This is a genomic window from Sphingomonas trueperi (assembly GCF_040545665.1).
GTDB lineage: Bacteria > Pseudomonadota > Alphaproteobacteria > Sphingomonadales > Sphingomonadaceae > Sphingomonas > Sphingomonas trueperi_B.
Map to the genome: position 1 here is coordinate 400,444 of NZ_JBEPMH010000001.1, position 54,642 is coordinate 455,085.

Sequence of the window (54,642 nt, forward strand, 5' to 3'; positions counted from 1 at the left end):
CGAAGCGCTGATCGCCGATCCCGCGATCGATCTGGTGGTGGTGTCGACGCCCAATGCCACGCATTTCCCGCTCGCCAAGGCGGCGCTGGAAGCGGGCAAGCATGTCGTGATCGACAAGCCGCTGACGCCCAGCGCCGCCGAGGCAGAAGCACTGATCGCGCTCGCCGAGGCGCAGGGCCGGCTGCTGGTGCCGTTCCATAACCGCCGCTGGGACAGCGATTTCCTGGCGGTGCAGGCGCTGGTGCAAGGCGGCCGGCTGGGCGAGATCCTGCTGTTCGAGGCGCATTGGGACCGCTTCCGCCCCGAATTGTCGCAGGCCTGGAAGGAAGCCGAGGGCGGCGGGCAGCTGCTCGACCTGGGGCCGCACATGATCGACCAGGCGCTGGTGCTGTTCGGCATGCCCGAGGCGGTGCAGGGCGATGTCGCCCGCCAGCGCGGCAACAGCCCGGTCGACGATTACTTCACGCTGACGCTGTTCTACGGCACGCGGCGGGTGGTGCTGGCGAGCTCGCGAATGATCGCGGCGGCGCGGCCGCGCTTTGCGCTCCACGGTCGTGGCGGCAGCTTCGTGAAATACGGGCTCGATCCGCAGGAGGCGGCGATGCGGGCAGGGGGATCGGTGCGCGATCCGGGGCATGGGGCAGAGGACCCGGCGCAGTACGGCGTGCTGACGCTGCCCGACGGCGCGACCGAGACGATCGCGTCCGAGCGCGGTGACTATCGGCGCTTCTATGCCGGGGTGGCGGCGGCGATCCGTGAGGGCGTTGCGCCCCCGGTCGCTGCCAGGGATGCGCTTGCCGGGCTTCAGCTGATCGAACTGGCCCGGCAGAGCGCCGAAGCGGGGCGGCGTATCGCTATTGCCTGAGCGGACGTCCCCGCGCGCCGTTCGAGACGCGCGGGGCCAAGCCGATTAGGGGTGCCAGCTCACCGACAGTGTTCGCGCCGGCACGGTAACGGTGGTCGTCGCGACGATGTCTTCCGCCGACTGGCCCAGCAGCACCTTGTAGCTGCCCCCGGCGATCTTCCACTGGTGCGCCGCGCCGTCGAACACCGCCAGCAGGCGCGGATCGACGGTGACCGTCACGGTCTTGGACGCGCCCGGCGCCAGCGACACCTTCTGGAAGGCACCCAGCCGCTTCGGCGCTTCCCAGCCCGCGCCCGAGACATAGACCTGCGCCACGTCCGCGCCGGCACGCGTGCCGGTGTTGCGGAGGGTGAAGGTCACGGTCACCTGGCCCTTGGGGGCGGCCGCCTTCAGGCCCGAATAGGCGAAGCGGGTGTAGGACAGGCCGTGGCCGAAGGCGAATTGCGGCTTGTCGCCCTTCGCATCATACCATTTGTAGCCGACCGCGGCGCCCTCGGCGTAGCGGGTCTCGCCCTCGTTGGGCGCGCTCGGCTTGGGCAGCTGGGAGACGCTGCGCGGGAAGCTGGCGGGCAGGTGGCCCGAGGGATTCACCTTGCCGGTCAGCACGTTGGCGATCGCTTCGCCGCCCGACGTGCCGGGATACCAGGCCTCGAGGATCGCGGCGGTCTTGTCGGCCCAGGGGGTGAGCACGGGCCCGCCGGTCTCCAGCACCACCACCGTCTTGGCATTGGCCCCGGCGACCGCGTCGATCAGCGCGTCCTGATTGTCGGTGAGGTTCAGCGACACGTCGAACGCCTCACCCGCCCACTGGGTGGCGAAGACCAGCGCGACATCGGCCTGCTTGGCCGCAGCCGCCGCAGCCGCGGGGTCGGTGCCGTCGACATAGCTGATCGTCGCGCCCGGCAGCTGGCGGCGCAGCGCCTCCAGCGGCGAGGACGGGTGGTACATCACCGGGCCCGGCCAGACCTTCGGCTCCAGCCCCGGCACCGCATTGCCGCCGACCGGATAGACCAGCGACGAACCGCCGCCCGCCAGCACGCCCTTGTCGGCATGGCCGCCGATCACGACGATCCGCTTGGCGCTGCCGACCAGCGGCAGCACGTCGCCCTTGTTCTGGAGGAGCACGATGCCCGCCTCGGCATCGGCGCGGGTGACGTCGGCATGGGCGCTGAGCATCGCCGGGGCGAGATCGAGCGGCGCGGACGTGATCGGGTGATCGAACAGCCCGTGCGCGAACATCGAGCGGAGGATGCGGTGCGCCATCTCGTCGAGGCGCGCCTTGCTCACTTCGCCCTTGGCGATCGCGGCCTTGAGCGGCTCGCGGAAATAGGGCTGCTCGTCGAACGGCCAGCCCGATTCCTGCTCGAGACCCGCATTGGCCGCGGCGACCGTGGTGTGGGTCGCGCCCCAGTCGGACATCACGAAGCCCTTCCAGCCCCAGTCGCGGCGCAGCACGTCGGTGAGCAGCCAGGGCTGTTCGCACGCCCACAGCCCATCGACCTTGTTGTAGCTGCACATCACCGAGCCCGGATCGGACTTCTCGATCGCGATGTTGAAGGCGAGCAGGTCGCTCATCCGCGCGGCGGTGCGATCCAGCACCGCATTCATCTTGTTGCGATCGGTCTCCTGGTCGTTGATCGCATAATGCTTCACGGTGGAGATGATGTGGTTGGACTGGATGCCCGCGATCTGCGCGCCGACGATCGTGCCGGCGAGCAGCGGATCCTCGCCGCCATATTCGAAGTTGCGGCCGTTGCGCGGCTCGCGCAGCAGGTTGACGCCGCCCGCGAGCATCACGTTGAAGCCCGAGGCGCGCGCCTCCGCACCGATCATCGCGCCGCCCTTGAAAGCGAGCGCGGGATCCCAGGTCGCGGCGGTGGCGATGCCCGAAGGGAGCGAGGTGCGGCCGCGCTTGCGCTCGGCACCGCCCTGCGTCGCGACGCCGACGCCGGCATCGGTCTGCCACTGTGCCGGAATGCCCAGGCGCGGAATGGCGGGGACATAGCCGGCAGAGCCCGGACGTGCGTCGGCGGGGGTCTTGAAGTTCTTCGGCGCGAAGTCGGTGCCGAACAGGCCGAACACCAGGGTCAGCTTCTCGTCCTCGGTCATCTGCGCGAGAATCGCCTTGGCGCGCGCATCGGGTGAGAGCTTGGCGTTGGTCCAGGGGCGCGAGGCCTGCTGCTGGGCCAGCGCGGGTGCCGTGAAGGCCGTGGTGGCGGCGAGCGCCAGCAGCGGGGCCGCCAGTTTGAGGGTGTATCGTTTCATGTCGTCCTCTCCTCCCGGATCGTTTGTCAACGTTGTCCGCTGCCTAGCATAAGAACGGCCGCCGACAAGAGCCGGCGGCCGTCTGCGCGGCGTGCGGGATGCTATCAGATGCGGATGCGCACCGGCACCGATTTCGCCGCGGGCGTCTTCGAGGCACTGTCATGGTGGCGGAGGGCGATCAGCGGGTTGAGCTCGGGATAATAGCCCGCGACGCAGCCTTCGGGCAGGTTGAAGGGCAGCACCTCCAGCCCCTCGACCACGCGGTCCACGCCGTCCGAATCGTCGCCGACCAGCGCCACGCGCTGGCCTTCCTTCAGTCCGGCGCGTGCCATCTCCGCGGGACTGATCAGCAACACGTCGCGCTTGCCTTCGATGCCGCGCAGCCGGTCCGAATAACCGTAGACGGTGGTGTTGAATTGGTCGTTCGAGCGCAGCGTCATCAGGCGGTAGACGCCGTCGGCATCGGCGAAGCCGGTGGCGTTGAGGTGGCTGGGCACGGTGAACTCGGCCTTGCCGCTCTCGGTCTTCCAGTCGCGGTCGCGGGCGCTGTTGCCCTTGAAGAAGCCGCCGGGGGTGAAGAGCCGCTGGTTGAAGTCCTTGAACTTGTCCGGATAGGTCGTCTCGATCGCATCGCGGACCAGCGCATAGTCGTTCGCCCAGGCGTCCCAGGGCACATTGGGATTGGGGTCGAGCGTCGCTTCGGCGATGCCCGCGACGATCGCCATCTCGGGCTGGAGGTGCGGGCTGGCCGGCTTGGCCTCGCCGATCGAGCCGTGGATGCAGCTCAGGCTGTCTTCCATCGTCACCACCTGCGGCGTGCCGTCGCGCACGTCGCGTTCGGAGCGGACGAGCGTGGGGAGCAGATAGGCGGTCTCGCCGCAGAACAGATGCCCCCGGTTGAGCTTGGTGGCGATCTGGACGGTGAGGCCCATGCCGGTCCAGGCCTTCTCCATCACCCGGTGATCGGGGATCGCGCGGAGGAAATTGCCGCCCAGTCCAAGGAACGCGTTGATCTCCCCCTTGGCGATCGCCTCGCAGCCGGTGACGGTGGTGTAGCCCTCGTCGCGCGGCGGCTGGAAGCCATATTGCTCGGAAAGCTGGTCGAGCGGCACCAGCTCGGGCTTTTCCGAGATGCCGACGGTACGCTGACCCTGCACGTTGGAATGGCCGCGCACCGGCGAGACGCCCGCGCCGAGCCGGCCGATATTACCGCGCAGCAGCATCAGGTTCACGACGCCGGCGACATTGTCATAGCCGCCGACATGCTGGGTGAGGCCCATGCCCCAGATGCCGATCGCGCTTTCCGCCGCGATATAGACGTCGGCGGCTTCGATCAGGTCGGTGCGGGGCAGGCCGGTCTCGGCCTCGATCGTTTCCCAGCTGGTGCTGCGGACCTTCTCGGCGAACGCCTCGAAGCCGTGGGTATGCTCGGCGATGAAGGCATGGTCGAGCACGCCGCCGCGGCGATCCTCCTCGGCCAGCACATGCTTGGCGATGCCGAGCATGGCGGAGATGTCGCTGCCGGGCTTGAGCTGGTAATATTGGTGCGAGATCTTGGTCTTGCCGCCGGTGACCATCTGGATGCTCTGCGGGTCGCGGAACTCCAGCAGGCCCTTTTCGCGGAGCGGGTTGAACGTCACGATCTTGGCGCCGCGCTTGCGGGCCGCGGTCAGCGTATGGATGAAGCGCGGGCTGTTGGTGCCGGTGTTCTGGCCGAAGAAGAAGATCGCGTCGCAATGCTCGAAATCCTCGAGCAGGCACGTGCCCACCGGCGCGCCGATCGTCGACTTGAGCGCGACCGAGGTGGTCTCGTGGCACATGTTCGAGCTGTCGGGCAGGTTGTTGTGCCCATAGAGCCGCGCGAACAGCGCCCAGGCATAGCTGGTCTCCAGGCTCGCCTTGCCCGATGCGTAGAAGATCGTGCGCTTGGGATCATAGCCGCGCAGCTTCTTGCCGATCGCCCGATAGGCTTCGTCCCAGGTGCAGGGGAGGTATTTGTCGGTGGCGCGGTCGTAGCGCATCGGGTTGGTCAGGCGGCCGGCCTGTTCGAGGTCGTAGTCGCTCCAGCCCTTCAGCTCGGTAAGGGTGTGCTGGGCGAAGAACTCGGGCGTGGCGCGGCGGGTGGTGAGATCCCACAGGGTCGCCTTGGCGCCGTTTTCGCAGAATTCGAACATGTGCGGCTTGGCCGGCTTGGTCCAGGCGCAGGAGGTGCACATCATCCCGCCGGGCTTGTTCTGCTTGGCGAGCGTCTTCAGGGCGTCCTTGCTCGGGCGTTCGGCGCCGGCGACCAGCGCCATGCCGCGCATCGAGCCCCAGCCACCCTCGGCGCCCGCATAATGTATCGTTCCGTCTTTCGCCCGGGCCATCGCCACGCTCCTTGCACCACGTATCCTGCCTCTATCCCTGGGGCGGACGCCTGCCTATCTGCAACCCATGGATATGTGGTTCGATCGCATGACGCCCGACGGGTCGGAGACCCGGCTCCAACGCAGCTTGATCCCCGAAGTGCCGGTCGCGATCGAAATCAACGGCCTGGGCTATGCCGTGATGATGGCGACGCCCACCGACCTGGAGGATTTCGCCACCGGCTTCGTCGCCGCCGAGCGGCTGGGGGCGGCGGTGGACGTGGAAAGCCACCAGGCCGAGCAGGGCGTGGTGCTGCGCGTGACGCTGGCCGATCCCTCGACGGTGATCGAGCGGGTTCGACACCGCACCACCGATTCTAGCTGCGGACTGTGCGGGATCGACAATCTCGAAGCGGCGCTGCGTCCGCTGCCGATGGTCGAGGCGGAAAGCATGGCGTCTTCGGCGGCCATCTTCCGTGCGGCCGAAGCGCTGCGCGACCATCAGCCGCTCAGCCGCGAGACGGGGGCGGCGCATGCAGCTGCGCTCTGCTCGGCAGATGGCGAGATCCGCTTGGTCCGCGAGGATGTCGGGCGGCACAACGCGTTCGACAAGCTGGTCGGCGCGATGGCGCGGCAGGGGCTGGGCTGGGACGGGGGCTTCGCGCTGATCAGCGCGCGCTGCTCGTTCGAGCTGGTCGAGAAGGCGGTGCTGGCGGGCTGTCCGCTGCTCGCCGCCATCTCCGCCCCGACCGCATTGGCCGCGGAGCGGGCCCGCGCGGCGGGCTTGCGGCTCGCCGCGCTGGTACGGCCGGATGCGATGCTCCGGCTGGTGCCATGAAGCCGCTCGGCGCGATCCTGGCGGGCGGCCTGTCGCGGCGCTTCGGATCGGACAAGGCACTGGCGCCGCTCGACGGGCGCGCGCTGATCGACCATGTCGCCGCTGCGCTGGCACCCCATTGCGACGGCGTGATCCTGTGCGGGCGGGCAGGTGAGGGCGGCGTACCCGATCGGCCCGCTGCGGGGCTGGGACCCTTGGGCGGGCTCAACGCCGCACTTCACGAAGCTGCCGCGCGCGGTGCGGCGCGCGTGCTCGTCGCGCCCTGCGACACGCCGCTGCTGCCGGCGGCATTGCTGGAAGCGCTGGTGGCACACGATGGGTCTTGCTTCGTCGCGCAGCTGCCGGTGCTAGGTATCTGGGATGCCGCGCTCGCGCCCTTGTGCGACGCCTATATCGCGTCCGGCGCACGCACCTCGATGAAGGCCTGGGCCGCGCATGCGGGCGCCGAGGCAATCGATTGGGGGGCGGCCATTCCGAACATCAACTCCTGCGACGATCTTTCGAGGGTCACCGGGTTTTTTCCTTAGTTCCGCTTCTCATTCGCATGCGCTACGTCGTGCGCAATTTTCTGTCGGCGACGGCCGATGGCAGGGGGATGGATGGAAAGCCTGTTTGCAGCCTTCTGGAGCGGCAACTACTCGCCCCACGGCTATTGCCTGTCATGGCAGCCGCTTCTGCTGTGGACCCACATCGTCGCCGACGCGCTGATAGCGCTGTCATATTTCTCGATCCCGATTGCGCTGGTGGCGCTGGTGCGGAGCCGTAAGGATCTGGCGTTCGGCTGGGTGTTCTGGTGCTTCGCACTCTTCATCCTTGCGTGCGGCTTGACGCATGTGATGGGCGTGGTCACCTTGTTCAGCCCCGTTTATGGCCTGGAGGCCCTGATCAAGCTGGTAACGGCAGCGGCGTCGGTAACCACCGCGATCCTGCTCTGGCCGCTGCTGCCAACGCTGACCAAGCTCCCCTCCTCGGAAAAGCTCAAGGAAGCCAATGCCCAGCTCGCGGCAATGGTCGAGCAGCGCGATGCCGCGCTCGCCGAGCTGAAGAGCGAAGTCGCGCAGCGTGAGAATGTCGAGGCGGCGCTGCTTCAGGCGCAAAAGCTGGAAGCGGTGGGCCAGCTTACCGGCGGGATCGCGCACGATTTCAACAATCTGCTGCAGGCGATCGCCGGCAATCTCGAGCTGATTTCCCGCAAGCCCGACGATGCCGATCGCGTGATCCGCTGGACCTCGAGCGCGCTCGATGCGGTGGAGCGCGGACGCCAGCTGACCGGGCAGTTGCTCGCCTTCTCCAGCAAGCAGCGGCTGGACGTGAAGTCGGTGCGGCTGGCCGAGCTGGTCGGCGGCATGGCCGGGCTGGTCGAACGCGCCGTGGCGCCGCTGGGGCGCGTGCGGATCGAACGGATCGATCCCGTGTGGAACGTGCAGACGGACGCGCTCCAGCTCGAACTCGCGGTGCTCAACCTTGCCTTCAACGCGCGCGACGCGATGCCGGAGGGCGGGGTGCTGACGATCTCGGCCGAGTTGCGCAGCGGCAAGGTCGCGCCCGACCTGCCGGCCGGCGACTATGTCGCGCTGCGGATCGCCGATACCGGCATGGGCATGCGGCCCGAGGTGGTGGCGCGCGCAGTGGAGCCGTTCTTTTCGACCAAGGGCGTCGGCAAGGGCACGGGCATGGGACTGTCGATGGCGTTCGGTGTGCTGCGCCAGTCCGGCGGCACGCTGTTAATTGACAGCGCGTTGGGGCAGGGCACTACCGTCACGTTGCTGCTGCCGCTCGCAACCGTCGAGCCGCGCCGCGACGTGCAGGACGATGCCGCCCGTGACGAGCGGATCAGCCTGGCGGGGATGACGATCGCGCTGGTCGACGACGATGCCCATGTTCGCGCTTCGCTTGCCGAGATGCTGCGCTCGGCGGGGGCGGTGGTCGAGGAGGCGGCGGATGGCGCGGCCGGCGTCGCGCTGGTGCAGAGCCGGTCCTTCGGCGCGCTGGTGGTCGATTTCGCAATGCCCGAGCTGAGCGGCAGCGAAGTCGCCACCCAGGTCGCTGCCAGCGATCCGCAGCTGCCGGTGATCCTGATCACCGGCTTTGCGGACTCGAACAAGCTCGACGCGATCGCCTCGCCCAACGTCACCATCTTGCGCAAGCCGTTCGATTCGCACGAATTGCTGCGCAAGATCCGCGCGGTCGCCCGCGGCTGAGGCCGCTCAGGGCAGCGCGGCGCGCAATTCCTCGATCCAGGCCGTCGCGACGCTGTCCGACGGCGCGCGCCAGTCGCCGCGGGGGCTGAGCGCGGCGGCACCCGAGACCTTCGGCCCGTTGGGCAGCGCCGAGCGCTTGAACTGGCTGATTTGAAAGAAGCGGAACAGGAAGGTCTCCAGCCATTTGGCGATCGTCGCCAGGTCGTAGCTGTTGCGCCCTTCCGCCGGGAAGCCGATCGGCCACAGGCCCGCTTCGGCATCCTTCCAGGCGTGCCAGGCGAGAAACGCCACCTTGGACGGCTTGAGCCCGAAGCGCGCGATATGGTGCAGGAAGAAATCGTGCAGCTCGTAAGGGCCGATCCGGTCCTGCGTGCTCTGCATCTTGCCGTCGGCGTCGGCGGGGACGAGCTCGGGCGAGATCTCGGTATCGAGGATCGAGAGCAGCACCGTCGCCGCCTCGCCGTCGAACTGGCCGCTCTCGACGCTCCAGCGGATCAGGTACTGGATCAGCGTCTTGGGTACGCCGGCATTGACGCCGTAATGGCTCATCTGGTCGCCGACGCCATAGGTGGACCAGCCCAGCGCCAGCTCGGAAAGGTCGCCGGTGCCGAGCACGAAGCCGCTGTTCTGGTTGGCGAGGCGGAACAGATAGTCGGTGCGCAGGCCTGCCTGGACGTTCTCGAAAGTGACGTCATAGACCGGCTCGCCCTGCGCGAAGGGATGGCCGATGTCCGCCAGCATCTGCCGCGCGGTAGGACGGATGTCGATCTCGGCGGCGGTGATCCCGATCGCGCGCATCAGCGCCCAGGCATTGGCCTTGGTACCCTCGCTCGTCGCGAAGCCGGGCATGGTATAGCCCAGGATATCGGTGCGGGGGCGGCCGAGCCGGTCCATCGCCTTGGCAGCGACGATCAACGCGTGCGTGGAATCGAGCCCACCGGAAATGCCGATGATGAGGGACTTGCTCTTGGTCGAGGCGAGGCGCTGGCGCAGGCCTTCTACTTGGATATTGAACGCCTCGTAGCAATCCTCCTCCAGCGCCGACGGCGTGTTGGGGACGAAGGGGAAGCGACGGGTCGGGCGGAGCAGCCCGCGATCGGCGAAATCCGGCTGGTGCGCGAAGGCGATCCGGCGGAAGCGGGTCTCGGGCATGCCGGCGTTGCGGGCATTGTCGTTGAACGTGCCGTCGCGCATCCGCTCGAGCCGCAGCCGCTCGAGGTCGAGATCGGCATAGGTGATCGCATCGGCCAGCTCGAAGCGCTGCGAGGCGGCGAGCTTTTCGCCGAACTCGTAGATCAGCCCCTGGCCGTCCCAGGCAAGATCGGTGGTGCTCTCGCCGGGGCCCGAGGCCGAATAGAGATAGGCCGAGATCGTTCGCGAGCTCTGCGAGGCGCAGAGCAGCTCGCGCTCGCGGCCCTTGCCGATCACGATGTTCGAGGCGGAGAGGTTGCACAGCACCAGCGCGCCGGCCATCGCACCCTCGGTGGAGGGGGGCTGGGGCGCCCAGTAATCCTCGCAGATCTCGATGTGGAAGACGAAGTCGGCCAGGTCTTCCGCTGCGAACAGCAGGTCGGGGCCGAACGGCACCGTCTGGCCGGCGACGGTGATCTCCAGATCGCGCAGCCCCGAGCCCGAGGCGAACCAGCGCTTCTCGTAATATTCGCGGTAGTTGGGCAGGTAGGTCTTGGGCACCACGCCGAGGATGCGGCCGCGCGCGATGGCCACCGCGCAATTGTAGAGCCGGCCGTTGCGCGCCAGCGCCGCGCCGACCAGGAGCACCGGCTTCAGCGTGCGGCTCGCCTCGACGATCGCGGCGATGCCGGCCTGTGTGGAGGCGAGGATCACGTCCTGCAGATGCAGGTCGTCGATTGCATAGCTGGTGACGTTGAGTTCGGGGAAGACGAGGATGTCAGCCCCGGCGGCATCCCCCTGCTGCGCCAGCGCGATCGTCGCGCGGGCATTGGCGGCGGGATCGGCGACGGTGCCGACGGGCGTGCAGACGCCCGCGCGGATCATGCCGTGGCGGTGGAGCGCGAAGAACGGGTGCGGATCGGCCATGCATGTGTCCTATGCCGCGGACCATGGCCTGCCAACCCCGCGGCGGCGGGATGTGTTCGGGGTTTTAGCGAAACCTAGCCCCTCCCCTTCAGGGGAGGGGTTGGGGTGGGGCAGTGTCTCACCGAGACCAACTTCTGGTCTGGAATCCCTCCACCCCCAACCCCTCCTCCCAGGAGGAGAGGCTTGAATTGCGCCCGCTTACGCCTTGGTCGCGTAGATCAGGCGGCCGGGCCCGAGGCGCTCGAACACCTTGGCCAGCTGGCGCTCGCCGACCGCGAAGCAGCCCTGGCTGCGGCCGAGCTTGCCGTGCTTCGACACCATGTCCGGGTTCGCATACCAGGCCGAGTGGACGACGATCGCGCGGGCCAGCGCATTGTTGTTGGTCGGGTCGAGCCCGATCAGCCGCTGCGAATCCCCATGCTTGCCGACATAATAATCGGCGGTGAGGAACGCGCCTTCGCAGGTAGCCTCGGAATTGATCTGGTTGGAGAAGCGCTGGAGCACGCCGGTATGGCCGGGATCGGAACCGATGCCGTGCGAGACCAGCAGCGGCTCGACTTCGCCGGTGCCCATATTGACCAGGAAGAAGCGCGGCTGCGACGACGGCAGCGAGAAGTCGGCCACCGCGATGCGATCGTGCGTGTCGACATGCATCGAGTGCCGGTCTAGCGCGGCGGTCGCGCGCTTGAACAGCTCGGGACGAATGCCGGCCGGGACGATCCGCGCCTGAGCGGCGACCTTGGGTGCCGGGTTGAGCGCGGCGACCGGCGCGGGCTGGATACGCGGCGCCGGTGCCGCGGCCGCCATCGTGGTGCCGATCGTGCGCGAGGCGCAGGCCGAAACCGCCGCGCCGCTTGCCATTACCAGCGCCGATTTGAGCAAAGCCCGACGCGTTTGTACCGAAGCGTTCGAATCCATGATCTTTGTTCTGCGCCCGCAAATATCTGTCATGCCCCGAAACCGTATAGCAGAAGGATCGTTAATGATGGTCCCGCGAATGCCCGTAGGTGGCGCGTTTCGGCGCACCTGCTGCCCGGTTCACCGAGCCGTCATGCCGTTTCGGGACGGGGGCTGTTCACGATTGTGCGAATCGCGCCGCATCGCACTGGCATCGTTGATCTGTTCCTGCAGCGAAAAATTCTGTGTCGCGCGGCGCCTGCGAAGCGCTAGAGGCGCGGCATGACCATGTCCTATGAACAGGCCGTCGCGGCGCTGATCGAGGCCGGCAAGCGGCTCGACGCGCGCGGCTGGGCGCCGGCGACCTCGGGCAACTACTCGGCCCGGCTCGACGACGGCAGCATGGCGCTGACGGTGTCGGGGCGCCACAAGGGCCGGCTGACCAGCGACGGGATCATGCGCGTGGACGTGGACGGCCGGCCGCTCACTGCCGGCAAGCCCTCGGCCGAGACCGATCTGCATCTGGCGATCTATCGACTGTTTCCCGAAGCCGGCGCGGTCCTCCACGGTCATTCGCCGCAGGCGGTGGGGCTGAGCCGCGCGACCGATGCCGACTGCATCACGCTGGCGGGGCACGAAATGCTCAAGGCCTATCCCGGTCACACGACCCACGAGGCCGAGGTGCGGCTGCCGATCGTCGACAACAGCCAGGACATGGCCGTGATCGAAGCGGCGATCCGCCCGGCGCTGCTGGCGCCCGGGGCCATTCCGGCGTATCTCATTCGCAGCCACGGGCTCTATGCCTGGGGCAAGGACGTGGACGAGGCCGAACGCGTGCTGGAGGCGACCGAATGGATGATCGCCGCCGAGCTCGCCGAGGCCAGCTTCAGACGGGCATGGGCACGATGAGCCGACTTCGTATCTTCTCCGAAAAAGAGGCAGCGCCGCTGCTCGACACCTGGGATCCGGTGACGATTGCCGAGGAGCTGGCGATCCGCGGCGTGCGGTTCGAGCGCTGGCCCTCGCGTGCGATCGCGGCCGATGCCGATCAGGACGCCGTGCTCGCCGCCTTTGCCCCCGAGGTCGAGCGGCTCAAGGGCGAGCAGGGTTATCGCTCGGTCGACGTGATCCGGATGGTGCCCGACCATCCCGAAAAGGATACGCTCCGCACCAAGTTCCTCTCCGAGCATCGCCATGCCGAAGACGAGGTGCGCTTCTTCGTCGAAGGCGAGGGGCTCTTCACACTGCATCTGAACGACCGCGTCTATGCGGTTCTCTGCACTGAGGGCGACCTGATCTCGGTGCCGGCAGGAACGCCGCACTGGTTCGACATGGGGCCGAGCCCGCGCTTCACCGCGATCCGGCTGTTCACCAATCCGGACGGGTGGATCGCCCAGTTTACGGGCGACGCGATCGCCGATCGCTTCCCGCGCCACGAGCCCATCGCCGCCTGACGCGCGGCGCAGCGAGTATCTCCATGACCCAGACCAAGGCCGTCCTGCTCGACATCGAGGGGACCACGAGCAGCATCGCCTTTGTGGCGGAGGTGCTTTTCCCCTACGCTGCCAAGCATTTGGCAAGCTATGTCGAGGCGCATTCTGAAGAAGTCGCGCTGATCCTCGCCGAGGTGCCGGGCGAGGACAAGGTGGCGACCTTGCTGGATTGGATTGCCGAGGATCGCAAGGCGACGCCGCTCAAGACCCTCCAGGGGCTGATCTGGGCGCAGGGCTATGCCGACGGCACGCTGCAGGGGCATGTCTATCCCGATACGCCCGAGGCGCTGCGTCGCTGGTACACCGCCGGGGTCGCGATCTACATCTATTCCTCGGGGTCGATTGCGGCGCAGAAACTGATCTTCGGCCATTCGATTGCAGGTGACCTCACGCCGATGCTCTCCGGCTATTTCGACACCACGACCGGACCCAAGTGCGAAGCTGAGAGCTATGCCAAGATTTCGGCTGCAACTGGCTTTGAAGCAAAGGAGATCCTTTTCGTGTCAGACATGCAGCCCGAGGTCGATGCCGCCCGCGCGGCGGGTCTCGGCGCGCTGCTGATCGACCGCGCCGGCGGACCGGCAGACATTCATTCGCTCGCGGAGATTCGCCTGTGATCCTCGAAGGCACGCATACCCGCTCGATCACGCGCACCGCGGACGGGAAGGGCGTTCGCATCCTCGACCAGCGCCAGCTCCCCTGGGAGATTCGCTGGGTCGAACTGCGCGACCTCGATGCGGCGGCCGTGGCGATCCGCGAGATGTGGACGCGCGGTGCGCCGATGATCGGGGCGACCGCCGCCTACGGCCTCGCCATGGCGCTGGCGGTGGATGCGAGCGACGCCGGGCTCGACACCGCCTATGCGACGCTGGTCGAGACGCGGCCTACCGCGATCAACCTGCGCTGGGCGCTCGACCAGGTCCGGGCGGCGGTGCAGGGGCTGCCGGAGGCCGACCGCGCCGCTGCTGCTTATGCGCGTGCCGATGCGATTTGCGACGAGGATGCCGAGCTCTGCCGTTCGATCGGCGAGCATGGGCTGGAGCTGCTCCGCGACCTTCACGCCAGGCACCCGGACCGGCCGCTCAACATCCTCACCCATTGCAACGCCGGGTGGCTGGCGACGGTGGACTATGGCACCGCGACGGCGCCGATCTACCTCGCCCACGATGCCGGTATCCCGGTGCATGTGTGGGTCGACGAGACCCGCCCGCGCAACCAGGGCGCACTGCTCACCGCCTTCGAGCTGCGCAACCATGGCGTGCCGCAAACGGTGATCGCCGACAATGCCGGCGGCCTGCTGATGATGCAGGGACAGGTCGACGCGGTGATCGTTGGCACCGATCGGGTGACCGCCAATGGCGACGTCTGCAACAAGATCGGCACCTATCTGAAGGCGCTTGCGGCCCATGACAACGGCGTGCCCTTCTATGTCGCGCTGCCCTACACGACCTTCGATCCGGCGACCGCCAGCGGCGCCGACATCCCGATCGAAGCGCGCGCGGCGGAGGAAGTGACGCGGCTCACCGGTCCCGACGAGGCAGGGTGCATCGCGACGATCCGCGTTACGGATTCCCCCGCGCTCAATCCCGCCTTCGACGTGACACCGGCGCGGCTGGTGACGGGCTACATCACCGAGCGCGGGGTGCTCGACCGGATCTGAGGCTTCAGGAGAGCGCCGTGCGCCACGCCTTTACCCGCGCGAGCGCCTCGTCCAGCACTGCATCTTCCTTGACGAAGCAGAAGCGGACGACATTGGTCACCGGGTCCTCGGCATAGAAGGCCGAGACCGGAATCGTCGCGACCTTGGCCTCGTCGACCAGGCGTTCGCTGAAGGTCACGTCGTCCATCGCCAGCCCCGAGGCGGCGAGATCGACCGACAGGAAATAGGTCGCGGCACTCGGCAGCACCGCGAAGCCGGCGTCGCGCAGGCCCGCAGCGAGCCGGTCGCGCCCGGCTTGGAAACGGTGGCGGGCGTCCTGCACCCAATGGTCTTGAGTCGCCAGCCCCTCGGCCACCGCCCATTGCAGGTTCGGCGGGGTGGTGAAGGTGAGGAACTGGTGCGCCTTCGCCATCACCCGCGCCAGGGGCGGGGCGGCGCACATCCAGCCGACCTTGAAGCCGGTCAGCGCGAAGATCTTGCCCGCACTGCCGATCTTCACCGTCCGCTCGCGCATGCCGGGAAAGCCGATCAGCGGCAAATGGCGGGCGCCGTCGAAGGTGACATGCTCCCACACCTCGTCGCAGATCGCGGTGAGATCGTGCGCGACGCAGAAGTCTGCGAGCATCGCCAGGTCCTCGGCGCTGGTCATGGTCGCGGCAGGGTTGAGCGGGTTGTTGAGCAGGATCAGCCGGGTCTTCGGCGTCACTGCGGCTTCCAGCGCCGTGCGCTCGATCCGCCATTCGGGCGGGCTCAGGCGGACAAAGCGGGGCACGCCGCCGGCGCGGCGGATCAGCGGCACATAGGCGTCATAGAGCGGCTGGAAGCAGAGCACCTCGTCACCGGGCTCGATCAGCGCGAAGAGCGCGGCGGCCAGCGCCTCGGTCGCGCCCGAGGTGACGATCACTTCCTCGGCCGCGAGGTTCAGTGCCTGATGGCGGGCATAGTGATCCGCCACCGCCTGGCGCAGCTCGGGCAGCCCAGCCATCGGCGGATATTGGTTCGATTTCTCCAGCACTGCGCGTGCGGCGGCCTCCAGCACCGGCTCGGGTCCGCGGCCGTCGGCAAAGCCCTGGCCGAGATTGATCGCGCCGTTCGCGCGGGCGCGGGCGGACATGGCTTCGAAGATGGTGGTGCCCATCGAGGAATAGATCGGGTTCATCGCAGACCGCTATGGCGGAGTGCGGTTGCGCCTTGCAAGCCGGGGGGGAACCGCCGCATGAAGAAGGCGGTTGATGACCGCGTGTGTCGAAGGAAGATGATGACCAAGAAACCGCCCGTGCCCGCCGAATCGCAGTCGCCCTATCCCAAGGCCGAAGCGCCGCACGCGGGGGAAGGGGAGGCGCTCGCCGTCGCCAAGGAAATGGCCGAGGCGGCCAAGCGCCGCATGCCGAGCTCGCGCCAGATCGGCATGGGCGCCGCGATCGGCGTCGGCTCTGCCGCGATCGTGGCGGGGTTGCTCTACTGGAAGGGTGGTCGCAAGGAGCGCAAGTAACGCCAACTGCGACGAGCGGCCGGGCGCAGCGAGGTCGCGCGTCCGCCGCCTTGGCTGTCCCAACTATCCACGGCCCTGCATGCAATCTGCGGGACTGCGTACTATAACGTAGACACCGCTGCGCGATCCCGGCCTATTCGGAGCATCCGACCCGGCGAGCGGCCTCTGCACGTTCACTCCGAGTTTCTCCGGAGCGCCTTACGCGCTTCTACGGGGCATTGTTTATGCGCCCGGTGACCGATCGGTAAGAGATCGTTCCTATAATGCGATAAACCACAGACCGGGAACGGGGTTGGGAATGCGCGTGCAGGTTCGGTTTCTAGCCATTGCTGGTACTTCGGTCGCCTCTGCGGCCGCGGGCTGCCCGGCGTTGCCGCCAGACGCCGACTGCGCGTGACCACGCCCGTTCTCTCCATTTCGGCGATCGGCTCGGCCCTAGCGCAGGCCGCGATCGACAACAGCATGTTCGGGCGCGCCAAAAACTATCGGAAAGACCAGAAATGATTGCATCGATGAAAATTCCGAGGAAGCTCGCACTGTCGTTCCTGCTGATCTGCGCATCGGCAGCGATCGTGATGATCGTGTTCTTCATGAACATCTCGATGATCCGTTCGGTCACCGACCAGAACAATCTCAGCCAGCAGATCCATTCGAAGACGCTGACGCTGGAGACGGCGCTGCTGCGCCAGAACAGCCAGCTGCGCGGCTTCCTCGTCACCGCCGATCCGACCTATCTGAAGTCGTACGACGAAGGTCGCAGCGAATATGACGAGACGTCGGCCGAGCTGGAAAAGCTGCTCACCGATCCGGGGTTGCTGGAGGCCCTGCGCAAGTCGCGCGCCGAAACGCTCTCGTGGCGCGAGAAGTGGGGCGATCGCCTGATCAGCGAAGTGAAGGCGGGCAAGCGCGAGGAAGCCCAGGCGGAAGTTCGCGGCGCCGGCAAGGCCGTGCTCGTCTCTGCCGCGGTGCTGCCGCTGCGCGCGATCAAGGACGCCCAGGCCGAAGCGATCGAGAAGAACGGCGCACGCCAGGAAGGCGCGATCAGCACCGCGACCACCGTGCTGATCATCGGCGCGATCGCGCTGATCGGTATCGCCATCGGTCTCGCGGTCACGCTCAGCAGCATCATCGCCCGCCCGATCAGCCAGCTGACCCGTACCATGGCGGATCTCGCTGCCGGCCGGAACCACGTGGAAGTGCCCGCCACCGCGCGTGGTGACGAACTGGGCGACATGGCCCGTGCGGTGCTCGTGTTCCGCGATGCGGCGCTCGCCAAGGAAGCGTCCGATGCCGCCAGCGCGAAGGCCGAGGCGACTCAGAAGATGGTCGTGGAGACCGTCTCCTCGCACCTCGCCGAGCTGGCGCAGGGCAACCTGACCGCACAGATCAACATCGAGTTCCCCGGCGAATACAGCGTGGTGAAGACCAACTTCAACAACGCCCTGTCCAGCCTGCGCGAGCTGATCGCGTCGGTGATCGAGGCGACCACCTCGATCCGCACCGGCTCGAACGAAATCGCGCAGGCCAGCGAGGATCTCGCCCGCCGCACCGAAGCCAATGCCGCCAGCCTGGAAGAGACGGCCGCCGCCGTCACCCAGATGGACCAGCGCCTCAAGGCCACCGCCGCCGCCGCCGGCCGCACGGTGGAACGCGCCGACGGCACGATGTCGACGGTCGACAACGGCCGCAGCACCGCCGACGAGGCAGTGCAGGCGATGACGCGCGTTTCGGACAGCGCCAAGGGCATCGACAGCGTGATCGAAGGCCTCGACAAGATCGCGTTCCAGACCCGCGTTCTCGCGATGAACGCCGCCGTCGAAGCCGGTCGGGCGGGTGAAGCAGGCCGCGGCTTCGCGGTCGTCGCCGATCTCGTGTCTGCGCTGGCGATGCGCGCCGAAGAAGAAGCCGGCCGCGCGCGCGACCAGCTGACGGCGACGCAGAGCGACATCGTCACCGCGGTGCAGGCCGTGCAGCGCGTCGACGGTGCGCTGGCCGACATCTCCAGCGGCGTGGGCGAAGTCCATCAGCTGCTCGGCAACATGGCGTCGGACAACCACGCACAGTCGAGCGCGGTCACCGAGATCAGCGCCGCGCTGGGCGAAATGGACCAGTCGACCCAGCAGAATGCCGCGATGGTGGAGGAAACCTCGGCCGCCGCACGCAACCTGGCGAGCGAAGTCAGCGTGCTTTCCGAACAGGCCAGCCGCTTCAAGGTGGGCAATGGCGGCGCGGCGCAGATGGCAAGCTCGCGCGTTTCTCCGGGCCGGTTCAACGGCGGCAGCGTCAAGCCGCTGCCCGCGGCCGCCGTCTCGGCGCTCGTCCGCAGCAACGGCGCGGACGACGACTGGCAGAGCTTCTGATCGTCGGAAGCAGCTAAAGGCCCGGGCATGGCCGTTCGATCCGGTTGCGAATCGGACGGCCTCCGGCGACAAGATCCGACGCGGCTTCTGCCCGGGAAAATGGTAATGAACATGATCGCTCCCCGGACGGGTATTGCGGAGATCGCGCGCATGGCGCGGGTCGCCATCGAGCTCGGCTCGCCCTTCATCGGCGAAGTGCTGGCGGCAGGCCTGCGCCAGCTGGACCGCGGCCCCCACAGCCAGGCCCTGATCACGCATTGGGAAGGCGATCCCGCCTCGGCGGCGCTCGCGATGCGCTTCAACGCCGCGCTCCACTTCCTCGCCCGGCGCGGCAATCCGCCCGCGCTGGCCGCGCTCTACCGCCACGAGCATGATGATTTCGACGGCGCGATCGGCGAGGCGCTGGCGCATGAGGACGATCTGATTGCCGGTTTCCTGCGCCGAACGCCGCAGACCAACGAAGTCGGCCGTTCCGGCGCGATCGTTGCCGCGCTGATGCAGGTCCGCCATCGCTTCGGCTTGCCGTTCGAGATCCTGGAAATCGGTTCAAGCTGCGGCCTCAACCTCAATCTCGGCCGCTATGGCTTCGATCTCGGCGGCGCGCTCGCCGGGGACCGCCATTCGCCGGTGCAGGTCGCCCCCGACTGGCACGGTCCCGCGCCGCAACCTGCGCCGCTGGAGGTCGTCTCGGCACGCGGCGTCGACCTCAACCCGCTCAGCGCCGCCGACCCGGCGACCTGCGAGCGGCTGATGGCTTATATCTTCGCCGACCAGCCGCTGCGGCTGCACCGGCTGGAAGAGGCGCTCGGCATGGCGCGCCGCCACCCGCCCGAGATCGAGAAGGGCGATGCGACCGAATGGCTCGCCCGCCAGCTCGCGGTGCCGCAGGCGGCGGGGGTTTGCCGCGTCGTGATGCACTCGATGGTGCTGCAGTACCTGCCGCCGCGCGACCGTGCTGCGGTGGTCGCGATGATCCGGGATGCCGGGCAGTATGCCACGCCCGAGCGGCCGCTCGCCTGGGTCGGCTTCGAATGGACCGAGACGCGCAGCGAAGTGCGGCTGTCGCTCAGCTGGTTCCCGGGCGGGGAGGAACGCCGCGTGCTGGCGACGTGCCACCCCTATGGCAATTCGGTCGACTGGCGGGGCTAGACCTGCACCACCTGTTCGGTGCGCCCCGCGCTGCCGAACACCCGCAGGTAGCGCTCGATCTCGGCGGGGTCGCCGGTTGCCTTGGCAGGATTGTCCGAGAGCTTGACCGCCGGGCGGCCGTTCGCCGCCACCACCTTGCAGACGAGTGAAATCGGCTCCAGCCCTGCTTCGCCTTCCGGATCGCAGCCGCGGAAATCGTTGGTGAGATTGGTGCCCCAGCCGAAGCTCATCCGCACCCGCCCGTTGAAGTGGCGATAGGTAGCCTCGATCGACTCCACATCCATGCCGTCGGAGAAGATCAGCAGCTTCTCGCGCGGATCTCGGCCATGGTCCTGCCACCAGCGGATGATCTGCTCGCCGCCCGGGATGGGGGGGGCGCTGTCCGGGCGGAAGCCGGTCCAGTCGCCCACCCAATCCGGCGCGCGCGCTAGGAACGAGGTGGTGCCGAACGCATCGGGCAGTGCGATCAGCAGGTTGCCGCCATAATGGGCGCGCCATTGTTCGAGCACGCGGTAGGGCGCATCGGCGAGGCTGGCGTCGTCCGGGGAAAGCGCGGCTTCGACCATCGGCAGCTCGTGCGCATTGGTACCGATCGCCTCCAGGTCGGCGTCCATCGCCAGCAACACGTTCGACGTGCCGATGAAGCGGTGGCCCAGGCCCTCCTTGAGCGCCTCGACGCACCAGCGCTGCCACAGGAAGCCGTGACGGCGGCGGGTACCGAAATCCGACAGCACGAGATCGGGGAGGGTACGCAGCCGCTCGACCTTGTCCCACAATTTGGCCTTCGCGCGGGCATAGAGCACGTCGAGCGCGAACCGGTCGCGCCCGCGCATCGCCGCGCGCGAGCGGAGTTCGTTGACGATGGTCAGCGCCGGGATCTCCCACATGGTCGTGTGGGTCCAGGGAGCGTGGAAATGGAGCACGAACTGGCCATCGCGCCGCTCCAGCTCATAGGCGGGTAGCTGGAACTCGGCGAGCCAGGCGATGAAGTCCGGCGCGAACATCTGGGTCTTGCCGTAGAAGCTGTTGCCCGCGAGCCAGATCAGCTCCTTCTTGGTGAAGCGCAGCGTGCGCGCGTGATCGAGCTGGGCACGCAGCTCGGCCTCGTCGATTACCTCTGCCAGCCGCACGGATTTGGTGCGGTTGATCAGCGAGAAAGTGACCTGCGTCTCCGGGTGCAGCCGCCGGATCATCTGCAGCATCAGCAGCTTGTAGAAGTCGGTGTCGAGCAGGCTGCGGACGATCGGGTCGAGCCGGAAATTATGGTTGTAGGTCCGGCTCGCGATATCGGTGAAGGTCATGGGGCCGCTCTTATTCCCAGCCGCCGCCAAGTGCGAGGAAGATTGCGATCTGGTCGTCGGGCAGTTTCGCTTGCGCCGTGGCATAGCTCGCCTCGGCCTGGGCGAGGCTGCTTTGCGCCTGGAGCAGCGCGAGGAAGTCGCTGCGGCCGAAGCGGAACAGCCGGCCGGCCTGGTCTGCCGCCGTCGCTGCGCTGTCGCGCGCCTGGCGGAGCGCCTCGGCCTGGTCGCGGTCGCGGGCATAGGTCTCCAGCGCGGTCTCGGTATCACGCAGCGCGCTGAGCACGGTAGAGTCGAAGCGGGCGATATCGGCATCGACCTGCGCGCCCGCCGCATCGATCCGCGCGCGGACGGCGGGACGATTGGGGAAGCTCCAGCTGATCAGCGGGCCTAGGCTGAACCCGAAGGAGGTGGGACCACCGGCGCGATCGACCAGGCTGCTCAGTCCTGCCGAGCCGGCAAGGTTGATCTGCGGGTAGAGATCGGCGGTGGCGACGCCGATCCGTGCGGTGTCGCCGGCGATGGTACGTTCGGCCTGGCGAATGTCGGGACGGCGGCGCAGCATCGCCGCGCCGTCGCCCACCGGCATCGGGCGGGGCAGGGCGGGAAGGGCAGCGCAGCTCTCGACGTCGCGCGGATAGTCGGCCGCCGGGCGCCCGAGCAGCGCGGCCAGCGTGTAAAGCCCGGCGCGACGCTGGGCGGCGAAGATCGGCAGGTTGGCTTCGCTGGTCTGCACCGCCGCCTGGGCGCGGGTGACGTCGAAGGCGGTGCCGCGTCCGGCGCGCTGCAGCCGCTGGGTCGCGCCGAAGGTCTGGCGCTGAAGTGCGACGATGCGCTGGGTGGCGGCCAGCCGGAAATTGGCGGCGCAGACATCGGCATAGGCGCGCGCGGTGGCTGCGGCTACGCTGATCCGCACCGCGTCGCGCGCGGCGGCGACCGCATCGCGATCGGCGAGGCTCGCCTCGATCGCGCGGGCGATCTTGCCGCGCACGTCGAGCGGATAGCCGACCGAAATGCCGAGATTATAGCCAAGCGTGCCCGGCAGCGTGGTGCCGGTGCCCGACGGGCGCGAGAGCGTCGTGCCGCCGGAGAGATCGGTGGTCAGCTGGCGCGAGGCCTCGGTCTGGCGGACCACCGCTTCGGCGCGGCGGAGATTGGCGTCGGCGGCGCGCAGGTCGGTGTTGGCGGCGAGCGCCTGCTCGACCAGCGCGTCGAGCCGCGGATCGGCGTAGAGGCGCCACCAATGCTCGGGCAGCGGTTCGTCGGCAAAGGCCTTATCCTGCGCGGACAGGAACTTGCCGGTAGCGGCCGGATCGTTGGCGGGGCCAGCGACGGGCGGGTGATAGTCCGGCCCGGCGCGGGTGCAGCCGGCGATCAGGGCGAGCGCGGCGAGCAGGGGGAGGCGGCGCATGGTCACTTGGCGCTCGGCGTCGCGGAAGGCGTCGGCGTCGGGGCGGGGCGAGCCGGCGTCGGCTGCGCGGCTGCGGTCGGCTGGATGGTCACCGTCGCGGTGCGCCCGGTGATCAGTCGCACGTCGGCGGGCACCTGGGTCAGTTTCACCCGCACCGGAATACGCTGTGCCAGCCGCACCCAGGTGAAAGTGGGATCGACGCTCGGCAGCAGGTTGCCGGCGTTGCTGCGGGTCGTGTCGTTGATACCCGCCGAAATGCTCTCGACCACGCCGTGGAGCAGCCGCGGCTCGCCCATCAGCTCCACCGTCACCGGCGCGCCGATGCGGATGCTCGGCAGCTTGGTCTCCTCGAAATAGCCCTCGACGCGCAGGCTGTCGGCATCGACCAGCGCCATTGCCTGCTGGCCCGCCGCGACATAGTCGCCGGGGTGGAGATCGAGGTTGGTGACGGTGCCGTTGACCGACGCCTTCACTTGGGTGCGCGCGACGTTGAGCTCGGCGCTCTGCACCGCGGTCAGCGCCTGGGCGAGCGCGGCCTGGGCGGTGGCGACGCGGGCGACATTCTGCTCGTGCGTCTCGGCGGCGACGAGGTTGCCGAGGGCGAGGTCGCGGCGCGCCTCGCGCTGTGCCTGGTTGAGCGTCGCACGGGCGCTCTCCACGCTGGCGCGCGCCTGGGCGAGGGCCAGGGAGTAGCGCGGCTGGTCGATCACGAAGAGCAGGTCGCCCGCCTTGACCTGCTGGTTGTCGTGCACGGCCACCGCGGTCACCAGCCCGGCGATATCCGGCGTCACCCGCACCACGTCCGCACGGACCCGGCCATCGCGGGTCCAGGGGCTGCGCGCATAATGCTGCCACAACCACAAGGCGACGAAGGCGGCGGCGACCACGATCAGGATCGTCGCGGCACTGCGGCCGAGGGCGGGGAGGTAGCGTTTCATGGGTGGAATCCGATCGAGGGGGTGGCCCAGGCGAGCAGGCCGAGCAGGAGGATGAACAGGCACAGATCGACGAGCGCCCGATAGGCGACGAAGCGATACAGGCCGAAGGCGTTGAACAGGCGGGCGAGCGCCATCGTCAGCAGCATGGCGAGGATGCCGAGCAGCAGCAGCGTCGGCACGAAGACGCCGTCGATGGAGATTTCGCCGGTCACAACCTGGCCTCCGGCATGGGATCTGCATTGGGGAAGAGATTGCGGCGCAGCGCCAGCAGGCCGAGCGCGGCGGTCCGACGGACCGCGGCGTCGCTATCCTGCGCGATGGCGTGGAGCGCGGTATCGATATGGGCGAGCAAACCAGGGTCCTCGGGCTTTTCCACTTCCGGTTCGAGACGACGGTAATAGTTGCCGACGTCGCGGAGGACGTCGGTGAGCGGCGCCGAACGTTCGGGCGGTAGTTCGAGGCGCAGTGCGCGCAATTCCGCAATTGCCACGCCGGTGCGCAGGTCGCGCAGCGCGTCGTAGAGCGGCTTGCCCGGCGAGCGGCCGCTCAGCGCAAGTCGCGGCGCGAGCAGGGCGATGCGGTCGAGCATGCGGTTGATCCAGCCGCGTATATCGGGGGGCGTCATCAGGTTGCTGCGCTCGGCGATGTCGGCCCAGCCGGCGCGCAGCGTCCGCCGGATCGCCTGCTCGATGCCTGCCGATTGCAGCAATCGCGCCATCAGGATCGCGAAGGCGACGCCCATCAGCTGCGCGATCGCGCCGTTGACGAAGCTGGCGAAGGCGCTGGTGTATTTTGCCGAAATGAGCAGCGGGCTGCCGAGGCCGAGCAGCGTCGGCAGTGCCAGCCCCATCCATTTGGGCGAATGCATCATCGCGCCGAGGATCAGCAGCGGCGGCGCCATCGCCGCGGCGAGTTGCATGAAGCCGTCGAGCCGCGGCATGATCGCATAGCCGTAGATCGCGCCCAGGATCGTCGCGACAAGCGTGCCCCAGAAGAAGGAGCGTAGCGGCAGCAGCGGATCGGGCGCGGCGGCGAACAGCGCGAGGAACACGCCCGCGAGCATCACTGCGGTCGACCCGTCCGACCAGCCGCTCGCGATCCAGATGGCCGAGCCGACCGCCAAGGTGAGGAAGGCGCCGAGCGCACCGCGCGCCGCGCCGATCCAGTCGATATGCAGCTCGCGGCCGCGACGGCCTTCGAGCAACTCGGCGACGCGCGGGCTCACTGGGCGGCGATCGAGCGTGGCGAGCTGCTCGGCGAGTTCGCGGCAGTCGCGATGCGCACCGATCAGCGCGGACAGGCGCGAGAGCAGGCTCAGCACCAGCAGATCGTGCCACGTGCTGCCGGGATGCACATCGGGTTCGAGCGCGGCGCAGCGTGCCTCGAGGATCGCGGCGTCGGCGGCGCGTTCGTCGCGGGCCCGATCGAGCGTCTTCAGCCATTGCTGCGTATCGACCAGCAGCGCGGCGACGTCCTGCGGCAGTCCGCCATGGGCGAGCAGCTGCACCGTGCGATCGTCCACCGCCGCGCCGAGCGGCATCAGCAGCGACAGCTGGTCCTGCAATGCGCGGACGGTGCGCACGCGCGGCGCGGTGCGGGCGGTCTCGTAGGGCAGATGGATCGAGAGCTGGTGGAGCTCGGTGATGTCGGCGGCGAGGCGGCGACGTTCGGCATCGACGCCCGCCACCGGCTCCAGCGCGATCGAATCGTGCGACCAGCGCTCGGCATCCTTGAGGATCGTCGAGACGCGGGTGAGCAGGAACGCCGCGACCGAGCGCGGGAAGACCACGCCGTGCACCAGGCTGCCGCAGAGGATGCCGAGCGTGATTTCCTGCACGCGCAGGCTCGCCACGGTGAAGATGGTGCCCGGCGCGTCGACGCTGGGCAGCACGATCAGCACGGCGGAATAGCCTGCCAGCACGAACATGTAGGAGCGCGGCGTCCGGTCGAGCAGCGAGACGAACACGCACAGCGCTAGCCAGCCCGAAATGGCGAGCACCAGCAGTTCGGGCGTGTTGATCAGCGGCGGCACCATCGCCACGGCCGCGGCGGCGCCGACGACCGTGCCGATGATCCGGAACAGTGCCTTGGACAGCACCGCGCCTGCGAGCGGCTGCGCGACGATATAGGCGGTGAGGAACGACCAATAGGGCCGGTCGAGCCCGATCGAAAGCGCCAGATAGATGGCGAGCATCGCCGCTGCGAAGGATTTGAGCGAGAAGACGGCGGCGTCGACGCCCCAGCGATCGGTCATGGCTGCGGCCGCCGTTCGGCAAGGCGCGCCGCCAGATGATCGAGTACCGCCAAGGTCGTCTCCAGCGCTTCGTCGCTCACCCCATCGAGCAACTCGCTGCGCAACGCAGCGAGCCGTGCGTCGATCCGTGACGCAAGCGAAACGCCGGAATTTGTCAGCCGCAGGGTGTTGGCGCGGCGATCGCGCGGATCGGCGACGCGCTCGACAAGCCCGGCATCCTCCAGCGCGTGCAGGGTGCGGACCAGCGAGGCTTCGGTCACGCCGACCGCGCGGGCGAGGTCCGCCTGGCGCGTATCCTCACCCAGCCGCTGGAGATAGACCAGCGTCCATCCGGTCGAGCTGGAGATGCCGAGCGAGGCCAGCGCCGCGTCCCCGAGCCGCTGCCATGCCCGCGACGCGGGGTTCATCCGCGTCGCAAGCGCGCGTTCCAAGGTTTGCCGATCGGCCATGAAGCGCGTTAGTTAGGACGCTAACTAATTAGGTCAAGCTCTCCGTTGGTATGGGCAAAGCGTTTTTTATCCGGGGTGAGCCGCGGCCCAGTCCTCTGCGGCCTGGAGCACCCGCAGCGCACTGCCGCTCCAGATCTTCTCGATATCGGCGTCGCCAAAGCCTGCCTTGCGCAGCCGGGCGGTGATGCGGGGAAGGGCGGTGATGTCCTCCATGCCGCGCACGCCGCCACCGCCGTCCCAGTCCGCGCCGATGCCGACATGGTCGACGCCCATTACCTGGATCGCGTGGAGCAGGCTGCGCATGAACAGCTCGAAATCGGCGGTACCGCCGGTCGGCCCGAGTGCGGCGATGTCCGCGACCAGCTTGCGCTGCTCGGCCGGCGGCAGCACCCACCAGCGCCGCTGCCGCTCACCGATCGATTCCCCCCCTGCTACCGATACCGATGGCGCGAGATAGACACTGTTGATCTGCAGTACCCCGCCCGCTGCTGCCAGCTTGCGCATTCGCGTGTCGTCGAGGTTGCGCGGATGGTCGAAGATCGCCTTGGGTCCGGAATGCGAGGCGATGATCGGGGTCTTGGACAGGGCCAGCGCCTGGTCGAACACGTCGTCCGAGGCGTGGCTGACGTCGATCACCATGCCCAGCCGGTTCATCTCCGCCACCCATTGGCGGCCGAGCGGACTGAAGCCGTGCCATTTGGGCTTGTCCGTGGCGCTGTCGGCGAACTGGTTGTTGCGGAAATGGACCGGCCCGGCGAGCCGCACGCCGAGATCGTGGAAATAGCCGAGCAGGCTGAGATCCTCGCCCAGCGGATAGCTGTTCTCGATGCTCTGGAAGACGACGCGCTTGCCGCTGGCGGCGATGCGGCGGGCGTCGGCGGGGGTGGTCGCCAGTTCCAGCTTGTCCGGGTGGGCGGCGACGACGCGCTGGATCCAGGTGGCACGGGTGAGCGCCGCGTTGCGCGCGGCGGCATAGCCGGCCGGGGTCAGCGAACCCTGGGGCGTGTAGATCACAAAGAACCCGCCATCGAGTCCGCCCTGCTCCATGCGCGGAAGGTCGACCTGGCTGCCTTCGAACGCGCGATCGTGCCAGCGGGCGAAATCCCAGCCGGGATGCTCGAACAGCTCGGGCGTGTCGAGATGGGTGTCGAGTACCAGCATTTGTTCGTGCGCGAGGCGATCGACGGGGGTGACGTCCTCGTGCGGTGCGAGCGCGAGCAGCAGGGGCAGGGCGAGGATCGGCTTCATGGCTGAGCTCCCGGATGAGGGACGCCAGCGTCGTGTGCCGAAGCCGATCCGTCAACCATCGGCTATTTCAGGCGTAGGGGCAGCCCGGCCGCGATGAACTGCACCTCCTCCGCTGCAGCCGCAATTGCCTGGTTTATACGCCCGGCGGCGTCGCGGAAACGGCGGGCGAGCGCGTTGTCGGGCACGATGCCAAGGCCGACTTCGTTGGCAACGAGGAGCACCGGCCCGACCGCCTCCGTCACCGCGGTGGCTAGCGCCTCGGTCTCGGCATCGAGGTCGCGCTCGGCGAACATCAGGTTCGAGGTCCAGAGCGTAAGGCAGTCGACCAGCAGCACGCGCCCCGGCGCCGCATTGGCGAGGATGGCGGCGGGCAGGTCGAGCGGCACGTCGAGCGTCGACCAGCGCGGGCCGCGATCGGCGCGGTGGCGGGCGATGCGCTCCGCCATCTCCGCGTCGAACGCCTGCGCAGTGGCGATATAGAGCAGGTCACCGGTTAGGGACTGGGCGCGAAGCTGGGCGTAACGGCTCTTGCCCGAACGGGCGCCGCCGAGGACGAACAGGCTGGTCATGCGGAAGCCTCCTGCGCGAGCGCGATCAGTGCGGGGATGTCGACATGGGTTTCGAGCTCGGCCGCGATCGCATCGAGCGCCGCATCGACCGAGGCGGCATAGTCGACGCCGGTCGACGCGATGCCGATTCGCTCTAGCAGCGCGCGGCGTAGTTCGGCGTTGGCAAACAAGCCGTGAAGATAGGTGCCCAGCACGCGGCCGCCCTGCGCGATGGCACCGTCGGGCCCGGTATCAAGTGCAGCGAAGGGCCGGGCGGTGTCCGTACCCGTGGTGACGCCCATGTGCATCTCGTATCCGCGGATCTCGGCGCCGAGCGCGGTACCCTGCGCCGGGCGCAGCGCCTTCTCGTGGGTGAGTTCGGTCTCCACGTCGAGCAGGCCGAGCCCGGGGGCACTGCCGGCCGGACCTTCGATCCCGTGCGGATCGGCGATGGTGCGGCCGAGCATCTGGTAGCCGCCGCAAATGCCGAGGATCGCCCCGCCGCGCCGGTGGTGGGCGAGCAGGTCGATGTCCCAGCCTTGCGCACGCAGGGCCGCAAGGTCGGCGATCGTCGCCTTGGAGCCGGGCAGGATCACCAGCGCCGCATCCCCCGGCAGCGGCTTGCCCGGCGGGATCATCGCGAGTTTGACGCCGGGTTCGAGCTTGAGCGGGTCGAGGTCGTCGAAATTGGCGATGCGCGGCAGCATCGGGCAGGCGATCAGCGTGCGGCCGCCCTCCGCCTTCGGGTTGCGTTCCAGCACCACCGCGTCTTCGCTCGGCAGCCGAGATGCGTCGCGCAGCCAGGGGATCAGGCCATAGCCGCGCCAGCCCGAGCGTTCCTCGATCTGGGCATAGCCGTCGGCGAACAGCGCGGGGTCGCCGCGGAACTTGTTGATCAGGAAGCCGCGGATCATCGCGGCATCCTCGGCGTCGAGCACCGCGCGGGTGCCGACCACCGCCGCGATCACCCCACCGCGATCGATGTCACCGACCAGTATCACGGGGACGTTCGCGGCGCGGGCAAAGCCCATATTGGCGATGTCGCCGGCGCGCAGGTTGATCTCCGCGGGCGAGCCGGCGCCCTCCACCAGCACCAGGTCGCAATCGGCGGCAAGGCGGCGATAGCTGGTCAGCACCTCGCCGAGCAGTGCCTTGCGCGCCTCGCGGTAATTGCCGGCGTGGAGCGTGCCGCGCACCTTGCCGTGCACCACCAGCTGCGAGGTGCGATCGGCCTGGGGCTTGAGCAGCACGGGGTTCATGTCGGTATGCGGCGCCACCCGGCAGGCGAGCGCCTGGAGCGCCTGGGCGCGGCCGATCTCACCGCCATCCTCGGTCACGGCGGCGTTGTTGGACATGTTCTGCGGCTTGAACGGCCGGACGCGAAGGCCGCGGTTCGCGAGTACGCGGCAGAGCCCGGCGACCAGCACCGACTTGCCGACGTCCGATCCGGTCCCCTGGAGCATCAATGCAGCCATGCGATCCCTCCCGCGAGGATCCATAGCAGCCCGCAGGCGCGGACATAGAGGGCGAGCGCGCGGTGAATGTCGTGCGCGGTCGCATCGGCGCGGCCCTCGCCGATCCACGGCTTGTCGGCCACCGCGCCGTCATAAGCAATCGGCCCCGCCAGACGTAGCCCGAGCGCGCCGGCCATCGCCGCTTCGGGCCAACCGGCATTGGGCGAGGCGTGCTTGCCGGCGTCGCGCCACAAGGTCCGCCAGCCGCGCCCGCCGGCGATGCAGAGCAGTGCGCCCGACAGCCGTGCGGGCAGAAGGTTGAGCAGGTCGTCGGTCCGCGCCGCCGCCCAGCCAAAGGCGCGCCAGCGCGGCTCGCGGTGGCCGATCAGGCTGTCGGCGGTGTTGATCGCCTTGTACGCCCAAAGGCCCGGCAGGCCCGCGACGAGCAGCCAGAACAGCGGGGCGACGATGCCGTCACAGAAGCTTTCGGCGAGGCTCTCGATCGCGGCCCGGGCAACACCGGGAGCATCGAGCCGTGCAGTATCGCGGCCGACGATATAGCCGACTGCGGTGCGCGCCGCTGCCAGGTCGCCGCGCGCCAATGCTGCCGCGACAGGGCGGACATGGACGTAGAGGCTATGCTGGGCGAGGCCGGGAAACGCCGCGACGACGAGCACCAGCCAGCCGAAGGAGGAATGCGCCGCCACCGCTTCGATCGCGAGGCCGGCCCCGATTGCGACGAGGAGGAGGAGCAAGACCGTCACGATGCCGAGCAGGCGGCGGCGCCGGTCGGACGCCTCGGGGCGGTTCCAGCGGCGCTCGCACGTAGCGATCAGCCGCGCGAAGCCGCCGACCGGGTGGCCGATCCGCGCATAGAGCCAGACCGGCCAGCCTACCGCCGCCTCCAGCGCCAGCGCGGCGAGCGCGACCGGCTCAGCCATGGCGGAGCGCCCGGTCGATGCGGTCCAGCGCCGCAGCGTCGGCGGGTACGCCGAAGCGCAGCCAGTGCGGCGCATAGTCGAACGGTCGGACTAGGATGTGTGTACGGGCCAGCCGCTCGAAGATCGTCGCGGCGTCGGGGTGCGATACCAGCCGGAACAGCGGCGACTTGCCCTCCGAGAGCAAGCCATGTGCCTCAAGCAGGCGGTCGAAGGTGCAGGCTCGGGCCGCGAGCGAGGTCCGCGTCGCGTCGATCCATGCCCGGTTCTGATAGGCACGGGTGCCGATCGCCAGCGCGGTCGCGTCGATCGGCCAGTCGCCGAGCAGTGCCCGGTAACGGGCGAGGACGGGGCGAGGCGCCAAGACGAAGCCGAGCCGAAGCCCGGCCAGCCCGAAGAACTTGCCGAACGAGCGGAAGACGACCAGCTTGCGTGCATCGTCCACCAGAGGTGCGATGCTCGCCTCCGGGTGCGCGTCGGCAAAGGCTTCGTCGACGATGAGCCAGCCCTCCGCGTCGGTGCGCTCGGCGAGCAGCGCCTCCAGCGTCCCCCGGTCGCGCAGCGTGCCGCAGGGGTTGTTCGGGTTGGCGAGCAGCAGCGCCGCGTCGCCCGGCACGGGGCTGCCCGCAGACAGCGGCAGGCTGTCGGCGAAGGCTGCGCCATGCGTCCGATACCCCGGCACCTGATGGCAGCCGCGGCCACCCAGCACCGCTCCCAGCAGTCGCAGCCCCATTTCGCTCCCAGGGATCGCGCAGACCTGCTCGGGCGCCACGCCGAAATGGTCTGCCGCCGCTGCTTCCAGACCGGCCAGCAGCGACGGATCGGGCAATGGGCCCAAGTTGATGTCAAGATCGCCGGGCACCTGCCACGCCCGCGGGTTGATCCCGGTCGACAGGTCGAGCCAGGACCCGTCGCCGTACCGCGCGCGGGCGGCGGCGAGGTTGCCGCCATGGTGGAGCAGCGGATCGCTCACAGGAGATGCGGCGCGATCACCAGCGCCAGCAGCAGGCCGGTCTCGACCAGCTCGATGCCCGCGCCGTGCCCGTCGCCCGAAATGCCGCCGAGCAGGCGCTTCACCCGCCAGCCCCAGGCGGCGATCAGCACGGGTGCTGCGAGCAGCGCGGGGACCGCAAGCGCGGCGGCGAAGGCGAGCAGCACCAGCCAGACGATCAGGTCGGCGGGGCGGATGGCGTTGCGGAAGCGGCTGGCCAGCCCCTCGTGCAGCGGCGGCAGCCAGCGGGTCCAGACCAGCGGGCCGAAGCGGGCGGCGGCGGGCACGAACAGGATCGTCCACCAGCCGGGGTTCGCCAGCAGCGCGTGGAGAAGCACCAGCTTGCCGACGAGCTGCAGCCCGATCGCCACCACGCCGAAGCTGCCGACATGCGGATCGGCAAGCACTTCGCGCAGCCGCTCGCGCCCCTTGTGCAGTGCGCCGCTCGCATCGGCGAGGTCGGCGAGCCCGTCGAAATGCAGCGCGCCGGTGACGCCCACCCACGCCGCCAGCCCGAGCAGCGCGCCGGTCCAGGGATCGAGCAGGTTGCCCAGCCACAGGCCGACGAGCAGCGCCAGCCCGACGACCAGCCCGGCCGCAGGGAACCAGCGCATCGAGCGGATGAAGGTCGCGTCGTCCGCCTTGACCGCGGGCAGCGGAAGGCGGGTCAGGAACTGGAGGGCGAGGACGAATTCTTTCATGTGACGAGTCCGATGATCTGGCCGACGCGCGGGGTGCCGGGCCAGACGCGCAGGCTCAGCAGCGCGGCATGGGGCAGGGCGATGTTCCAGAGTTGGGGGAAGTCGAGGGCGCAAAGGCTGGCAAGCGCCGCCCGCATCGCACCGCCATGGGTGACGACCAAGGTCGGGCGATCGATCGTGGCGAGCGCATCGCCGACGCGCGCAACGAGCGCCGGCCAGGATTCGCCGCCTGGGGGCGCATAACGGGCGGGATCGGCCTGGAACGCGGCCAAGGCCTCGGCGTCGATCGCGTCGAACGCAAGCCCGTCCCAAGCGCCGAAATCGAGTTCGCGCCAGCGGGCGTCTTCGCCGGCCTCAAGGGACATCGCGGCGGCGATTTGTTGCGCAGGGATCGCGCTGCGTGCGCGATCAGAACTGATGACCGCCTCCACTGCCAGCCCCGCCGTACGCGCAACGCATGCGTCCACCCCCTCGGCGAGCGGTTGCGCGTCGGTGCGGCCGATCAGCCGGCCCTCGGCCTCGGTGAGGCCGTGGCGCAGCAGGTGGAGGACGATGCCGCTCATGCGCCGCCGGCGACGCCCGCCTCGGCAAAGGTCGCCATGCCGTTATGTGCCGCCAGCGCCGAGCGCAGCACCGCCGCCGCCACCGCCGCGCCGCTGCCTTCGCCCAGCCGCATGTCGAGCCTGAGCAGCGGCTCGAGCCCCAGCCGCGCGAGCAGGCGTGCATGGCCCGGCTCGGCCGAGCAATGGCCGGCGATACAGTGATCGATAATGCCGGGGGCGACGGCGGCCAGGGGGGCAAGCGATGCACAGCAGATGAAGCCGTCGAGCAGCACCGGCACTCCCGCATGGCGCGCGGCGAGGACGGCACCCGCGATCGCCGCCAGTTCGCGGCCGCCCAGCCGCCGCAGCGTCTCGAACGGCGTGCGCGGCGCCTCGGCATGGACCTCGATCGCGCGGGCGATCACCGCGCCCTTGTGCCCGACGCCGTGTGCGTCGAGCCCGGTGCCAGGACCCGCCCAGTCGGCCGGCATGCCCCCGAAGCTGCGCAGGCACAGCGCCGCCGCCGCTGTGGAGTTGGCGATGCCCATTTCGCCGAGTAGCAGCAGGTCGGTATCGGTGGTCACCACCGCAGAGCCCTGCTGGAGCGCCTCAAGGCATTCTGCCTCCTCCATCGCCGCACCGGTGGTGAAGTCGCGGGTGGGGCGATCGAGGTCGAGCGCAACCACGTCCAGCCGCATGCCGATGGCGCCGGTCAGCGCGTTGATCGCCGCGCCGCCTGCGGCAAAATTGGCGACCATCTGCGTGGTCACCTCGGCTGGGAAGGCGCTGACGCCCTGCGCGGCGACGCCGTGGTTGCCGGCGAAGATCACCGCGCGCGCGGTGTCCATCGACGGGCGCTCGCGGCCCTGCCAGCCAGCCAGGACGATGGCGAGCTCCTCCAGCCTGCCCAGCGATCCCGGCGGCTTGGTGAGCTGCTGCTGGCGTGCCCGTGCGGCATCGGCGGCGAGCGGGTCGGCGGCTGGCAGCGATGCCAGCGCGCGATCAAAGGCGGCGACGCTCGACAGATCGATCGCGCCGCGCCTGCGGGAAGAATTGGTCTGCACGTCCGTCGCCTCGTTCCTGCAATGACAATCGACCGGACGCACGATCGCGCGCCCGACATATTCTCGTCGCTCGAACGGAGGATTCCGCGCCGCGGCCGCACCCTGGACCAGGCGTGAGCGACTCCAAGCCGGCAGGTCTCCTGGCTCGCGGGTCGGCGCGGTTCGGGCGCCTTCTCGGGATCGCTCCCAATGGCCATTGCCCGGCCGCTCGCCGCATACAGTTGCAGGGGCAGCTGCGGCCTTGGGCGCCGAGGCGCCCGCACCGCATTCCCTTCTCGCCCGCAAGCGGGCACCGGCATGGGTTCGAAGGTAGAACCTTCGCGAACGCTCTAGCCGCGCTGCTGGCGATATGCCAGCGGCGCAGTGCTCATTGATAGAGTTGGGCGGTGCGCGGCAGCAGCTGGTCGATGCGGACGATCAGGTCGAACAGCGGCTGGATCGCGTCGGCGCCGTCGCCCAGTTCCTGCACCGCGCGCAGCTTGTAGGTGGCGGAGGTGATTGCGCGGGTGGTGCCGGCAAGGTCCGGCGCCCGGGCGATCACGGCTTCGCTGCGGTTGACGCGGACCAGCAGCCAGGCGAGCTTGTGCGCCGCGTCGATCAGCTGGATTCGCTCGGCGGTGAGGAACGCCCAGCTTCCCGTCGCCTCGATCACCGCCGCGGAAAGTCCGTCCAGGGCGGCAAGCAGGTGGCGGGGGCCGAAGGCCGAATCGTCGCGCGCAGGCGGCATCTCCCGGCTCAGGCCTTCGAGCTCGATGGCCGCCAGCGTGCCACGATTCGTACGCGTGCGACCGGGCAGGACGGAACGATGGAGGCGCGGCATCTGCATGTTGATTTCCCCACGATATGGCGCCTTGTATCGCTGTCGAAACGCGCCGTACGTGACCCCCGTCACGCGGCGATGCGGCGGGGCGACGTTGACCCTCCGGATCGCCATCCCTAGGTTTCTGCGCGATGTATGCAGGTGAACCCCCGCTGAGCCTTCCCACGATCGTATTGGTCGAGGACGATCCCCAGCTGCGCACGCTGACGGCCCGCGCGCTCCAGGAAAACGGCTATACGGTGCGCCCCGCCTCCTCCGCGCCGGAGATGTGGCTGGCGCTGGAGCAGGGCCCGGTGGACCTCGTCCTGCTCGACGTGATGCTGCCGGGTACCAGCGGCATCGATCTGTGCCGCGCCATCCGCCAGAAGAGCTCTGTGCCGATCATCTTCATTTCGGCCAAGGGCAGCGAGACCGATCGTGTCGTCGGGCTCGAGCTGGGCGCCGACGACTATCTCCCCAAGCCGTTCGGCACGCGCGAGCTGGTCGCACGCGTCCGCGCGGTGCTCCGCCGCGGCGCGGGTGAACGCGACACCGCGGAGCGCCCCAAGGGCGAGATCCAGTTCGACGGCTGGACGGTCAATCTGCCGCGCCGCGAGCTGCTGTCGCCGACGGGCGCAGTGGTCGACCTGACCGGCGCCGAGTTCGACCTGCTGGTCACCCTGTGCGACCATTCGGGCCGCGTGATCTCGCGCGAGCGGCTGATCGAACTCTCGCGCACGCGGCTGGGCGACAGTTCGGACCGCAGCATCGACGTGCTGGTCAGCCGGCTGCGGCGCAAGCTCTCCGATGCGGGCCACCAGGCGCCGATCGTGACGGTGCGCGGCATCGGGTACACGCTCAACGTGCCCGTGACACGCAGTTGAGGGCGTTTCTGAAGCGTCCCTCCGGGCTGATCGGGCAGGTCTTCGCGATCCTGCTGCTGACCATCCTGATCGAATTCGCCGTATCCACCATGCTCTACGAGCGCGCCAGCCAGTTTGCGGTGCGCGACGACGAGGCGCGGCGCCTCGCCGAGCATCTGGTGATCGCGCGCAAGCTGCTCGCCGAACAGCCGCCCGCGCGGCGCGAGCAACTCGCGCTCGAATTCACCACCTCGCGCTATGAGGTGCGGTGGATGCCGCAGTTGCCGAGCGGCCTGCGCGAGCAGCCCGATCTCGACCGCCTCTACGAGCAGGTGGTGCTGTGGGAGCCGACGCTCGCCTCCAACGGGCTGCGGCTGCGGCTCACCTCGCAGGGGAGCAAGGCGCTGATCGTCGGCGCCGTGCCGATGCCCGACGGCAGCTGGATGTATTTCCGGACGCGCGAGCATGTCCACGCAGCGGACCTCGGTCTGTCGCGAATATTGCTGGCGCTGGCCCCCGCGCTGGCGCTGATCCTGATCAGCGGCATCCTGCTCCGGCGGATGCTGCTGCCGATGCGGCGGCTGGCAGTGGCGGCCGATCGCTTCGGCACCGGCAGCGTCCTTCAGGTCGAGGAGGCCGGCCCCAAGGAGCTACGCCGCGTGATCAGCGCGTTCAACCGGATGCAGGACCGCATCCAGCGGCTGATCGCCGATCGTACCCAGGCACTCGCCGCCGTCGGCCACGACATGCGCACGCCGCTCGCACGGCTGCGGCTGCGCGCTGATGCGATTGCCGATCCGGACGTGCATGCCGCGGTCGAGACCGACATTACCGAGATGGAGGCGATGATCTCGTCGCTGCTCGCCTTCCTCGGTGGCGAAGGCGACAAGGAGACGCCTGCGCGCGTCGACCTCGCGGTATTGTGCGCAACGATCGCGGACGACAATGCCGATCATGGGCGCGACGTCGAATATGACGGGCCGGACCATTTCGAGCATGTCCTGCGGCCGCTGATGCTCAAGCGCGCGCTCAACAACCTCGTCGACAATGCCGTCCATTATGCCGGCCAGTGTTGCATCCGGCTCGTCCCAATTGACGGTGGGGTAGCGGTCCGCGTCGAGGACAAGGGGCCCGGCATTCCCGAGGAGGATCTCCAGCGTGTGATGCAGCCCTTCGTCCGGCTCGATGCGGCGCGCTCGCGCGACACCGTGGGCTTCGGGCTCGGCCTGTCGATCGTCGCGCGCGCCGCCGAAGCCGAGGGCGGCAGTTTCCGCCTCGCCAATCGCGAAGGCGGCGGGCTGTGTGCCGAAATCCTCCTGCCGCGCGACGGACCAACGGCTTAGCAACGTTTTCTTACGAACGCGCCGCGATGCAGCAAATGGCGATCGGTAGTTTGCGATCCTGAAGAGATGCCCGCGCCGCGGGTCTGTTACAGGAGCAAGCCGTGAACGAAGTGATCGGACGCGTCGTCGATTTCGAGAAGCAGGTCTTCCCGAACCAGCACGCCCTCTATTCCAAGCTCGCCGCGCACGGGCAGAGCCCGAAGGCGCTGATGATCTCCTGCGCCGATTCGCGCGTGGTGCCGGAGCACATCATCCAGGCAAACCCGGGCGACCTGTTCGTCTGCCGCAACGCCGGCAACATCGTGCCGCCCTTCGCCACCCAGAATGGCGGCGTGTCCTCGACCGTGGAATATGCCGTGGCAGCGCTCGGCGTGCGCGACATCATAGTCTGCGGCCATTCGGACTGCGGCGCGATGAAGGCGCTGATGAACCCCGAAATGCTCGAAGGCATGCCGAACGTCACCGCGTGGCTGCGCCACAGCCATGCCGCCAAGTGCGTCGTCGACGGCGGCTATGACAATCTGGAAGGCGCCGATGCGGTCCGCACCGCCGCACTGGAAAATGTCGTCGTCCAGCTCGCGCATCTGCGCACCCATCCTTCGGTTGCGGCGGGCATCGCGCGGGGCGAGATCGCGCTGCACGGCTGGTTCGTCGACATCGGCGCCGGCATGGTGCTCGGCCTCGACGGCGAGAGCGGCCGCTTCATGCCGATCCGCGAGGATCGCCCGATGCCGGTGGCGCTGCCGGCCGGCCAGCGGCTGGCGCGCGACATCGAATATGCGGAGGCAGCCGAATGAGCACGGTCGCGGAAGCACCGAAGCCCAAGAGCTTCGTGCGCGACTTCACGGCGTCGATCGTCGTGTTCCTCGTGGCGATGCCGCTCTGCATGGGCATCGCCATCGCCTCGGGCGTGCCGCCCGAGAAAGGCCTGGTCACCGGCATCATCGGTGGCCTGGTCGTCGGCTTTCTGGCCGGTTCGCCGCTGCAGGTGAGCGGCCCGGCGGCGGGCCTCGCCGTCATCGTCTTCGAGCTGGTGCGTGAGCAGGGCCTGTCCGCGCTCGGGCCGATCCTGATCCTCGCGGGCGCCATCCAGGTGGTCGCCGGCGTGCTGCGCGTCGGCGGCTGGTTCCGCGCGATCTCGCCTGCCGTGGTGCATGGCATGCTTGCCGGCATCGGCATCCTGATCGTCGTCGGCCAGTATCACGTGCTGTTCGATGCCAAGCCGCTGTCGAGCGGTCTCGCCAACCTCGCGGCGATGCCCGGTCGTGTGCTGGGCCTGTCGAGCGACCTGGCCTCCACGGAAATGGCGCTGGGGCTGGGCCTGCTGACGATCGCGACGATGCTTGGCTGGGACAAGTTCAAGCCCGCCGCGGTCAAGCTCGTCCCCGGCGCGCTGGTCGGCGTGGTCGCGGCGACGCTGGTGGCGTTCAGCTTCGGCTTCGACGTGACGCGCGTAAGCGTGCCGTCGAACATCGTCTCGGCGATCGCGCTGCCGGAGAACGGCTTCTTCGCCAAGTGGATGGATCCGAGCGTGATCACCGCTGCGATCGCACTCGCCTTCATCGCCAGCGCCGAGACGCTGCTGTCGGCCGCCGCGGTCGATCGCATGCACGATGGCGTGCGGACCAACTACAACAAGGAACTGCGCGCGCAGGGCATCGGCAATCTGCTATGCGGCGTCGCCGGCGCACTGCCGATGACCGGCGTCATCGTCCGCAGCTCGGCCAACGTTCAGGCAGGCGCGCAGACGCGGCTCTCCGCAATCCTGCACGGCGCGTGGATCCTCGGCTTCGTCGCGCTGCTGCCCTGGCTGCTGCGCGAGATCCCGATGGCGGCGCTGGGTGCGGTGCTGGTGGTTACCGGCGTCAAGCTGGTTAACCTCAAGCATGTCCGCCACCTGTTCGCCCAGTACGGCCTGTTGCCGGCGGCGATCTGGGCGGTGACCTGCCTGCTCGTCGTGACCGAGGACCTGCTGACCGGCGTGCTCGTCGGCATCGCCCTCTCGCTGCTCGAACTGGTGCCCAACCTCCGTCGCCTCGGCCTCAAGGTCGACCAGCAGGAGGAAGCGGGCGGCCACCGGATCGCGCTGGCGGGTTCGGCGACCTTCATCACGCTGCCCAAGCTCTCGGACCGGCTGGAGTCGGTTCCTGGCGGCAAGTCGGTGCTGCTCGACGTCTCGCGGCTCGACGCGGTCGATCACAGCTGCGCCGAACTGCTCAAGGACTGGCTGCAACGGCGCCGCGCGGGCGGTTCGTCGGTCGATGTCCAGGGCGCCAGCGGCAAGACCGCCGTGCTGGCCGGCTAAACAGGCACACCCCGAAGACCTGGGGCGGCTTCCACTGCGAAAGCTGCCCCATTTTTTTGTTCAGATTTCCAGCTGGCTGCCGAGTTCGACCACGCGGTTGGTGGGGAGCTTGAAGAACTCCATCGCGCTTTCGGCATTGCGGACCATCCAAGCGAACAGCTTCTCGCGCCAGATCGCCATGCCGGGGCGCGACGAGGGCAGCAGAGTCTGCCGGGCGAGGAAGTAGCTGGTCTCCATCGGACGGAACGGCGCGCCGCAATCCTGGATCGCCGCGAGCGCCATCGGCACGTCCACCTCGTCCATGAAACCGTAGTGCAGCACGACGCGGAAGAAGCCGTCGCCCAGCGGCTCCATCGTCCTGCACTCGGCCCCGCGAACATGCGGCACCGGCTCGATCGCGACGGTGAGCAGCACGATCCGCTCGTGCAGCACCTTGTTGTGCTTGAGGTTGTGGAGCAAGGCAGGGGGGATGCTGTCGGGCGTCGAAGTGAGGAACACCGCAGTCCCCTTCACCCGCGTCGCGGTCTGCGCCGCCGAGCGGATGAACAGCGCGATCGGCATCGCGCCTTCCTGCAACCGGTCGAGCACCAGCCGGCGCCCGCGCGACCAGGTGGTCAGGATCAGGAACGCCACGGCGGCGACGAGCAGCGGGAACCAGCCGCCATCGGGGATCTTGGTGATGTTCGAGGCGAAATAGGCGCCGTCGATCAGCAGGAAGCTACCCGTCACCAGGCCGGCGAGCAGCTTGTTCCACTTCCACACCGCGAAGGTCAGCACGCCCAGCATGCAGGCGGTGATGAACATCGTGCCGGTCACTGCGATGCCGTATGCCGAGGCGAGGTTGCTCGAGCTGCGGAAGCCGAGCGCCAGCAGCACCACCATCACCAGCAGGCCCCAATTGACCAGCGGGATGTAGATCTGTCCCGCCGCCTTGGCGCTGGTGTGGAGGATACGCAGCCGCGGCAGGAAGCCCAACTGCACCGCCTGTTGCGAGACCGAGAAGGCGCCCGAGATCACCGCTTGGCTGGCGATCACCGTCGCCATGGTGGCGAGGATGACCAGCGGCAGGCGCGCCCAGTCCGGCGCCATCAGGAAGAAGGGGTTCTCGATCATCGCCGGGTTGCGCAGGATCAGCGCCGACTGGCCCAGATAGTTGAGCATCAGGCACGGAAAGGCGACGTACAGCCACGACACCATGATCGCGCGGCGGCCGAAATGGCCCATATCGGCATAGAGCGCCTCGGCGCCGGTCACCGCCAGCACCACCGAGCCCAGGGCCAGGAAGGCGAGGCTGGGGTCCAGCGCGAAGAACTTGACCGCATACCAGGGATTGAGCGCCCACAAGATTTTGGGCGCGGCGATGATCCCGCGGACGCCGAGGATCGCGATCACCGCGAAATAGACCAGCATCACCGGCCCGAACAGCTTGCCCACCGCGGCGGTGCCGCGCGCCTGGATCGCGAACAGCGCGACCAGGATCGCCACCGTCACCGGCAGCACGAGCGGCGTGAACCCGGCTTCGACGGTCGTGAGCCCCTCGACCGCCGACAGCACCGAGATTGCGGGCGTGATGATCGCGTCGCCATAGAAAAGCGCGGTGGCGATCACGCCGGTCATGACGATCGCGACGCGCCAGCGGCTGTCGCCCATCTTTCGGGTGATCAGCGCAAGCAGCGCGAGGCTGCCGCCTTCGCCCTTGTTGTCGGCGCGCAGGATCAGCGCGACATACTTGATCGTGACGATCGAGGTCATCGTCCAGAAGATCAGCGACAGCACGCCGTAGATGTGCGCCGGATCCAGGGCCAGCTTGTGGTGGCCGATGAAACTTTCCTTGAGCGAATAGAGCGGCGACGTCCCGATATCGCCGAACACCACGCCGATCGCGCCGATCGCCAGCGCGGTGAACTTTTCCTGATGCGGATGCGCGGGGGCATCCCCGTCGCTCGCCAACTGCTCCACTGCAGGTCTCCGTTCCCCAACCGATTCGGGGTGCCACGCGGTACGCCTGAGCATTTTCGCATGCCAGTGGGTAACGAAGCGTTCCAGCTGCATGTCGTACGTATTTCAGGACAGGTGTGGCGCGTTTCCCCTATCCGCAAAAGGAAAGGGCCGCACCGATCGCTCGGTACGGCCCCTGCCTTGTTGGTAAAGTCGCTAGACTCAGCCCTGCGCGTCTTCCGCGGCGGGGGCTTCGGTCGCGATCTCGCCCGGCTCGGCGTTGGGATCGTAATCCTCGGTGAAGCCGGTCTCTTCGCGCTCGAACATCGCCGCCGTGACGTCGACGCCCTGCGCCTGCATCTCGGCTTCTTCCGGCGAACGTGCGACGTTGACCTTGATGGTCACCGCGACTTCCGGGTGCAGCGCAACGCGCACTTCGTACACGCCGATCGCCTTGATCGGGCGGTCAAGCACGATCTGCGCCTTGTTGACCTTGTGGCCGTCGGCGGTCAGCACGTCGACCAGATCGCGCACCGCGACCGAGCCGTACAGCTGGCCGACGTTCGACGCCTGGCGGATCAGGGTGACCGAAACGCCCTCGAGCGTCTTCGATTCCTTCTCGGCCTCAACGCGACGGGTCGCGTTCTCGGCTTCGATGCGTTCGCGATTGGCTTCGAAGACCTTGCGGTTGGCTTCGTTGGCGCGCAGCGCCTTCTTGCGCGGCAGGAGGAAGTTACGGGCAAAGCCGTCCTTCACCTTCACCACGTCGCCGATGTGGCCGAGCTTCTCAACGCGCTCCAGCAGAATGACATCCATGGATCCGCTCCTTACTTAACGATGTAGGGCAGCAGGCCCAGGTGACGGGCGCGCTTGATGGCCTGGGCCAGCTCGCGCTGCTTCTTCGCGCTCACCGAAGTGATGCGCGAGGGGACGATCTTGCCGCGCTCGGATACGAAGCCCTGCAGCAGGCGGACGTCCTTATAGTCGATCCGGGGCGCATCCTTCGCGGAGAAGGGGCAGCTCTTGCGGCGGCGGAAAAAGGGTCGTGCCATGGTCTATACGCTCCTTATTCGCCTTCGAAGTTGCCATCGCGGTCACGACGGCCGCGACGCTCGCGGTCGCCCTTGCGCATCATCACCGAGGGACCTGCCTCGTGGCCGTCAACCTTGACGGTCATGTAGCGGATCACGTCTTCGTTGATCTGCGTCTGGCGCTCCAGCTCGGCGACCACGCCGGCCGGCGCGTCGATCTCGAGCATCACGTAGTGCGCCTTGCGGTTCTTGGCGATACGATAGGCGAGGCTGCGAAGACCCCAGGTCTCGGTCTTGACGACCTTGCCGTTGTTGTCTTCGACGATCTTGGTGGCGGTTTCCGCCAGCGCGTCCACTTGCGCCTGTGCCAGATCCTGGCGCGCAAGGAACACATGCTCGTACAGAGCCATTGGTTCTCTTCCTGTTGGCCGATCGCTGACGCCGCCCCATGCGGTCGCCCCTCCGGCTGTCGTCTTGATAAAGCAAACGGAGCGGACGCATTGCTGCTCCGCTCCGATCGGCTGCCCTTACGCAAAAGCGGGGGCGGTTGCAAGCGCAATCAGGCGGCGGCGACGCGCAGCTGCTGGCGGTCGCGGCGGCGGCGCAGTGCACCCCCGGCCATGCCGACACCGGCGATCATCATGCCCCAGGTCGCCGGCTCGGGCACCCCGGCCACCGCCGCGGAGCCGAAGAAGACGATGTGCGACAGGTCCTTGGCATTCTTGCCGTGCGGAATGTCCATCGTGCTCCAGCTGCCGCTGCTCAGATCGGCGACCTTGTAGAGCGAGAAATAGCTGCCCGCCTTCACCGCCATATAGTCGATCGTGTAGCCCGGCGTCGCCCAGGTGCCGGAGGCCGTGCCGGCGCCGGTGATCAGGCCCGAGGTGCTATTCGTGTCGAACAGATAGTTGAGTTTGATGTTCGGCTGCGCGCTCGCCACGAAATTGTTATAGACGTTGTAGACAAACTCGGCCTGCTTGTAGCTGTTCGGGTTGAAGACGTTGTCGTTGCCGGTGATGTTGCCGAGGAACAGGCAGCCGCTGGTCGAGGCGACCGAACTGCACTTGCCGAGCACGACGATCGAGGCATTCGCAGCGCAAGGCGCTGCTGCCATCAGGAAGGCCGCCCCGGCCAGCATCGTCTTCATCTTCATCCTAAATCCTCCCGCTGTTGCATCAATGAACTTGGGAGGACGGTACGGCTCGCTCTTAAGTGTAACAACGATAAGGATTTAGGTTAATCGTGCCAAAAGCGACCAGCTGCCCCAGATCGCGACAATCGATGCGCTGATCGGGGTAAAGGATCGGCTTGTCGGATCGACGGTGCCCGGCATCGACTTTGTGACGGGTGTAGCCGTGCGGCAGGCTTGCGTCCGCCCCATGTCTCGCCGTAACGCGCTCGCCCATTCACGGCGCTTCCGCAGGAGATACAGTTATGCGCGCGTTTCTTTTCCCCGGTCAGGGCAGCCAGGCCGTCGGCATGGGCAAGGCCTTGGCCGAAGCGAGCCCCGCCGCGCGCGAAGTGTTCCAGGAAGTCGACGAGGCGCTCGGGCAGCATCTCTTCAAGCTGATGAGCGAGGGGCCCGAGAGCGATCTGACGCTCACGGCCAACGCCCAGCCGGCGATCATGGCCAATGCCATCGCGGTGCTGCGCGTGCTCGAGAAGGAAGGCGGCATCCGTCTTGCCGAAAAGGCCGATTTCGTCGCGGGCCACTCGCTCGGCGAATATACGGCGCTCTGCGCCGCCGGGGCGCTTGACCTGTCCACGACCGCGAAGCTGCTGCGCCAGCGCGGCGATGCGATGCAGTCGGCAGTGCCGGTGGGCGAGGGGGCGATGGCGGCGCTGCTCGGCGCCGATCTCGTCAAGGCGCAGGCGATCGCCGATGCCGCGGCCGAGGGCGAAGTGTGCACCGTCGCCAACGACAATGATCCCACCCAGGTGGTGATCTCGGGCGCGCGGGGCGCGATCGAGCGTGCGGTGGCGATCGCCAAGGACCACGGCGCCAAGCGCGCGCTGCTGCTGCCGGTCTCGGCGCCGTTCCACTGCCCGCTGATGCAGCCCGCCGCCGACGCAATGGCTGCCGCGCTGGCCGAGGTGGCGATCCAGGCGCCGCTGGTGCCGGTCTATGCCAATGTGACTGCGGCGCCGGTCAGCGACCCGGCGACGATCCGAACGCTGCTCGTCGAACAGGTGACCGGCATGGTGCGCTGGCGCGAATCGGTGTCGGTGATGTTCGACGCCGGCGTGCACGATTTCGTCGAACTGGGCGGCAAGGTGCTGGGCGGCATGGTCAAGCGCATCACCCCCGATGCTGGCGTGACCAGCGTGGTGAGTATGGATGACATTGAAGCACTCGTGAAGGCGCTCTGAGGAGATACGGGAAATGTTCGATCTTACGGGAATGACCGCGCTCGTCACGGGCGCTTCGGGTGGCATCGGTTCGGCGATCGCCAAGGCGCTGGCGGCGCAGGGCGCCAAGCTCGCCGTGTCGGGTTCCAATGCCGAGAAGCTGGAAGCCTTTCGCGCCGGCCTGGGCGGCGAGCATGTCGCGCTGACCTGCAACCTCTCCGATCGCGCCGCGGTCGACGCGCTGGTGCCGCAGGCGGTGGAAGCGCTGGGCGGCAAGCTCGACATTCTGGTCAACAATGCCGGCGTCACCCGCGACAACCTTGCGATGCGGATGAAGGACGAGGAGTGGGAGCAGGTGATCCAGGTCAATCTGGAAGCCGCGTTCCGCCTGATGCGCGCCGCCGCCAAGCCGATGATGAAGGCGCGCTTCGGCCGCATGATCTCGATCACCTCAATCGTCGGCGCGACCGGCAATCCGGGCCAAGCCAACTATGCCGCCTCCAAGGCCGGACTGGTCGGCATGTCCAAGGCGCTGGCCCAGGAACTCGCCAGCCGCAACATCACCGTCAACTGCGTCGCGCCGGGCTTCATCCGGTCGGCGATGACGGACGTTCTGCCCGATGCGCAGAAAGAGGCGCTGCTCGGCCGTATTCCTGCCGGAAAGCTGGGCGAGGGCGAGGACATCGGCGCGGCGGTCGTCTATCTCGCCAGCAAGGAAGCGGCCTATGTCACCGGCCAGACCTTGCATGTGAACGGCGGGATGGCGATGCTCTGAGCCGAGCAGCCGGGGGCGTGGAGTAAGGAAGACGATGCGTTTGATTCTTGCCGCAGCACTTGCACTTGCCACCGCAGCCCCGGCCTTCGCGGCGCCGGCGGATCCGGCGTCGATCGTCTGCGTCGGGCAGAAGCTCGACGCGGCGGTGAAGGCGCAGTTGGCCGCCGATGTCGAGCGCAACCTCGGCACGCCGGGGCAGCGACCTCGATATTCGCCCGCAGTCACGCGCGGGCTGAATGACGCGACCACTGCCTGCGCCAACGAGCGGGGTTGGAGCGGGGCGGCGGCAACGGCTTCCGGTGTCTACGCACTGGCGGAAGTGGGCCTGCCGGTGGCGAAGCGGGTGGTGCAGGCCAAGGGCTTCGACCCCGCCGCACTTGACCAGCAGTTCGCCGCCTTGCCCGAAGAGGTGCGCCGCGAGCCGCTCACCCCCAAGGCGACGCAGGACCTGATCCGCGCCGCCGTTACCGATGAAGCGCAACAAACCCGCGCCAATGCGGAACTGCTCGCGCAATATTTTGCGTTTCTCAACACGCTGGAATATGCTTCAGCCGACTTTTCCCGCTGACGAGAGCGGGCGCCTTGCGGCACCCTCTTGCAACGGCCCCGGCGGCATTCTAGGTGCGGGAAAACGGATTCAGAGCCCCATCACAAAGGAAAACAGGGACCATGGCCAACCAGGAAGAGATCACCACCCGCGTGCAGGCGCTCGTTGTCGACCATCTCGGCGTCGACGCCAAGGACGTGGTGCCGACCGCGAGCTTCACCGATGACCTCGGCGCGGACAGCCTCGACATCGTCGAGCTGGTGATGGCCTTCGAGGAAGAGTTCGGGGTCGAGATCCCGGACGACGCCGCGGAGAAGATCAGCACCGTCGGCGACGCGGTTGCCTATATCTCCGAGCATCAGCAGGGCTGACGCTCGAAACGCGCTCCCGGCCCGATGGGCAGGATTTGCGACTAGGCGGCTTCCCGTCCCGTGCCTTTGGCGATGCGGACGGGGAGCCGTTTTGTATTACGAACGAACCGAACAGAAATTGACTGGAGAACTGCCATGCGCCGCGTAGTCGTGACCGGCCTGGGACTCGTCACCCCGCTGGGGGCCGATGTCGAAACCGCCTGGAAGAACATCCTCGCCAGCAAGTCCGGCGCGGGCACGATCACCAAATTCGACGCGACGGAATTCCAGAGCAACTATGCCTGCGAAGTGAAGCCGGCGGATCATGAATATGGCTTCGATGCCGGCAAGCGTGTCGACCACAAGATCCAGCGGCAGGTCGATCCATTCATCGTCTTCGGTATCGACGCCGCCGGCCAGGCGATCGAGGATGCCGGCCTGCTCGACATGCCCGAAGAGATGCGCTTCCGCGCCGGCTGCTCGATCGGTTCGGGCATCGGCGGCCTGCCAGGCATCGAGAGCGAATCGCTCGTCCTCGCCGAAAAGGGCCCGAAGCGCGTGTCGCCGCACTTCGTCCATGGCCGCCTGATCAACCTGATCTCGGGTCAGGTCTCGATCAAGTATGGCCTGATGGGGCCGAACCATGCGGTGGTCACCGCCTGCTCGACCGGCGCCCACTCGATCGGCGACGCCGCGCGGATGATCGCGATGGACGATGCCGACATCATGCTCGCCGGCGGCGCCGAGAGCACCGTGTGCCCGATCGGCATTGCCGGTTTCGGCCAGGCACGTGCGCTGTCCACCGGCTTCCGCGACGATCCGACCAAGGCCAGCCGCCCCTGGGACCAGGGCCGCGACGGCTTCGTGATGGGCGAAGGCGCGGGCGTGGTCGTGCTCGAGGAATATGAGCATGCCAAGCGCCGCGGTGCGAAGATCTACGCCGAAGTCGTCGGCTATGGTCTGTCGGGCGACGCCTATCACGTGACGGCGCCGCATCCCGAAGGCTCGGGCGCGTTCCGCTCGATGCAGATGGCGATGCGCAAGTCGGGCCTCGCGCTCGGCGACATCGACTATATCAACGCGCACGGCACCTCGACGCCGATGGGCGACGAGCTCGAACTCGGCGCGGTGCGTCGCCTGTTCGGCGATTCGATCGGCGGCGCGTCGATGAGCTCGACCAAGTCGGCGATCGGCCACTTGCTGGGCGGCGCGGGCGCGGTGGAGAGCATCTTCTGCATCCTGGCGCTGCGCGACCAGATCGTGCCGCCGACGCTCAACCTCGACAATCCGAGCGACAATTGCGTGGGCATCGACCTGGTGCCGCACGTCGCCAAGGAGCGGAAGGTGAAGGCCGTGCTGAACAATTCGTTCGGCTTCGGCGGCACCAATGCCAGCCTGGTGATGAAGGCGCTCTGATCTGATGGCGAAGAACGCGCGACCCCGTTCCGGCAAGCGTGCGCCCGCACGCAGGAGCCGGGGGCCGCGCGTCCTTCTCGTCGCGGCACTGCTGCTGGTCGCGGCCTTTGCCGGGGGCTGGTTCCTCTGGGCGGGGCCGGGGCCGGCGACCCAGGAACTGAGCGTCGTCGTCCCCGAGGGGGCGACGCTCTCCCGCGCGGCGCGCGAGTTGGAAAAGGCGGGCGCAATCACCTCGCGCCCGATCTTCCTGAGTTTCGCCAAAGCATTCGGCGGCAACGGCACGATCCGCGCCGGCGAATATCGCATCGCGCCGCGGACGAGCGCGCGCCAAATCCTGGAGATGCTGCAGGACGGCAAGACGCTGCAACGGCTGGTGACCGTGCCTGAGGGGATGCCGTCGATCCTCGTTGCCGAGGCGCTGGCCAAGGCGCCGGCGCTCACCGGCACGGCCAAGACCCCCGAAGAGGGCTCGGTGCTGCCCGACAGCTATGCCTATGTCCGCGACGAGCCGCGCGCCGCGGTGCTGGCGCGGATGCAGAAGGCGATGACCGCCTATCTCGCCAAAGCCTGGGCCGGACGCGACAAGGGGCTGGTGGTGACCACGCCGCGCGAAGCGATCATCCTCGCCTCGATCGTCGAGAAGGAGACTGCCAAGCCGGCCGAGCGCACCACGGTGGCAGCGGTCTACGCCAACCGGCTGAAGGCGGGCATGCCGCTCCAGGCCGATCCGACAATCATCTATCCAATCACCAAGGGCAAGCCGCTCGGCCGCCGCATCCTCCAGTCGGAGCTGCGCGCCAAGAACGGCTACAACACCTATGCGATGCGCGGCCTGCCCGAAGGTCCGATCGCCAACCCGGGGCGCGCCTCGATCGATGCGGTGCTGCATCCGGCCCAGTCCAAGGCACTGTACTTCGTCGCAGACGGCACCGGCGGCCATGTCTTCGCCGAGACCTATGCGCAGCACCAAGCCAACGTGGCGAAATGGTACGCCATTCGCCGCGCGCGCGGGGAAATGTAACGTAACCGTCGCGCGCTTGTCTCGATCGCTCGGGCATGTAACAAAGTCTCCCTGATCCAAGAACATAGGGGGATTTGAATGCGCCGTGCTGCTTTTCTGTGCCTGTTGCTCGCCACCACCAGCCCGGCCTGGGCGCAGGAGAAGCCGGCGGCGAAGGGCCCGGACCATCGCGAACAGATGAAGGCCGAGGCGGAAGCTGCCTGGGCCAAGCCTTCGGTGGACGAAACCACGGCGGTCAGCCACGGCGCCGTCACCGTCGGCGGGCAGCGGATCGCCTATACCGCCACCGCCGGCACGCTCACCATCCGCGACGACGACGGCAAGCCGACCGCCTCCTATTTCTACACCGCCTATGTGCGCGACGGGGCGGCGCGCGAGCAGCGGCCGGTGACCTTCTTCTACAATGGCGGCCCGGGATCGCCGACGATCTGGCTGCACATGGGCAGCTTCGCGCCGGTCCGCGTCACCACCGCCAATCCCGAATATATCCGTCCGGCGCCCTATGGCTTCGGTCCCAATCCGGACTCGCTGATCGACAAGAGCGACCTCGTCTTCATCGATGCGCTGGGTGCCGGCTGGTCGCGGCCGCTGGGGGAAAAGACCGGCAAGGACTTCTGGGGCGTCGACCAGGATGCCGATGGCTTTGCCCGCGCCATCCTGCGCTACACAGCCAAGTTCGATCGGTGGCCCAGCCCGAAATTCCTGTTCGGCGAAAGCTACGGCACGCTGCGCAACCCGGTGGTCGCGGCCAAGCTCGAGGATGCGGGGCTGAGCCTCAACGGCATGGTCCAGTTCTCGACGATCATGAACTATGGCGTCCGCCAGCCGGGCTACGACCAGAATTTTCTCACGCTCTTCCCGACGATGGCGGCGACCGCCTGGTACCATAACCGGCTGCAGAACCGCCCCGCCGATCTGCCGAGCTTCCTCGCCGAGGTCCGTGCCTTCACCAGCGGGCCCTATGCCGCCGCGCTCGCCAAGGGCTCGACCATCTCGGCCGAGGAGAAGGCGGCGATCGCCAAGAAGATGGCCGACTATACCGGCATCAGCGAGGCCTTCATCCTGCGCGCCGACCTGCGCCTCACCCTGTCGCACTTCCAGACCGAGCTGCTGCGCGACCGTCGCCTCGCCGTGGGCCGGCTGGATTCGCGGTATCTGCTCAACATGACCGACGCCAATGCCGACAGCCCGAGCGACGATCCGGCCTCGACCGCCGTTACCGGGGCCTTCGTGGCGACCTTCCAGGACTATGCCTCCCGCGTGCTCGGCTACAAGACCGACATGCCCTACCGGATGAGCGCGCGCGGCCCCGGTTTCGACTGGGACTGGAAGCACCGTGCGCCCGACGGCAGCGGGACCCATCTCGCCCCCAACAGCGCAGCCGACCTGGCCTATACGATGCGCACCAACCCGTATCTGAAGGTGCTGTTCATGAACGGCTATTTCGACTTCGCCACGCCTTTCTACGGCGCGGAGTTCGACGTCAGCCACATGCTGCTGGATCCGCAGCTGCAGAAGAACATCCACTTCACCTATTACGACGCCGGCCACATGGTCTATCTCAACCCGACGACCATGCCGCTGATGCACCGCGACCTCGCGGCCTGGTACGACGAGGCGCTGCGCGCCGCCGCCTCCAGCCAGCCGCCGGCGCGTCCCGGCACCACGGCTGCCCAGAACTGACGCTGGAAACGGAGGAGTGCCCATGGGCGCTCCTCCACCTCCGCATAATCCCGTAAGGTCCACTTCGACTATTATTAGGATTTGAAATCGTTTCGATTCGTTTCGCTGCAAAAGCGAAATATCGCATATGAAATGAAAGTTCGCGGCCCGCTCCACTCTATAACAATCCGGAATGGATATGTCCGGAGGTTATAGTGCGTTTCTTGAATGACATCAGCATTGGTAAACGACTATTTATCATAGGCGCAGGATCCCTGGTCGGACTGGTGCTGGTCATTCTTCTGTCGATCAACCAGCTCGACAGCTCGCTCACCAAGAGCTTTCAGGCGCGCACCAAGCAGGCGATCGACATCGCCTACAGCCAGCTGGACTATTACGAAGCCGAGCAGCGCGCCGGCCGGATGAGCCAGGCGGACGCGCAGGCCGCCGCCAAGAAGGTGGTCGGCTCGATGCGCTTCGGCGAGAGCGACTATTTCTTCATCCTCGACACCAACCACATGATGGTGATGCATCCGGTGAAGCCGGAAAAGGTCGGCAAGACGACCTACGAAACCAAGGATGCCGCCGGCACCTATCACTTCCGCGAGATGGTGAAGGTCGCCGCCGAACAGGGCGCTGGCTTCGTCTCGTACGAATATGAGATGCCGGACGGGAAGGGCGTGAAGTCCAAGATCTCCTATGTCCGCGCCTTCAAGCCCTGGGGCTGGGTGGTCGCCACCGGCGTGTTCGACGAGGAGATCCAGGCCGCGGTGCACGACGCCGAGATCAAGCTGGCCATGGCCGCGCTGGTCATCGTGCTGGTGCTGGTCGCCGCCGTCCTTTTCGTCAGCCGCTCGATCACGCTGCCGCTCGGCGCCATCACCAGCCGCATGCGCAGCCTGGCCGGCGGCGACACCGCCGCGGCGATCCCGGGCTCGGGCCGCAAGGACGAAATCGGCGCGATGGCCGGGGCGCTCGAGGTGTTCCGCCAGAATGCCGAGGCCAAGGTGATTGCCGAGGCCGCCAAGGCCGCCGCGGATGCCGACCAGCAGGCGATCGTGCAGCTCCTCTCCGAGAAGCTCCACGCCATGTCCGAAGGCGATCTGACCAGCTCGATCACCACCCAGGTACCGCCGGCCTATGGCACCCTCCGCGACAACTTCAACACCGCTCTGGAGAATCTGCGCGAGCTGATCAGCGTGCTGTCCGAAGCCTCGCGCAGCATCGAGACCGGCTCGACCGAGATCTCGGCCGCCTCCGACGATCTCGCCCGTCGCACCGAGAGCAACGCCGCCAGCCTCGAGCAGACCTCGGCCGCGCTCCAGCAGATGAACGACCGCCTCAAGTCGAGCGCCGATGCCGCCGACCGCACGGTGGGCTTCACCCAGGAAGCGATCGGCATCGTCGACTCCGGCCGCACCACGGCAACCGAGGCCACCTCGGCGATGGACCGCGTTTCCGAAAGCGCGCGCGGCATCGACAACGTCATCGAGGGCCTCGACAAGATCGCCTTCCAGACGCGCGTCCTCGCGATGAACGCCGCGGTCGAGGCGGGCCGGGCAGGCGAGGCGGGCCGTGGCTTCGCCGTCGTCGCCGACCTGGTCTCGGCACTGGCGATGCGCGCCGAAGAGGAGGCTCGCCGCGCCCGCGAACAGCTCACCACCACCCAGGCGGACATCGTCGTCGCGGTGGATTCGGTGAAGAAGGTCGACGCGGCGCTGGCCAACATCACCACCAGCGTCAGCCAGGTGCATGAGTTCGTCGAGGTGGTCGCGGTCGACAACCGGGCCCAGTCCACCGCGATCAGCGAGATCGCCACCGCCGTCGGCGTGATGGACCATTCGACCCAGCAGAATGCGGCGATGGTGGAGCAGACCTCGGCTGCTGCCCGCAACCTGGCCGGCGAAGTCAGTGGCCTGACGCGCCAGGCCGCGCGTTTCAAGATCGACAATGGCTCGCCGATGCGCGCGCCCAGCCGTCCGGCATCCGCCGCGCCGCGCTCGGCAGCGGCACCGGCATCCCGCGCGGTACCGGCCATGGCCGGCGCCGAGGACTGGGCGAGCTTCTGAACGCTCGGCGCGCGATGCCGTCACGGCATCGCCAAGACTCACTTCCGGTAGGCGGCCCGCCGCCTCCCCAAGGCGCAGCATTGCCTCGTTCACAGGGACAGGGGCGAGGCGATGACGGCTTCTTGCCCTGCATGGACGATCCTCATGTCGCGTACCCAAATGCTGCTGCCCCTGCTCGCCGCCAGCCTTTCGCTCTCGATCTCCCCCGTATCGGCCCAGACCCAGGCGCCGCTCGAACCCGCCGCGCTGCTGGTGATCGCCGAGCGGCCCCAGGACGGGCCGCAGCAGAGCGTGCCCCCGCAGAAATCCACGCCGCCGGCCGAAGCGGTGACACCGCGCGCGCCCTCGTCGCCCGCCACCTTCACCTATCCGTCGCAGGCCGACGGCTTCGGCATCAAGCTGGGCGGCTACAATACGTCGCGCTGGGCCGAGGACTGGCGCGGCATGCGCAACCCCAAGAAGCGGGACGATCCGCTCGACCGGCTGAAATACTTGCCGATCGCCGGGGACGGCTTTGCCTATGTCACGCTCTCGGGCGAGATACGGCTGCGCGAACAATATATCTCGCAGCCCAGCCTGTTGCCCGGCGACCATCGCCAGGAACAGCTGCTCCGCATCTTCGCCGGCGCCGACGTGCATGTTGGTCCGCTGCGCGCCTATGGCGAGCTGGCCCATGGCGGGCTGGCCGGGCACAATCTCGGCACGCCCGCGGCCAAGTCGCGCAACGACCTGTTCGCACAGCAATATTTCGTCGAGCTGAGCGGCGCGCCGGTCCGCGGTGTCAACGCCGGGGTGCGCTATGGCCGGCAGGAATTCACCGACGGCGCACCGGGTCTGATCTCGGTGAAGGACGACAATTCTATCCATACCGAGCTCAACGGCGGCCGCGCCTGGGTCTCCTTCGCGGAGTTCCGCGCCGATGTGTTCGACTTCAAGCAGACCACGCTCGGCCTGGGCGGCAGCGGCGACGACCGGATCGACGACGGCACCCGCTTCTCGGGCGTCACCTTCGGCGTGGTCCTCGCCAACCAGGCCAAGCGCAAGATCTTCTTCGATCCCTTCTTCTGGCGCGAGCGCAACGACTCGCTGAAATGGGGCAAGGCGACCGGCCTTGAAGTCCGCCATTATTACGGCGCCCGCCTGTGGGGCAGCATCGACAAGCTGACCTTCGACTGGCTGGTCAACCACCAGGGCGGCGACTATCGCGGCCGCCCGATCGACGCCTGGTTCCTCCAGGCGGCGCAGACCTACAGCTTGAGCAACAAGGGACTGAAGCCCAAGCCCGGCATCCATTTCGACTATGGTAGCGGCGGCGGTGCCTATGGCACCGGCACGATCCGCAACACGCGGACGATCACTGCCGGATCGATTGCCTATAGCTACCAGCTGGTGCTCAACCTGACCAACCTGTTCCAGGTCTCGCCCAACCTCACCATCTCGCCCAGCAAGTCGCTCGACCTCACCGCCGAATTGCAGCACAGCCTGCGCGTCGACGAGAACGACGCCGTCTATCGCGGCGCCGGCACCGCCTATGCGGGCACCCAGCTGGTCAAGGGCGCGCATGTGGGCGACGCGGCGCGGCTCCAGGCGACCTGGAAGGTGAGCCCGCGCGTATCGGTGATCGGCCGCTACGAATATTTCGAGCCCGGCGCGGTGCTCAAGGCGGTGGGATCCAAGGGATCGCATTTCCTTGCCGGCTGGATCAGCTTCCGCTTCTGAGCCGGCGAAAGTTCCGAAAGTTCCGGGAAAGCGACATCAACGCGATCCCGGCCGCGACGAGGGCGGAGCTGGTTCCAGCGCCGCCCTCGCTTTACGTTCGTACCGCTGCATCGACTCGCCATAGCAGGCGGCGAACATCAGCCGGCTGTCGAAGCACCGGCGATGCCCGACGATCTTGCCGCGCCGCCTGACCGGCACCAGCCGCCCTTCGCGGGCGATCTGCAGCGCGAGGTCGAGCGCCATCATGCGACCCTGATCGACGGCCGCGTCCCAGGCGCGGACGAAGCCCGCGGCATCGGGTCGGGTGCGCAGCCGCCGCGCGCTCTGCGGCGTCATTCCCACTGCGCGCGCCGCAGCGGCGACGCCGCCATGGCTGGCAAGCTCGGCGATGAAGGCGCGCTGGCGCTCGGCGCTCCAGCCATCGGCGCGGGGGCTGGTGGCGACCGGGGTGAAGTCGAACGGATCGTCGTCTTCGGGCTGCATGGCGGGGAGGATAGGCACGTATCGCTTGTGTAGGAAAGCGATTCGTTTCTGTTTTGTTCTTTTTGCGCGTGGCGCGGGTTTCGCGTTTTCCGACGGGCTGTGGCAGGGGAGGCGCCATGCCGTTCACGCCTCATATCCTCGTCGACGCCGATGCCTGCCCGGTGAAGGACGAAATCTACAAGGTCGCCTGGCGCCTGGAAGTGCCGGTGACGGTGGTGAGCAACGCGCATCTGCGCGTGCCGCAGCACCCGCTGATCACCCGCGTGGTGGTGAGCGACCGGTTCGATGCCGCCGACGACTGGATCGCCGAACATACCGATGGCGGAGCCGTGGTGATCACCGCCGACATCCTTCTCGCCGACCGCTGCCTCAAGGCGGGCGCGGCGGCGGTGCTGGCGCCCAACGGCAAGCCGTTCACCACCAGCTCGATCGGCAGCGCGGTGGCAGTGCGAGCGATCATGGCCGATCTCCGCGCCGGCGGCGACCGGATCGGCGGCCCGCCGCCCTTCGCCA

Annotated in this window: 51 protein-coding genes and 1 riboswitch (2 of these 52 cut by a window edge); of the genes, 25 read left to right on the forward strand and 26 right to left on the reverse strand. The window is 68.0% G+C overall.

Going from position 1 to position 54,642, the window contains the following annotated elements:
- Positions 1-865: the 3' portion of an oxidoreductase gene (locus ABIC65_RS01750; protein ID WP_354306474.1), read on the forward strand. Its footprint begins 155 nt before the window's first position; the window shows 865 of its 1,020 coding nt (coding positions 156-1,020); the start codon falls outside the window, past its left edge; its stop codon occupies positions 863-865.
- Positions 866-910: 45 nt separating this feature from the next.
- On the opposite strand, the gene ABIC65_RS01755 is transcribed toward ABIC65_RS01750, so the two are convergent.
- Together ABIC65_RS01755 and ABIC65_RS01760 are read right to left on the reverse strand one after the other, a co-directional pair.
- On the reverse strand, positions 911-3,130 hold the full coding sequence (locus tag ABIC65_RS01755; RefSeq protein ID WP_354306475.1) for a beta-glucosidase family protein: 2,220 nt from the start codon (positions 3,128-3,130) through the stop codon (positions 911-913).
- A 104-nt stretch (positions 3,131-3,234) separates the two neighbouring features.
- Complete coding sequence (locus ABIC65_RS01760) at positions 3,235-5,496, reverse strand: FdhF/YdeP family oxidoreductase (protein WP_354306476.1); 2,262 nt, start codon at positions 5,494-5,496, stop codon at positions 3,235-3,237.
- Between the two features lie 67 nt (positions 5,497-5,563).
- On the opposite strand from ABIC65_RS01760, the gene fdhD reads away from it, so the two are divergent.
- From fdhD to ABIC65_RS01775, 3 genes are all read left to right on the forward strand, one after another.
- Entirely contained in the window at positions 5,564-6,313 is a 750-nt protein-coding gene (gene fdhD, locus ABIC65_RS01765; protein WP_354306477.1) for a formate dehydrogenase accessory sulfurtransferase FdhD, read from the forward strand.
- Complete coding sequence (gene mobA, locus ABIC65_RS01770) at positions 6,310-6,840, forward strand: molybdenum cofactor guanylyltransferase (RefSeq protein WP_354306478.1); 531 nt, start codon at positions 6,310-6,312, stop codon at positions 6,838-6,840. Before fdhD ends, mobA begins: the two co-directional genes overlap by 4 nt.
- 72 nt (positions 6,841-6,912) lie before the next feature.
- Complete coding sequence (locus ABIC65_RS01775) at positions 6,913-8,514, forward strand: response regulator (protein WP_354306479.1); 1,602 nt, start codon at positions 6,913-6,915, stop codon at positions 8,512-8,514.
- Positions 8,515-8,520: 6 nt separating this feature from the next.
- Here ABIC65_RS01775 and ABIC65_RS01780 read toward each other — a convergent pair whose 3' ends face one another.
- Both ABIC65_RS01780 and ABIC65_RS01785 read right to left on the reverse strand, forming a co-directional pair.
- Positions 8,521-10,572, reverse strand: coding sequence for an NAD(+) synthase (locus ABIC65_RS01780; RefSeq protein ID WP_354306480.1), 2,052 nt, complete (start codon positions 10,570-10,572; stop codon positions 8,521-8,523).
- 198 nt (positions 10,573-10,770) lie between these two features.
- Positions 10,771-11,433, reverse strand: a complete 663-nt coding sequence (locus ABIC65_RS01785; RefSeq protein WP_354306481.1) for a murein L,D-transpeptidase catalytic domain family protein — start codon at positions 11,431-11,433, stop codon at positions 10,771-10,773.
- Positions 11,434-11,751: 318 nt separating this feature from the next.
- On the opposite strand from ABIC65_RS01785, the gene ABIC65_RS01790 reads away from it, so the two are divergent.
- From ABIC65_RS01790 to mtnA, 4 genes are read left to right on the forward strand one after another with little or no spacing between them, the layout of a single operon-like run.
- The gene (locus ABIC65_RS01790; protein WP_354306482.1) at positions 11,752-12,378 is read left to right on the forward strand and encodes a methylthioribulose 1-phosphate dehydratase; all 627 of its coding nucleotides are present in this window, start codon (positions 11,752-11,754) and stop codon (positions 12,376-12,378) included.
- Positions 12,366-12,923: a 1,2-dihydroxy-3-keto-5-methylthiopentene dioxygenase gene (locus ABIC65_RS01795; RefSeq protein ID WP_354306483.1), complete on the forward strand. Its 558-nt coding sequence runs from the start codon at positions 12,366-12,368 to the stop codon at positions 12,921-12,923. Before ABIC65_RS01790 ends, ABIC65_RS01795 begins: the two co-directional genes overlap by 13 nt.
- A gap of 23 nt (positions 12,924-12,946) precedes the next feature.
- Positions 12,947-13,579 carry an acireductone synthase gene (gene mtnC / locus ABIC65_RS01800; protein ID WP_354306484.1) on the forward strand — a complete coding sequence of 211 codons (633 nt, stop codon included), beginning with the start codon at positions 12,947-12,949 and terminating at the stop codon, positions 13,577-13,579.
- Positions 13,576-14,622 (forward strand): S-methyl-5-thioribose-1-phosphate isomerase, encoded by a 1,047-nt coding sequence (mtnA, locus tag ABIC65_RS01805; protein WP_354306485.1) that lies wholly within the window; start codon positions 13,576-13,578, stop codon positions 14,620-14,622. Before mtnC ends, mtnA begins: the two co-directional genes overlap by 4 nt.
- 4 nt (positions 14,623-14,626) lie before the next feature.
- Here mtnA and ABIC65_RS01810 read toward each other — a convergent pair whose 3' ends face one another.
- Positions 14,627-15,781, reverse strand: a complete 1,155-nt coding sequence (locus tag ABIC65_RS01810; protein WP_354306486.1) for an aminotransferase — start codon at positions 15,779-15,781, stop codon at positions 14,627-14,629.
- 96 nt (positions 15,782-15,877) lie between these two features.
- On the opposite strand from ABIC65_RS01810, the gene ABIC65_RS01815 reads away from it, so the two are divergent.
- The 3 genes from ABIC65_RS01815 to ABIC65_RS01825 all read left to right on the forward strand — a co-directional run bounded on the left by ABIC65_RS01815 (position 15,878) and on the right by ABIC65_RS01825 (position 19,623).
- Positions 15,878-16,114 (forward strand): hypothetical protein, encoded by a 237-nt coding sequence (locus ABIC65_RS01815; protein ID WP_354306487.1) that lies wholly within the window; start codon positions 15,878-15,880, stop codon positions 16,112-16,114.
- Between the two features lie 500 nt (positions 16,115-16,614).
- Positions 16,615-18,474: a methyl-accepting chemotaxis protein gene (locus ABIC65_RS01820; protein ID WP_354306488.1), complete on the forward strand. Its 1,860-nt coding sequence runs from the start codon at positions 16,615-16,617 to the stop codon at positions 18,472-18,474.
- Positions 18,475-18,585: 111 nt separating this feature from the next.
- Complete coding sequence (locus tag ABIC65_RS01825; protein ID WP_354306489.1) at positions 18,586-19,623, forward strand: DUF2332 domain-containing protein; 1,038 nt, start codon at positions 18,586-18,588, stop codon at positions 19,621-19,623.
- Here the strand turns inward: ABIC65_RS01825 and pncB are convergent.
- From pncB to ABIC65_RS01900, 15 genes are all read right to left on the reverse strand, one after another.
- Positions 19,620-20,924 carry a nicotinate phosphoribosyltransferase gene (gene pncB, locus ABIC65_RS01830; RefSeq protein ID WP_354306490.1) on the reverse strand — a complete coding sequence of 435 codons (1,305 nt, stop codon included), beginning with the start codon at positions 20,922-20,924 and terminating at the stop codon, positions 19,620-19,622. The two genes, ABIC65_RS01825 and pncB, sit on opposite strands and share 4 nt — an antisense overlap.
- Before the next feature lie 10 nt (positions 20,925-20,934).
- Entirely contained in the window at positions 20,935-22,332 is a 1,398-nt protein-coding gene (locus ABIC65_RS01835) for an efflux transporter outer membrane subunit (RefSeq protein WP_354306491.1), read from the reverse strand.
- 2 nt (positions 22,333-22,334) lie between these two features.
- The gene (locus ABIC65_RS01840) at positions 22,335-23,270 is read right to left on the reverse strand and encodes an efflux RND transporter periplasmic adaptor subunit (protein WP_354306492.1); all 936 of its coding nucleotides are present in this window, start codon (positions 23,268-23,270) and stop codon (positions 22,335-22,337) included.
- Complete coding sequence (locus ABIC65_RS01845; protein WP_354306493.1) at positions 23,267-23,482, reverse strand: DUF1656 domain-containing protein; 216 nt, start codon at positions 23,480-23,482, stop codon at positions 23,267-23,269. The genes ABIC65_RS01840 and ABIC65_RS01845 overlap by 4 nt, the downstream gene beginning before the upstream one ends.
- Positions 23,479-25,524, reverse strand: a complete 2,046-nt coding sequence (locus tag ABIC65_RS01850; RefSeq protein WP_354306494.1) for an FUSC family protein — start codon at positions 25,522-25,524, stop codon at positions 23,479-23,481. Before ABIC65_RS01850 ends, ABIC65_RS01845 begins: the two co-directional genes overlap by 4 nt.
- Positions 25,521-25,973 (reverse strand): MarR family winged helix-turn-helix transcriptional regulator, encoded by a 453-nt coding sequence (locus tag ABIC65_RS01855; RefSeq protein ID WP_354306495.1) that lies wholly within the window; start codon positions 25,971-25,973, stop codon positions 25,521-25,523. Before ABIC65_RS01855 ends, ABIC65_RS01850 begins: the two co-directional genes overlap by 4 nt.
- Before the next feature lie 66 nt (positions 25,974-26,039).
- Entirely contained in the window at positions 26,040-27,221 is a 1,182-nt protein-coding gene (locus tag ABIC65_RS01860) for a dipeptidase (RefSeq protein ID WP_354306496.1), read from the reverse strand.
- 62 nt (positions 27,222-27,283) lie between these two features.
- Complete coding sequence (gene cobU, locus ABIC65_RS01865) at positions 27,284-27,790, reverse strand: bifunctional adenosylcobinamide kinase/adenosylcobinamide-phosphate guanylyltransferase (RefSeq protein ID WP_354306497.1); 507 nt, start codon at positions 27,788-27,790, stop codon at positions 27,284-27,286.
- Positions 27,787-29,244, reverse strand: coding sequence for a cobyric acid synthase (locus ABIC65_RS01870; protein WP_354306498.1), 1,458 nt, complete (start codon positions 29,242-29,244; stop codon positions 27,787-27,789). The genes cobU and ABIC65_RS01870 overlap by 4 nt, the downstream gene beginning before the upstream one ends.
- Positions 29,232-30,164 carry an adenosylcobinamide-phosphate synthase CbiB gene (gene cbiB, locus ABIC65_RS01875; protein WP_354306499.1) on the reverse strand — a complete coding sequence of 311 codons (933 nt, stop codon included), beginning with the start codon at positions 30,162-30,164 and terminating at the stop codon, positions 29,232-29,234. The genes ABIC65_RS01870 and cbiB overlap by 13 nt, the downstream gene beginning before the upstream one ends.
- Entirely contained in the window at positions 30,157-31,134 is a 978-nt protein-coding gene (locus ABIC65_RS01880) for a threonine-phosphate decarboxylase (RefSeq protein ID WP_354306500.1), read from the reverse strand. The genes cbiB and ABIC65_RS01880 overlap by 8 nt, the downstream gene beginning before the upstream one ends.
- Positions 31,131-31,853 (reverse strand): adenosylcobinamide-GDP ribazoletransferase, encoded by a 723-nt coding sequence (locus ABIC65_RS01885; RefSeq protein ID WP_354306501.1) that lies wholly within the window; start codon positions 31,851-31,853, stop codon positions 31,131-31,133. The genes ABIC65_RS01880 and ABIC65_RS01885 overlap by 4 nt, the downstream gene beginning before the upstream one ends.
- Entirely contained in the window at positions 31,850-32,416 is a 567-nt protein-coding gene (locus tag ABIC65_RS01890) for a histidine phosphatase family protein (RefSeq protein WP_354306502.1), read from the reverse strand. Before ABIC65_RS01890 ends, ABIC65_RS01885 begins: the two co-directional genes overlap by 4 nt.
- Positions 32,413-33,426 carry a nicotinate-nucleotide--dimethylbenzimidazole phosphoribosyltransferase gene (cobT, locus tag ABIC65_RS01895; RefSeq protein WP_354307754.1) on the reverse strand — a complete coding sequence of 338 codons (1,014 nt, stop codon included), beginning with the start codon at positions 33,424-33,426 and terminating at the stop codon, positions 32,413-32,415. Before cobT ends, ABIC65_RS01890 begins: the two co-directional genes overlap by 4 nt.
- Positions 33,427-33,572: 146 nt before the next feature.
- A riboswitch (cobalamin riboswitch) is annotated at positions 33,573-33,771 on the reverse strand.
- 55 nt (positions 33,772-33,826) lie between these two features.
- Positions 33,827-34,285: a hypothetical protein gene (locus ABIC65_RS01900; protein WP_354306503.1), complete on the reverse strand. Its 459-nt coding sequence runs from the start codon at positions 34,283-34,285 to the stop codon at positions 33,827-33,829.
- 146 nt (positions 34,286-34,431) lie between these two features.
- Here ABIC65_RS01900 and ABIC65_RS01905 point away from each other — a divergent pair, with 146 nt between their 5' ends.
- The 4 genes from ABIC65_RS01905 to ABIC65_RS01920 all read left to right on the forward strand — a co-directional run bounded on the left by ABIC65_RS01905 (position 34,432) and on the right by ABIC65_RS01920 (position 38,769).
- Complete coding sequence (locus tag ABIC65_RS01905; protein ID WP_121079427.1) at positions 34,432-35,142, forward strand: response regulator transcription factor; 711 nt, start codon at positions 34,432-34,434, stop codon at positions 35,140-35,142.
- A complete protein-coding gene (locus ABIC65_RS01910; protein ID WP_354306504.1) occupies positions 35,139-36,464 on the forward strand; it encodes an ATP-binding protein in 1,326 nt (441 codons plus the stop codon). Before ABIC65_RS01905 ends, ABIC65_RS01910 begins: the two co-directional genes overlap by 4 nt.
- Positions 36,465-36,565: 101 nt before the next feature.
- Positions 36,566-37,261 carry a carbonic anhydrase gene (locus ABIC65_RS01915; RefSeq protein WP_354306505.1) on the forward strand — a complete coding sequence of 232 codons (696 nt, stop codon included), beginning with the start codon at positions 36,566-36,568 and terminating at the stop codon, positions 37,259-37,261.
- Positions 37,258-38,769, forward strand: coding sequence for a SulP family inorganic anion transporter (locus ABIC65_RS01920; protein ID WP_354306506.1), 1,512 nt, complete (start codon positions 37,258-37,260; stop codon positions 38,767-38,769). Before ABIC65_RS01915 ends, ABIC65_RS01920 begins: the two co-directional genes overlap by 4 nt.
- Positions 38,770-38,829: 60 nt before the next feature.
- Here the strand turns inward: ABIC65_RS01920 and ABIC65_RS01925 are convergent, their stop codons facing one another.
- From ABIC65_RS01925 to ABIC65_RS01945, 5 genes are all read right to left on the reverse strand, one after another.
- Positions 38,830-40,782 (reverse strand): potassium transporter Kup, encoded by a 1,953-nt coding sequence (locus tag ABIC65_RS01925; protein ID WP_436286709.1) that lies wholly within the window; start codon positions 40,780-40,782, stop codon positions 38,830-38,832.
- Between the two features lie 147 nt (positions 40,783-40,929).
- Positions 40,930-41,523: a 50S ribosomal protein L9 gene (rplI, locus tag ABIC65_RS01930; protein ID WP_354306507.1), complete on the reverse strand. Its 594-nt coding sequence runs from the start codon at positions 41,521-41,523 to the stop codon at positions 40,930-40,932.
- An 11-nt stretch (positions 41,524-41,534) separates the two neighbouring features.
- On the reverse strand, positions 41,535-41,759 hold the full coding sequence (gene rpsR / locus ABIC65_RS01935; RefSeq protein ID WP_010543816.1) for a 30S ribosomal protein S18: 225 nt from the start codon (positions 41,757-41,759) through the stop codon (positions 41,535-41,537).
- Positions 41,760-41,773: 14 nt separating this feature from the next.
- Positions 41,774-42,148: a 30S ribosomal protein S6 gene (rpsF, locus tag ABIC65_RS01940; RefSeq protein WP_354306508.1), complete on the reverse strand. Its 375-nt coding sequence runs from the start codon at positions 42,146-42,148 to the stop codon at positions 41,774-41,776.
- Positions 42,149-42,297: 149 nt separating this feature from the next.
- Positions 42,298-42,891 (reverse strand): PEPxxWA-CTERM sorting domain-containing protein, encoded by a 594-nt coding sequence (locus tag ABIC65_RS01945; RefSeq protein ID WP_354306509.1) that lies wholly within the window; start codon positions 42,889-42,891, stop codon positions 42,298-42,300.
- Between the two features lie 281 nt (positions 42,892-43,172).
- On the opposite strand from ABIC65_RS01945, the gene fabD reads away from it, so the two are divergent.
- From fabD to ABIC65_RS01990, 9 genes are all read left to right on the forward strand, one after another.
- The gene (fabD, locus tag ABIC65_RS01950) at positions 43,173-44,108 is read left to right on the forward strand and encodes an ACP S-malonyltransferase (RefSeq protein WP_354306510.1); all 936 of its coding nucleotides are present in this window, start codon (positions 43,173-43,175) and stop codon (positions 44,106-44,108) included.
- A gap of 13 nt (positions 44,109-44,121) precedes the next feature.
- Complete coding sequence (fabG, locus tag ABIC65_RS01955; protein ID WP_141985274.1) at positions 44,122-44,862, forward strand: 3-oxoacyl-[acyl-carrier-protein] reductase; 741 nt, start codon at positions 44,122-44,124, stop codon at positions 44,860-44,862.
- Between the two features lie 34 nt (positions 44,863-44,896).
- Positions 44,897-45,430, forward strand: coding sequence for a hypothetical protein (locus tag ABIC65_RS01960; protein ID WP_354306511.1), 534 nt, complete (start codon positions 44,897-44,899; stop codon positions 45,428-45,430).
- 101 nt (positions 45,431-45,531) lie between these two features.
- A complete protein-coding gene (locus tag ABIC65_RS01965) occupies positions 45,532-45,780 on the forward strand; it encodes an acyl carrier protein (protein ID WP_010543822.1) in 249 nt (82 codons plus the stop codon).
- Positions 45,781-45,915: 135 nt separating this feature from the next.
- Positions 45,916-47,175 carry a beta-ketoacyl-ACP synthase II gene (fabF, locus tag ABIC65_RS01970; RefSeq protein WP_354306512.1) on the forward strand — a complete coding sequence of 420 codons (1,260 nt, stop codon included), beginning with the start codon at positions 45,916-45,918 and terminating at the stop codon, positions 47,173-47,175.
- A 4-nt stretch (positions 47,176-47,179) separates the two neighbouring features.
- Positions 47,180-48,196 (forward strand): endolytic transglycosylase MltG, encoded by a 1,017-nt coding sequence (gene mltG / locus ABIC65_RS01975; protein ID WP_354306513.1) that lies wholly within the window; start codon positions 47,180-47,182, stop codon positions 48,194-48,196.
- A 78-nt stretch (positions 48,197-48,274) separates the two neighbouring features.
- A complete protein-coding gene (locus ABIC65_RS01980) occupies positions 48,275-49,879 on the forward strand; it encodes a S10 family peptidase (protein ID WP_354306514.1) in 1,605 nt (534 codons plus the stop codon).
- 266 nt (positions 49,880-50,145) lie between these two features.
- Positions 50,146-51,927: a methyl-accepting chemotaxis protein gene (locus tag ABIC65_RS01985; protein ID WP_354306515.1), complete on the forward strand. Its 1,782-nt coding sequence runs from the start codon at positions 50,146-50,148 to the stop codon at positions 51,925-51,927.
- A gap of 144 nt (positions 51,928-52,071) precedes the next feature.
- A complete protein-coding gene (locus tag ABIC65_RS01990; protein ID WP_354306516.1) occupies positions 52,072-53,646 on the forward strand; it encodes an alginate export family protein in 1,575 nt (524 codons plus the stop codon).
- Positions 53,647-53,682: 36 nt separating this feature from the next.
- Here the strand turns inward: ABIC65_RS01990 and ABIC65_RS01995 are convergent, their stop codons facing one another.
- Positions 53,683-54,129, reverse strand: coding sequence for a hypothetical protein (locus ABIC65_RS01995; RefSeq protein WP_354306517.1), 447 nt, complete (start codon positions 54,127-54,129; stop codon positions 53,683-53,685).
- A gap of 116 nt (positions 54,130-54,245) precedes the next feature.
- Here ABIC65_RS01995 and ABIC65_RS02000 point away from each other — a divergent pair, with 116 nt between their 5' ends.
- Positions 54,246-54,642, forward strand: partial view of a YaiI/YqxD family protein gene (locus tag ABIC65_RS02000; RefSeq protein ID WP_354306518.1) — the 5' portion only. Its footprint extends 74 nt past the window's final position; the window shows 397 of its 471 coding nt (coding positions 1-397); the start codon lies at positions 54,246-54,248; its stop codon lies off the right edge, out of view.

Excerpts from the sequence above, each read along its gene's own strand:
- ABIC65_RS01755 (WP_354306475.1), bottom strand. The coding sequence starts at position 3,130 with ATGAAACGATACACCCTCAAACTGGCGGCCCCGCTGCTGGCGCTCGCC.
- ABIC65_RS01760 (WP_354306476.1), bottom strand. The coding sequence starts at position 5,496 with ATGGCCCGGGCGAAAGACGGAACGATACATTATGCGGGCGCCGAGGGT.
- fdhD (WP_354306477.1), top strand. The coding sequence starts at position 5,564 with ATGGATATGTGGTTCGATCGCATGACGCCCGACGGGTCGGAGACCCGG.
- mobA (WP_354306478.1), top strand. The coding sequence starts at position 6,310 with ATGAAGCCGCTCGGCGCGATCCTGGCGGGCGGCCTGTCGCGGCGCTTC.
- ABIC65_RS01775 (WP_354306479.1), top strand. The coding sequence starts at position 6,913 with ATGGAAAGCCTGTTTGCAGCCTTCTGGAGCGGCAACTACTCGCCCCAC.
- ABIC65_RS01780 (WP_354306480.1), bottom strand. The coding sequence starts at position 10,572 with ATGGCCGATCCGCACCCGTTCTTCGCGCTCCACCGCCACGGCATGATC.
- ABIC65_RS01785 (WP_354306481.1), bottom strand. The coding sequence starts at position 11,433 with ATGGCAAGCGGCGCGGCGGTTTCGGCCTGCGCCTCGCGCACGATCGGC.
- ABIC65_RS01790 (WP_354306482.1), top strand. The coding sequence starts at position 11,752 with ATGACCATGTCCTATGAACAGGCCGTCGCGGCGCTGATCGAGGCCGGC.
- ABIC65_RS01795 (WP_354306483.1), top strand. The coding sequence starts at position 12,366 with ATGGGCACGATGAGCCGACTTCGTATCTTCTCCGAAAAAGAGGCAGCG.
- mtnC (WP_354306484.1), top strand. The coding sequence starts at position 12,947 with ATGACCCAGACCAAGGCCGTCCTGCTCGACATCGAGGGGACCACGAGC.
- ABIC65_RS01810 (WP_354306486.1), bottom strand. The coding sequence starts at position 15,781 with ATGAACCCGATCTATTCCTCGATGGGCACCACCATCTTCGAAGCCATG.
- ABIC65_RS01815 (WP_354306487.1), top strand. The coding sequence starts at position 15,878 with ATGATGACCAAGAAACCGCCCGTGCCCGCCGAATCGCAGTCGCCCTAT.
- ABIC65_RS01820 (WP_354306488.1), top strand. The coding sequence starts at position 16,615 with ATGATTGCATCGATGAAAATTCCGAGGAAGCTCGCACTGTCGTTCCTG.
- ABIC65_RS01825 (WP_354306489.1), top strand. The coding sequence starts at position 18,586 with ATGATCGCTCCCCGGACGGGTATTGCGGAGATCGCGCGCATGGCGCGG.
- pncB (WP_354306490.1), bottom strand. The coding sequence starts at position 20,924 with ATGACCTTCACCGATATCGCGAGCCGGACCTACAACCATAATTTCCGG.
- ABIC65_RS01835 (WP_354306491.1), bottom strand. The coding sequence starts at position 22,332 with ATGCGCCGCCTCCCCCTGCTCGCCGCGCTCGCCCTGATCGCCGGCTGC.
- ABIC65_RS01840 (WP_354306492.1), bottom strand. The coding sequence starts at position 23,270 with ATGAAACGCTACCTCCCCGCCCTCGGCCGCAGTGCCGCGACGATCCTG.
- ABIC65_RS01850 (WP_354306494.1), bottom strand. The coding sequence starts at position 25,524 with ATGACCGATCGCTGGGGCGTCGACGCCGCCGTCTTCTCGCTCAAATCC.
- ABIC65_RS01855 (WP_354306495.1), bottom strand. The coding sequence starts at position 25,973 with ATGGCCGATCGGCAAACCTTGGAACGCGCGCTTGCGACGCGGATGAAC.
- ABIC65_RS01860 (WP_354306496.1), bottom strand. The coding sequence starts at position 27,221 with ATGAAGCCGATCCTCGCCCTGCCCCTGCTGCTCGCGCTCGCACCGCAC.
- cobU (WP_354306497.1), bottom strand. The coding sequence starts at position 27,790 with ATGACCAGCCTGTTCGTCCTCGGCGGCGCCCGTTCGGGCAAGAGCCGT.
- ABIC65_RS01870 (WP_354306498.1), bottom strand. The coding sequence starts at position 29,244 with ATGGCTGCATTGATGCTCCAGGGGACCGGATCGGACGTCGGCAAGTCG.
- cbiB (WP_354306499.1), bottom strand. The coding sequence starts at position 30,164 with ATGGCTGAGCCGGTCGCGCTCGCCGCGCTGGCGCTGGAGGCGGCGGTA.
- ABIC65_RS01885 (WP_354306501.1), bottom strand. The coding sequence starts at position 31,853 with ATGAAAGAATTCGTCCTCGCCCTCCAGTTCCTGACCCGCCTTCCGCTG.
- ABIC65_RS01890 (WP_354306502.1), bottom strand. The coding sequence starts at position 32,416 with ATGAGCGGCATCGTCCTCCACCTGCTGCGCCACGGCCTCACCGAGGCC.
- ABIC65_RS01900 (WP_354306503.1), bottom strand. The coding sequence starts at position 34,285 with ATGCAGATGCCGCGCCTCCATCGTTCCGTCCTGCCCGGTCGCACGCGT.
- ABIC65_RS01920 (WP_354306506.1), top strand. The coding sequence starts at position 37,258 with ATGAGCACGGTCGCGGAAGCACCGAAGCCCAAGAGCTTCGTGCGCGAC.
- ABIC65_RS01925 (WP_436286709.1), bottom strand. The coding sequence starts at position 40,782 with ATGCTCAGGCGTACCGCGTGGCACCCCGAATCGGTTGGGGAACGGAGA.
- rplI (WP_354306507.1), bottom strand. The coding sequence starts at position 41,523 with ATGGATGTCATTCTGCTGGAGCGCGTTGAGAAGCTCGGCCACATCGGC.
- rpsR (WP_010543816.1), bottom strand. The coding sequence starts at position 41,759 with ATGGCACGACCCTTTTTCCGCCGCCGCAAGAGCTGCCCCTTCTCCGCG.
- rpsF (WP_354306508.1), bottom strand. The coding sequence starts at position 42,148 with ATGGCTCTGTACGAGCATGTGTTCCTTGCGCGCCAGGATCTGGCACAG.
- ABIC65_RS01945 (WP_354306509.1), bottom strand. The coding sequence starts at position 42,891 with ATGAAGATGAAGACGATGCTGGCCGGGGCGGCCTTCCTGATGGCAGCA.
- fabD (WP_354306510.1), top strand. The coding sequence starts at position 43,173 with ATGCGCGCGTTTCTTTTCCCCGGTCAGGGCAGCCAGGCCGTCGGCATG.
- fabG (WP_141985274.1), top strand. The coding sequence starts at position 44,122 with ATGTTCGATCTTACGGGAATGACCGCGCTCGTCACGGGCGCTTCGGGT.
- ABIC65_RS01960 (WP_354306511.1), top strand. The coding sequence starts at position 44,897 with ATGCGTTTGATTCTTGCCGCAGCACTTGCACTTGCCACCGCAGCCCCG.
- ABIC65_RS01965 (WP_010543822.1), top strand. The coding sequence starts at position 45,532 with ATGGCCAACCAGGAAGAGATCACCACCCGCGTGCAGGCGCTCGTTGTC.
- fabF (WP_354306512.1), top strand. The coding sequence starts at position 45,916 with ATGCGCCGCGTAGTCGTGACCGGCCTGGGACTCGTCACCCCGCTGGGG.
- mltG (WP_354306513.1), top strand. The coding sequence starts at position 47,180 with ATGGCGAAGAACGCGCGACCCCGTTCCGGCAAGCGTGCGCCCGCACGC.
- ABIC65_RS01980 (WP_354306514.1), top strand. The coding sequence starts at position 48,275 with ATGCGCCGTGCTGCTTTTCTGTGCCTGTTGCTCGCCACCACCAGCCCG.
- ABIC65_RS01990 (WP_354306516.1), top strand. The coding sequence starts at position 52,072 with ATGTCGCGTACCCAAATGCTGCTGCCCCTGCTCGCCGCCAGCCTTTCG.
- ABIC65_RS01995 (WP_354306517.1), bottom strand. The coding sequence starts at position 54,129 with ATGCAGCCCGAAGACGACGATCCGTTCGACTTCACCCCGGTCGCCACC.